Source organism: Oribacterium sinus (assembly GCF_014202695.1).
Taxonomy (GTDB): Bacteria; Bacillota; Clostridia; order Lachnospirales; family Lachnospiraceae; genus Oribacterium; species Oribacterium sinus.
In genome coordinates, this window is record NZ_JACHHH010000009.1 from 1 (window position 1) to 57,671 (window position 57,671).

The following is a 57,671-nucleotide window of genomic DNA, read 5'->3' on the forward strand; positions in this document are numbered from 1 at the left end:
GGCTATGAAGCCTATAATGGAAAGTCTTACTGGTACTATTTCTTGGATTCCGGCTATATGGCTACAGGCTGGGTAGAGGTAAACGGCAGTAAATACTACCTCTTCCCAAACTCTGACGGATGGAAGGGTAGAATGCTCACCGGTTGGCAGTGGATTGACGGAAACTGCTACTACTTAGACTCACAAGGACAGAATGAGGGTGCTCTTTATAGAAACACCACAACTCCCGATGGCTATGCTGTGGATTCGGAAGGAAGATGGGTGGTGAATGGAGCAGTGCAAAAACAATAAAATTTCCACAAATGGATAGAAATATAGTATAATTTTATATCGTGAAATGGCAAGAAATAAGAAAGGACGATGGAGATGAGAAGAAAAAACATGCTGGCTTTAGGACTTAGCTTTGTACTGGGAGTGGGTGCAAGTAGTACTCTTGCTTATGCTCTTCCTTTAGAGCAGGAAGAAAGCCTTCAGACGAGTGCGTCAGAAGTGGGAAATACAGAAGAGACAGCTTCCAATGCAGAGACCGTTGCAGAGGAAGACACCAAGGAAGAAGCTTCTGTTCTAGAGGAAAGGGAAGCCTCTGATAAGGAAAAGGAAGAGGCAGAAGAGGAATCCTCCCTTTCTACAGAAGCCTTAGGCGGCACGGACAGAGCTGCAGAAGAGACGCTCACTCCATTAAGCAGAAGTAGAAGAGCCTTGGCAGATCCTCCTTACTATGCTAGTGAAGAGGAAGAAAAAAAAGACAGAAGAAATAAAGTATTATCTGTTTTAATGGAATTTGATAATGATATTGATGTAGCGGCAAAAGATCATATGATGGTTGTTAGAAACATTCCTTTAAAGGTTAGTGCCTATGCGGTAGGAATTGCCGGAGCAAGCTATGATTACAAACAATTTAGAATTCAACCGGAAAGAGTGATTGAGAAAAAAGAAGGGAATAATTGGGTAGTTTATTCTTTGAACTACTTCACCCCCGGAACATACCGTTATGTTTACATTTTAGAGATAGTACAAGGTTCTCCGTTATACCTTGAAGAAGGCGAAATCAATGGAGAGAAAAAGATTACAGCAGAAGCACATATACAAGGAAATTTTGTCAATGGTGTACACAACAATTCAAATTCTATAGCTAAGATTATACCGTTAGAAACAGATAGTTCTGTAGGGCGAAAATATCGCTTAGAAGGAAGGGAATTTGCCGTAGAGAAAGAAGAGACAATTAGTAAGGTGTATCTAAAATCCAACTTGGATATTTATAATATTCATGCAGGCGATTTGATGAAAAGGATTACTTTATCTTTAGATAAAATGGAGTTGACAGATGGAACGGTAGTGATGAATTCGGATACGAATATGCCGTTGCTTGTGAACACAATGAAAGATTATCCCGATAATTTACAACAATATAAAGTAAGATTATATAGCCATAAAAATGAAGAAGGATATATAGGAGCTGTATTTTATATAACAGAGAGTAAGCCTTATACAGTAGGTTTATATCACAGCTATTTTTTTATAAGACCTAATTACCAGATAGGGAAATATCGTTTTTTGGTGAATAATACAGACGATGATTATGGAAGCGGGACTCAGTTTTATATCAATAATGAATTATATAAAACCAATACAGTTGGAATACAAAGGGAGTTAACGACACAAGCATATCTTCAAAGTCCGAAATTTGAAGTGAAAAAAGTAGAAAATCCATCCAATAATAGTTCCGGAAATTCCGGTAATTCTTTTCATGGAAACTCTGGTAATTCAGGAGGCAGTTCTTCCGGTTCCGGTAGTTCAGGCGGAAGTTCAAGTGGCGGATCCGGAAGCTTTAAGGTCAGCAGTAGTTTGAGCGGACAGGTACTTGGTGTAGATCGTTCCTTATCCGGAGGACAGTGGGTACAGGATGAAAAGGGCTGGTGGTACAAAAGAGCGGACGGAAGCTATCCGAAGAACAGCTGGGGATATGAAGCCTACAACGGAAAGTCCTACTGGTACTACTTCCTGGATTCCGGTTATATGGCAACTGGCTGGGTGGATGTAAACGGTAGCAAATATTATCTTTTCCCAAACTCTGACGGTTGGAAGGGTAGAATGCTCACTGGTTGGCAGTGGATTGATGGCAACTGCTACTACTTAGATTTACAAGGACAGAATGAAGGTGCTCTATATAGAAACACCACAACTCCCGATGGCTATGCTGTGGATTCGGAAGGAAGATGGGTGGTGAATGGAGCAGTGCAACATAAGAAATAGGGTTGTAATTAATTCAAAGGCTTGTAAAGAAGCTATTTTAGGGAAAAGATAAAATAGTATTAGGCAGAAGAAAGATTGAAAGCAGGAAAGAGCACAAGCCTCTTTCCTGCTTTAAGAGAGGGAGTTTACGGATGAAAGGCTTAATCGTGGAAAAGCGAGCAAAACAACTGATTGCCTTGTGCCTTGTCATTTTGCAAGTTTGCTTTCAGTTTCCAATACAATGGAAAGTAGAGGGAGTGACACAGAAAAATAACGAGAAAGAGCTTCACTTTTTGTTTAAGGATGAAAATGGTCAAGCGTCAAAAGGAACAAATGTACTGGTAAAGCTTTCTATCTATAAGGAAGAGTTGAATGAAGAAGACATAGTACCCGGTAGTGATCCTGAGGTAATAGAAAAAAACAAGAGTTCTTCCTCTAACTTGAATATAAGTTCTCCATCTATTATGGAAAAAGAGAAGACAAGTTCTAGCAATTCAAAGAAGGAAGTGAGGACATATCCTGCGGAAGAGGATATAAGTAATAAATTCACTGATGATGCTGTGTCTCCCGGAGATCATAATCCTCAATACAATGCAAAATTAGAAACTGTACTTTATTTTACAGGAACAACCGGTTTAGAGGGAGAAATTGCTCAAACTATTCCGAGTCAGTATTTGAAGAAGGATTATATTATAGAGATAAGAGTACGAGCATATAACGATACCTATGAAAGCAAAGAAGAGAAGTATTTAATTCGTAATGGAATACCTGAAGTAGGTAATTTTGGAGATCTTATCGATATTTCAATAGACCAAAAGAAAAAGCAAACTTGGAAAGGAGAATTAAAATTTGAATATATTTCGAATCCGCTATTTGGAACTGAGAAAACATGCAATCTGGAGGTGAAAGCCACTTATAAAGCGACAGAAGATGAAGAAAGGCGGGGCGAAATTCCGGCTATAGAATACGAGTTACATACTCCAAATAACCAAAAAGTGGATATGGGAATACTAGGCACAGCAACCCTTTACAGTACGGGAAAATATATCGTTGTAGCGCGTGTTCCAAAGGATGAGAATCATGATGCTTTGGAGATAAGTAGGGAGATTCTTGCAAGTAAAAAGTTCTTACAAGGATTTCTTGAGAACGATGAGACAAAAGCTTATGTGCCTTTTGTGGCAAATCAACCTATCGTATTACCTAAGAATCCAAGTATCCAGGGGGATGTGAGGTTTGAATATGCAGATCCCAATTATCCCAACAATTATGCTATTACTATATCTTCAGATAAAAAAACACTTTTTATGAAGGCTGCAAAAACTGTAAGTATAAAGGTCACAGTTTCTCCGTGGGTTAGTGTGGTTGGTTCAGAAAAAGTGTATTATGATGGATTTTCTAGGGATATTTTGGTAAATATAGGCCGCGGCCCACAAACTGGCTTCCGATTTTCTCCGAGTAAATTTCAGAAGAGAATTGTACAGGAGGGGGACGATACGGTATATGAGTATGAAATTCCCTATGGATTAAAAAATATAAATGAAAGTGGAGATCATAAATTTTTGCTTGCTACTGAAGGACAATTGGGCAATGCAAAAGTAGTCTACAAACTAGAGGATGGTGAGGAGATTGCTGACTTGGATCCGAGGAGAGGAGTTCTGAACTTTAAGGATGGGAAAATCGGAACAGTAAAAGTTTCTGCCACGGCACAGGCGTCAGATGATGGGAATTATGAATCCCGGAAGATTGTAGCAAAGATAAATATATCTTATACAGATAATTCCGCAATGTTAGAAAAAAGGGGAATCAAAAGTGCTAAAGGATGGTACCAAAAGGTAATATATACTGCCGGTAGGTATAAGCTTTCTTTAAGTGATTCATGGAAATCTTCTAATAATTGGGTGGATAGGCTGGAATTTACTGAAGATAGCCCTTCAACAGAAGGAAAAGAAATTTTTTTAATGGATCCGAAAACCGGAGAAATTTCCAGTGGTCTGAAACCGGGGGTGAAGCTGAAGAAGTATAATATTGACGGCACTCCTCCTCAACTTTCCTCTATTGTAGATTCCAAGAACAAGGAAACAAAAATAAAAAGCATTAGAGAGTATGACTTTTATAAAGATCCACTGGAGATACAACTTAAAGCGGAGGATGCAAAATCTCAGGTTTCCTCCATTCATTACCGCCTTGAGGAGGAAGGAGATACTCCAGGGCAATGGATAGTAATGAAAGAAGGAACAAAGGGATTTGAAAAAATAAAAGATAGTAATAGGGTAATTGTAAAGTTTCCCTTGAATCCACAGTTTCGAGGAAGAATTCGATACTATGCAGTAGATAATGCAGACAATAAAAGTAGTGAACAAGTTACAGATAGAGTTTTGGTTTTGGATACAATAAAACCAAAGGGAAGCTTTGATTTTCAGTCTGAGGGTAAGAAAGTTAATGACCACTTTTATTTTCAAGATAAGGCATTTTTAACTCTGAATGTGGAAGAAAAGAACTTTTTTCCTGAGGATCAGGATTTTTCTTTGAAGGTTTATAGCAGAAGAAATGGAGAAGACAAAGAAAGTTCCTATAGAGTGCAGGGCAATAGGGAATCTCTAACCTTAAAGAAGAATTCTACTTTCATTAGTGATGAGAGAGAGAGCTTGTTAAAGGACAATTCTACTTCCTTCGTGCAAATAATACCTAATGGGGAACAGAATGATTTGACAATGGATTTCACCCAGGAAGGACATTATCGGTTGTCCTTTGCCTATAAGGATCCTTCCGGCAATCCTTTAGAATGGAAGAATACTTTAGGATTGGAGAAGAATGGAGAACTGGCTATCACCGTGGATCATACAGATCCCAAGATTTTCTTTGATCCTTCTTTGGAAAATGGGCATGTACGCTATTTTGCAAAGGATGTAAAACTCATCACGAAGATATTAGAAGAAAATTTTAGTACCAATGATACCCACCTTGACTATTATTTCCTTCCGGATACTGTGAAAAGTTCGCCTTCATCTCTGGCTACGCCGGTAAGTCCCAGCACTATGCCCGGGCGTATTCTTCATCCCCGTTCTCTGGCTTCGACAAGAGGCGTGCAACAGTTTAAAAATCATACGGTTACGTGGAAGAAGGAAAAGCTATCCGATTCCAATCTATATTCTTCTGAACTAAATTTCACAGAGGACGGACAGTATGAGGTTATGGTGGATACTACCGACCTTTCCGGAAGAAAGGCCAGTGCCTCCAATTTCGTGGTTGTGGATAAAACACCCCCTAAGATTAGGCTTACCCTATCCAATGACGGCCTGGCCAATGAAAAATACTTTAGAGAAGTCAGAAAGGGGAAAATCGAAATCGAGGATGCCCATTTGGATTTCTCTTCTCTTCAGGTAGATTTTTCCGTAAAGGACAAGGCGGGGAATCCGGTATCTACCGCAAGAAATTATGCGGCATATTTGAAGAGCCCGGAGAGCTGGACGCAAGAGGGAAATAAGTATACCTGCTTGGTAGAGTTTACCGAAGACGGCATGTATCATCTTGGCCTAAAGGTCAAGGATTTGGCAGGTAATGAAAATGCCCCCATAGAAGTAGGAGAGACCAAGGCGGCCTTTGATTTTGTGGTGGACAGAAAAGCCCCCACAGGTGCCTTGAAGATTGGTGATTGGGATCGTTCCAAGGACGGAACCCTTTGGACCAAGCTCCTGGATCGTATCAGTTTTGGTCGATTCAGCAATAAGAAGCAGGTTATTCGTTTACAGGCAGAGGATAACTTAAGCGGTGTCGGGCTGGTGGAAGTTCTTCGGACAAGGGAGAAGATGAGTCTTGCAGACCTGCAGGCAAGTTCTGCCTTTAAGAATGTTACCAGCGAAGTAAAGGATGGTTACTGGTCCAAGGAAATCTCTCCCAACGAGACCTTTATTACCTATGTCCATCTGAAGGATATGGCCGGAAATCAGTATTACCTAAGCTCTGACGGTGTGATTTTAGACCAGCAGAATCCGGAGATTCATATCACCTTGCCGAAAGAAGAGGAGAAAAACGGCCTCTACAAGAAGGATGTGGTGGTAGGCATTTCCGTAACTGAGCCCAGCCCCGGAAACAGCTATGCCGGCTTAAAGGATGTAACCTATACCGTTTATAGAGACGGTATAGAAACTCAGGCAGGCTCTCTCTATCATTTTTCCAAGGAAGAGCCTCAGTTAAACGACTTAAAGAAGTCCTATGAGGATGCTCATGCTCTTACGATTTTGGCTAAGGACAACAACAGCAATGATGTGGTTCTGAAGATTAAGGCGGTGGACAATGCAGGGAATCAGACGGTGAAGGAAGAGCACCTGAGCATTGACATTACCAAGCCGAGAGTCACCTTATCCTTCGACAACAATCGTGTGGAAAATGAGTTTTATTTTAAGGAAAATCGAACGGCTACCATTACGGTAGAGGAGAGAAACTTCTCAGAGGATGCCTTCAAGATTTTGATTACAGACCCGGCAGAGGGAAAGGGTGCCAAGCTTTTGGAGGTGGAAAGGGATTCCTTCCAAAAGGTTTCCGGAAGCGGAGACAGTACCAGATGGGAAAGCCGTATTTACTTTAATAAGGACGGAGACTATCAGCTTTCCATCACCGGAGAGGACTTGGCCGGAAATGCCATGGAAGAGCTAGTCTATGCAGAGGGTACTCAGGCAGCTTTGGATTTCACCGTGGATAAAACCGCACCTGTATTGAGTGTAAGCTATGACAACAATACTGCGAACCATGAGTTTTATTACAAGGAAGGAAGAAGGGCGGAGATTTCCATTGAGGAGAAAAATTTCCGTTCGGATCTGGTGGACTATTCCGTGTTGAAGGATGGCGGCAGAGAGGCACATGGCAGTGCCCTGTCTTCCTTTAGCGGTGGAGAAGGTCGGAGCGTTTCCGAGCTTCATCATCAGGCAAGCATTTCCTATGAAGAGGATGGGGATTACCAATTCAATATCCGCCTGAAGGATTTGGCGGGAAATGAGGCGCAGGCTTACCCGGAAGATCATTTTGTCATTGACAGAACGGCTCCAAGTCTGACGATTAGTGATATCTTGAACGAGTCTGCCAATAAGGGAGAAGTCAGCCCCAAGATTTCTTATGGGGATCGCTATCTGGATCAGGATGCCCTGTCCTTAAAGCTGATAGGAGAGGTGCATGGAGAGCATGAACTTTCTTCTCAGCAGGGCGGCAGCATTTCCATCGCCAGAACGGATGCCTTAAATCTTCCTATGCAGAAGTCTATGGAGGAAACCGAGTCTCCTAAGAAGAAGCAGGAGGAGAAAGAGGGCATTGTTTACCAAAGCTCTGCAGGGGGAGAAGAGGGAAATCTTTCCTTCCAAAACTTCCCGGAGGAGCCGGATACGGACGATGTGTACCGGCTTTCCGCAAAGATTGTGGATATGGCGGGAAATGAAACCACGGAAGAGCTTTGGTTCTCCGTAAACCGTTTCGGTTCCACTTATCTTTTGTCCGACAGGGCGAAGGCACTGCAGGGCACCTATCAGAAAGAGGGGGAAGAGATTCTGATTTCGGAAATCAACGCGGATGAGGTCTTGTCTTCTGCTTTGACCTTATACAGAAATGAGGAGAAGCATGCCCTTTCCGAGGGGGCGGAGTATCAGACTACTCGCTCCGGCGGAAACGGAAAATGGTATCGGGGAGATTATCTGATTAAGAAGGATAACTTCGACAAGGAAGGCCTGTATCATTTGCAGATTTCCTCTCAGGATAAGGCAGGAAACCTTGCCAGCACGGAACAGACCGAAAGGGGAGCGGAGCTTCGCTTCGGTATCGACAGAACACCCCCCAGAATCCTGCTTTCCAATGTGGACAATCAGGGGGTATACCGTGGTGATTCCCTGGATCTGGATTTATCCGTACAGGATAACCTGTGGCTGGAGCAGGTGGATGCCACCGTGGATGGAACGGAAGAACTAAGCTGGAAGGACAAGAGCTTGCAGGAAGCGGTTGCAAAGGATAGCTTCCCCTTGCAAATCTCCGGAGAAAAGGGAAAGCGCCACAATCTTTTGGTGGTAGCAAGAGATGCAGCCGGCAACGAAAGCCGAAAGGAAGTTTCCGACTTCGTGATTACCAACAATCCTTTGCTTCGTCTTATTTCTCAGAAAAACTTTGCCAGAAATGCCGCCATCGCTACAGTGGCAGGCTTAATGGGACTGTCCTGCGTGGTCAACGGCCCAAGCCTCTTACAGGAGCTGAAGCGGAGAAGATTAAAGGGAAAAAGAAGATAGACGGAAGAAAAGCCGAAGGGAAGTAGGAAGCCTGAGAAAAGGGAAAATAGCCTAAGGAAAGGAAGAAACCCGGAGGTAAGAAAGGACAGAGGAAAGGAGTGGAGATGGACTTTGTCACCATGGCAGTTTCTTCAGTGGGAAATGTCAAGGAAGTCAACCAGGACTATTATTTCTTCGAACAGGGAAGAACGGAGCGGGGAAATATAGTTTTTGCCATTCTTTGCGATGGCATGGGCGGTTTGCAACAGGGAGAGTTCGCCAGCAAAACCGTGGTGGAGGCCTTTAAGGCCTGGGGAAAGGAGCATTTAGCGGACTATGCCCTGGGAGAATTTGTCGATGCGGGAATACGGAGAGAATGGACAGAGCTGGTAAACCGCTGCAACCAATATCTTCATGCCTACGGCAGGGAACGGGGCATCTCTCTGGGCACTACCCTTACGGTCCTCTTGATGACGGAGGAGCGATATTATATTATGAATATCGGGGATTCCCGCGCCTATGCTTTGGAAGCGGGCATCCGACAGCTTACAAGGGATCATACCGTGGTGCAGCGGGAGGTGGATCTGGGAAAGCTTTCCGCCTACGATGCGGAAAAGGATTCCCGGCGCAATATTCTCCTGCAATGCATCGGGGCATCGGATCAGATTTATCCGGATTTCTTCTTCGGCGCACCGGAGCCAAAGGCTACCTATCTGCTTTGTTCGGACGGCTTTCGCCATGAGGTTTCCGGGGAGGAGCTCTATCAGGTTCTTCAGCGGAACAGAAGAGAGTCTTTGGAGGATTTGGAGGGCGCTTTAAAGATTTTACTGCGCTGGAATCTGGAACGACAGGAACGGGACAACCTTACGGCAATAGCCATCAGTACCATCTAGTCTTTGAGGAAGTTTAGTTAAACTATGCTGAAAATCGGTTCCGTTTTAGACGGAAAATATAAAATACTGAGTGAAATCGGTCATGGCGGAATGAGTACGGTTTATATGGCCATCAATGAGAAGGCCAACAAAACCTGGGCGGTAAAAGAGGTGCGAAAGTCCGGTGTAATGGACTTTGAAGCGGTGAAGCAAAGCTTGATTGTGGAAACGGATCTTTTGAAGCGCCTCCGCCATCCGAACCTTCCCACCATTGTAGACGTGATTGAGGAAGAGGATGTGTTCCTCATTGTTATGGACTATGTGGAGGGGAACTCTCTTAGGGTACTTCTGGAGGAGCAGGGAAGTCTTCCGGAGGACTATGTGATTGAATGGGCAAAACAGCTTTTGGATGTTTTGTCTTATTTGCATGCCCAGACTCCCCCGATTATTTACCGGGATATGAAACCTGCCAACATTATCCTGAAGCCGGATGGCAACCTTTCCCTCATCGACTTCGGAACCGCCAGAGAATTTAAGGCGGATAAAACCGAGGATACCGCCTGTCTTGGTACCGTAGGCTATGCGGCGCCGGAGCAGTTCGGGGGCTTGGGACAAACCGATGAAAGGACAGACATTTACGGCTTGGGAGCCACCCTGTATCATCTTTTAACCGGGCATAATCCTTCCCTTCCCCCCTACGAAATCAAGCCCATTCGAAGCATTAACCCCAATCTTTCTCAGGGTCTGGAAAACATTTTGCTCTGCGCCACGGAGAAGGATCCGGAGCAGCGTTATCAAAATGCGGAGGAGTTTCTTTACGCCATTTCCCACGTGGAAGAAAGTGATGAACGCTATTATAAGAAGCAGAGAAGAAAATTTCGTCTCTTTTTAAGCACCCTGCTTCTGTCCGGAATCTGTTTTGCTCTGGGCTTCAGCTTCCTCCTGTCTTCCCAGAGCCAGAAGGAGGAGCGCTATACCATGCTCCTGCAAAATGCGGAGGTGCAACAGGACGGGGCGGAGAAGGAGAAGAACTATCTGGAAGCCGCCAATATGCCGGATATGGAGGGCAGAGAGGAGGCTTATCTGGGCTTTATTCAATCTGCCAAGTCGGATCAGGTCTTTAGCCGGGAAGAGGCGGGAACCTTGGAGGAGCTGATACGGAAAAACAGGGCGGCTCTTTTAAAGCATCCCGAGGAGTATGGAGACATTTGCTTCCAGCTGGGAAAAGCCTTCTGGTATTACTATGAAGGGGAGGACAATGCAGGACGGATGGAGCGGGCGAAAAGTGCAGCGCCCTGGTTTGCCAATGCCTTGGAATATCTGGAGGATGGGGATTCCAAGAAGAGCATTGCCTTAGTGTACGAAAGAATCGGTAGTTTTTATCGAGATATTGCCACCAATATCGTGGAGGCCAGCGATCAGGGCATGTATAAAACCCTTTTTGAAGATTTCCAAACCCTCTTCCAGGAGGTTGCGGTAAAGGAAGAAGAGGGAGAAATGGTTCGTCTGGAGCTTCTGGAGTTTATGGCGGAAAGCATCGAGCAGTATGCCGGAAAGATGCGGGCGGATCAGGTGACTCGTTCCGCTATGGAGGATGCTTTACTTCGTATAGAGATGCTGCTTCCGAAAATCAGTGTGAACAGCGAGCTTACGGAGGAGAAGAAGAAAACGTTGGAGGAGACCTTGATGGATGCGAAGATTGCCGTTCAGAATGTCTTTTCACAGGAGGAAGATAAGGGATGAAATGGATAGCGGTGGATCAATATTCCGGCCTGTTTTTTATACTGGGCTTTGTCTTTCTTTTTTGCAGTATTCTTCTTTTCATTCTCTTTCGGATTCCCGGAGTCTTTCTGTATTTAAGCGGAAGCCGCCAGAAAAAGAACATTCAAATCCTGAGAAGGAAGAGAGAGGAACAAAAGAAAAAAGGCTTCTCCCTACAGGGAAAAATCGATATGGAATTTCTTCGGAAGCGTTCTGAAGAAAAGCAGGAAGAAAAGAGAAGAATGGCGGAGCAGGCTCCCTGGAAGCAGGAGGGAGAGGCTACCGCCAAGCTTTTGATGACGGAAGACAACTATAGAGGACAGGAAACCGCCCCGCTGTTTTCTTCGGAGGCACTATCGGACGCTTCTTTGGGAACCCCTTCGGGCGCTTCGTCGGGGATTTCCGCCGAGGCGGGAGAAACCGTAAAGATTCCGCTCCCTGCAGAGGGCGCTTCCGGGGCTGAGAAAAATAAAGCAAAGCCAAAGAGCGGTTATGTCACCTTGTATGAAATGGAGTCCGAGTCCTAAAAGGACTTAAACTCCTAAGACTTCTCAAGTTTATAAAGCTCATAAAGCTCATAAAGCTCATAAAGCTCATAAAGCTTCTAAAATCCCATTTTAAAGTCTAACGAAATTTCCTTCGTAAATTTCTTGTATTTGCGTTCATTTTTGATACAATGGACACGTTGCTTTTTTTTTGGAAAAAAGAAAAGGGCAAAATAATAAGAAGGGGGTTTTTATGAGTTGGAAAAAACGCTGATTGATTTAAAAGGAATTACCAAGACATTTGACGGAGAGCTGATCTTAGATGATCTGAATTTATCTATTCGGGAGAACAGCTTTGTTACCCTACTGGGACCCTCCGGATGTGGAAAGACCACCACATTACGGATTATCGGAGGCTTTACCCAGCCGGACAAGGGGCAGGTTTTATTTGACGGACAGGATATCACAGGATTGCCGGCCAACAAGCGGCAGCTGAATACGGTATTCCAGAAGTACGCCCTGTTTCCCCACATGAATATTGCAGAGAATATTGCCTTCGGTCTTCGGATTAAGAAGATGTCGGAAAGCTATATTCGAGAGAAGATTCAATACGCCTTAAAGCTGGTGAATCTGCAAGGGTATGAAAAACGTTCTGTGGATTCCCTATCGGGAGGACAGCAACAGAGAATCGCCATTGCCAGAGCCATAGTGAATGAACCCAGAGTACTTTTATTGGACGAACCCCTGGGGGCTTTAGACTTAAAGCTTAGGCAGGAGATGCAATATGAGCTTATCCGTTTGAAAAATGAATTGGGCATTACCTTTATATATGTCACCCATGATCAGGAAGAGGCCTTGACCATGTCGGATTATGTGGTGGTAATGAATCAGGGTTATATTCAACAAGCAGGAAGCCCGGAACAAATCTATAACGAACCGGAAAATGCATTTGTAGCTGACTTTATCGGAGACTCCAACATCGTCCCCGGCATCATGCTGGAGGATCGTTTGGTGCGTATTTTTGGTGCCAACTTCCCTTGTATAGATGAGGGATTTGGAAAAAATACCCCTGTGGATGTGGTGATTCGTCCGGAGGACGTGGAAATCCTGGAAGAGGGAGACGATCGTGCGATTCTGAAGGGAACCATGACCCACATCATTTTCAAGGGAGAAATATACGAGATGGAATGTACCACGGAGGATGGCTTCGAGTGGCTGGTACACTCTACGGAAATGCATGAGCCGGGAAAAAAGGTGGGAATTTATGTACGTCCCTCCAATATTCAAATTATGAATAAGCCCGAGTCTGAAGACGAGGAGGCATTGGGCATTGAAGAATAAAGGAACAAGGCTTCTGGCCGCCCCCTATCTGATCTGGATGGGTGGATTTATTGTGATACCCTTACTTTTGGTTTGGTACTATGCCTTTACAGACAAGACCGGTGCATTTACTTTAGATAATTTAACAAAGATTTTTTTATGGGAGAACTACAAGCCCCTGTATCTGGCGGTGCTTCTTTCCCTTTGCAGTACCCTTTTATGCTTTTTTTTGGCCTTTCCGCTAGCCATGGCGCTTCGGAACAAAAAGGTGGGAAAGGGTTCTTTTGTGGCCTTTATCTTTATCCTGCCCATGTGGATGAACTCTCTACTTAGAATTCTGGCATGGCAGACTCTTTTGGAGCGAAAGGGCGTTTTAAATGAGATTTTGTTGGCTCTGCATTTACCTACCCAGAGCCTAATCAACACCCCCTATGCCATTATTTTGGGTATGGTTTACGACTTCCTGCCCTTTATGATTTTGCCCATTTACAACACCTTAAGTAAAATCGATGACAATACCATCAATGCCGCCTATGACCTTGGGGCCAGCTTTTTCACCACCCTCTTTCGGGTGATTCTGCCCCTGTCCATTCCCGGCATTGTGTCCGGTGTGACCATGGTTTTCGTGCCGGCGCTGACCACCTTTGCCATTTCCAACATTCTCGGAGGAGGCAAGATTTTCCTCATCGGAAATGTCATCGAGCAGGAATTTACGGTGAATTCCAACTGGAATGTGGGTTCGGGACTGTCCATGATTCTGATGGTCTTCATCATCGCATCCATGGCCATACTGTCCCGCTATGACAACGGAGAGGGGGCGATTTTCTAATGGAAAAGAAATCTGTTCGTATTTTGGAAAATGCCTATCTGGGTTTGGTGGTGCTTTTTCTCTATGCACCCATCTTCATGCTTACCGCCCTGTCCTTTAATGCGGGAAAGAGCAGAGCCCATTTTACAGGGTTCAGCCTTCGCTGGTATGTGGAGATGTTTCAAAACGAGGATATTATGCAGGCTTTGCAAAACACCCTTGTGATTGCCTTTTTGTCCGCCTTTATTGCTACGATTCTCGGTACCATGGCGGCGGTAGCTCTTCGGAAAATGAAGGTGCTTCCCAGAAGTCTGATTATCGGTGTCAGCAATGTGCCTATGCTGAATGCGGACATCGTAACCGGTATCTCTTTGATGCTTTGCTTTATCGCCTTCAAAATCAGCCTGGGCTTTAAGACCATTTTGATTTCCCATATTACCTTTAATCTGCCCTACGTGCTTCTGTCCGTTTTGCCCAAGCTTCGGCAGAGCTCGGAGGTGAGCTATGAGGCGGCATTGGATCTTGGGGCAAAGCCCCTCTATGCTTTTTTCAAGGTGGTGCTTCCGGACATTATGCCGGGAGTTTTATCCGGCTTTTTGCTGGCATTTACCATGAGTCTGGACGACTTTATCATTACCCACTTTACCAGAGGTGCCGGCATCAACACCATTTCCACCCTGGTCTATGCGGAGGTCAGAAAGGGAATCAACCCCAGTATGTATGCCCTTTCCACTTTGATTTTCGTCACGGTCTTTATCATCCTTTTAATCGCTAATTTTGCCCCGAGCTTTATGGGAAGAAAGGAGGAAAAGGCATGAGAAATAATATTGAAAAGAATTTTGAAAAGAATCTTTGGAGCAACTCGGGAGAGCGTGCAGGAAAGCTTGTAAGTAAGGCCGCACAAAAAAAGCTAAGAAAACTTTTTCTGCCTCTGGCAGCAGGCTTAATGCTTCTTTTCAGCGCCCTGCTTTTGTCCTCCTGCGGACCGAAGGAGGCGGAGTCCACAGAGAGTCCGGAGGGAGAGAGCCAAGGGAAGACGGACAATGTGGTCAATGTCTATAACTGGGGAGAGTATATCGACCCGGAGGTGATTACGGAATTTCAGCAGGAAACCGGCATCAAAGTGGTTTACGATATGTTTGAAACCAACGAAGAAATGTACCCTGTCATCGAGGCGGGGGGAGTGCTGTATGATGCGGTTTGCCCTTCGGATTACATGATTGAGAAGATGATGCAGAACCATCTTTTGGCGGAAATCGACTTTAAGAACATTCCCAATATCAAGGAAATCGGAAAAGAATATATGGAAATGTGTGCGGAGTTCGATCCGGGAAATCGCTACACTGTACCCTATACCACGGGAACCGTAGGTATTCTTTATAACAAAAGAATGCTGGATGAGCTGGGCGTGCCCTACCCCACCAAATGGGCGGATCTTTGGAACCCGAAGCTGAAGGGAGAAATCCTGATGCAGGATTCCGTGCGGGATGCCTTTATGGTGGCACTGAAGAAGGAAGGTCACTCCATGAATACCGTGGATGACAAGGAGTTAGATGAGGCCATGAAGGATTTGATTGCCCAGAAGCCCTTGGTACAGGCTTATGTGGTGGATCAGGTCAGAGACAAGATGATCGGAGAAGAGGCGGCGGTAGGCGTCATTTACTCCGGAGAAATCCTCTATGTACAGGGAGAGCTGGAAGGCACGGACGTGGAAGTGGACTATGTGATTCCGGAGGAAGGCACCAACCTGTGGGTAGACGGTTGGGTAATTCCCAAGAACGCCAAGCATAAGGAAAATGCGGAAAAATGGATTAATTTCCTCTGCCGTCCGGATATTGCGGCGAAGAATTTCGAGTACATTACCTACACCACCCCAAACGTAGGTGCCTTGAAGCTTCTGCCCCCGGAGTACACGGAAAATAAAGCGGTATTTCCGGATATGTCGGAGGTTTTGAAAAAGGGAGAGGTCTTCAGCTATTTGGGAGAACAGGACGAAGCCAAGTACAACGACCGGTGGAAGAAGATCAAAGTTTCCTAACCCCTATTTGAAAAAGATCAAAGTATCCAAACCCTATTTGAAAAAAAGATCTGATAGAACCCCTCTTTATGGAGAAAGTCCATAGGGAGGGGATTTTTCTATTCTTAGAAATTTTAGAAAAGCTTTTTATTCCGAAAATTTTTTGCTAAAATAATTAACGTTAAAAATTTTTCGAGAGTGAAGAAATAAACGGACAGAGAGACTTTCGAAAGGAAAAAAAGCAAAAGGAAAAAGCCTGGATTCATCCGGGAAGACCATAGAAAAAGGGGGAAGAAAAATGCGCTCAAAATATGTAGCATATATCGGTTCTTATTCATACACCGGCTCTGCCAAGGGCATAACCATCTGTGATGTGGATATGGAAAAGGGAAGATTTGAAAAAAGAACAGAGGTGGAGGTAAACAACTCCTCCTATGTGGCGGTTTCTCCCGATAAAAGAACCCTTTATTCCATTGCGGATGAGGGAATTGTTTCCTTCCGCATTTTGGATAACGGAAACCTGAGTAAGTTAAATACCAGAAATATCCGCGGAATGCGCGGCTGCCACCTTGCCGTAGACAAGAAGGGGGAGTACCTGATGGTGTCCGGTTACCATGATGGAAAGTCCACCCTGCTGTCCTTAGAAGCGGACGGTTCTGTAGGCCCGATTGTGGACGGCGTTTATGACCAGGGTATCGGTTCCGTGGCGGAGCGTACCTTCCGCCCCCATGTTTCCTGTTCCCGTATGACGGATGACCAGAAGTTTATTTTGGTGGCGGATTTAGGAATTGATCAGGTAAAAATATTTCGCTTCGACAAGGCGGATCGGAAGATGCGACAGGTGGATACTTTGCGATGCGAACTGCAATCCGGTCCAAGACATTTCCGTTTCTGCCCGGACAGGAATTACCTCTATCTTTTGTATGAATTAAAAAATGTGGTGGATGTGTATCATTTTTCCGAGGGAGAGAAGGACTCGGAGGTGAAGCTGGAGAAGCTGCAAACCATTTCCACCCATAACGATAAGGAAAACAACCCCTTAATTGCCGCTTGCCAGATGCGTTTTTCTCCGGATCCGGATGCTTCTCATCTTTTCGTGTCCAATGCGGGAATTAATACCATCACCATCTATGACAGAGATAAAGCGACAGGGCTTTTAACCATGAAGGGAAGCCTTCCTATTGCCGGTGAATATCCTAAGGATTTCTGCATTTTCCCGGATGAAAAGCACCTTGCGGTAGCCAACAATGAAAGCGGTACCATTACCTTTTTCAACATTGATTATGAGCAGGGACTTTTAACCATGTGTGCAAGAGAGCTGGAAGTGGATGAACCAAACAGCATCTGTATGGTAGAGTGTCGGGGGTAAGGAATGGCGGGAAGTCAGTTTGGAAAAATATTTCATATCAGTACCTTTGGCGAATCCCACGGTAAGGCCCTGGGGGTGGTTGTAGACGGCTGCCCCGCAGGGCTTTCCCTGTCGGAAGAGGATATTCAGGAAATGCTGGAACGGCGCCGTCCGGGGAAGAATCTGAAGATGACTCAGAGGAAGGAAGGGGACAAGGTGGAAATTCTTTCCGGCATTTTTGACGGAAAAACCACAGGCACTCCTATTGCCATGGTCGTGTGGAACGAGGACCAGCGCTCCAAGGATTACGGGGGAATTGCCCATGCCTTTCGCCCGGGCCACGGGGATTACGGCTTTTTTGCCAAATACGGTTTTCGGGATTATCGGGGGGGAGGTCGTTCCTCCGGAAGGGAAACCATTGCCAGAGTGGCGGCGGGAGCCATTGCCAAGAAAATGCTTTTGGAGCTGGGGGTTTCCGTCCGGGCCAAGGTTATCGAGCTTGCCGGCATTTCCCTGACAGAAGACCGGCAGAAGGCGGAGCTTTTGGCGGAACAGAAGATTCTCTCCTTAAGAGAACAAGGGGATTCTGCCGGAGGAGTGGTGGAATGTCTGGTGGAAGGACTTCCTGCCGGCATCGGGGAGCCGGTTTTTGATAAGCTGGATGCCTCCCTGGCAAAGGCCGTGATGTCCATCGGTGCAGTAAAGTCGGTGGAAATCGGAGACGGCATCGAAGTGTCCAAGAGCCTTGGCTCCGAGAATAATGATGCATTTTTCCTTATGGAAGAGAAAGATTACGAATCAGAAGAGAAAGAGCGGGATGCGGCAGGGAAGGATAGTTGTCCTCATTCCTTGCTAGAAGGAACTACTTCCTTCGAGGGAAAATTGAAAAAGGGCAGCAACCATAGCGGCGGTATTCTGGGGGGAATGAGTGACGGAAGCACCATTCGTATCAGAGCCGGCTTTAAGCCCACACCTTCCATTTCCAAGCCCCAGCAAACGGTAAATGAGGCGGGAGAAGAAATTACCATCGCCATCAAGGGACGTCACGATCCTACGGTGGTAGAGCGGGCCAATGTGGTGGTGGAAGCCATGACGGCTTTAACTGTGCTGGATGCCATGCTGGAGAATCTCAGCGCCAGATTGGAATATGTGAAACGGGCTTATCGAAGATAAGAACAAACGAGATATCGCACACTACGCGTGCGATACTCGTTAAGAATAAAATTTTTTATAAAAATTATAAAAGTTTTTAAAAAAATTTTGCTTATACCGCTTCTCAATAGGAATTGACGAAGTAGCATTTTCGTCTTAAAATGAGGAAAAGAACAATTGGGAATTATTTCACAATGAATGAGAACGGCAGGAGTCTCTTTTGTGAAAGATTTTGCAAGGGGGAGAGAAAGATATGAATGCTCAACAAATGGTTACTGTAGGCTTGCTCGTGATACTGGGCATTTTAGCGCTTATTTTTTTAGTCGCATTTGTAAAGGATTTACTGGCGCATAAGGATAGCATGGAGAAGGAAAGCAATACCGCGGTGAGTAGTGCTATCGGTTTTGGAATTAACTTCTTCGACGTATTCGGTATCGGATCCTTCGCTCCGGGCGCTTCCCTTTACAAGGGCTTAAAGCAGGTGGATGACAAGCTGATTCCCGGCACCTTGAATGTAGCTTGTACTATTCCTGTCGTTATGGAGGCCTTCCTCTTTATTCAGGGAGTGGAAGTAGAGCCTATCACATTGGTTACCATGATACTTGCGGCTATGGTCGGTGCATGGATTGGTGCAGGAATTATTTCCAAGCTTTCCAAGCAGATGATTCAGCTGGTTATGGGTGTTGCCATGGTAGTAATCGGTTTCGTCATCATTTTACAGGTGGCGAATGTTATCCCCGTAGAAGGAACAGCCATCGGACTCAGCGGAATAAAGCTTATTGTTGCTATCGTAATTAACTTCATCTTAGGCGCAGTTATGACTGCCGGAGTTGGCTTATATGCACCTTGTCTTGCCCTGGTTTGCGTATTGGGCATGGACCCGAAGGTTGCCTTCCCCATCATGATGGGATCCTGCGCATACCTTATGCCGGTTGCTTCCGTTCGTTTCGTAAAGGAAGGCAGCTACAATAGAAAGGTAGCTTTGTGGGGAACCATTTTCGGCACTTTGGGTGTATTTGTAGCAACCAGAGTAGCATTAGGATTACCCTCTCACATTTTAAAGATTATCGTTATCTGCGTTATGTTCTACACTGCAGCAACCATGTTCTATTCCTTAAGCAAGGAAAAGAAGCAGGCGGCATAAAGAACACAGAAGATGACGCAGGATTGAACCATTACTTGTTAAGAATCGGAAAAGTCGTCTTATGGGGCGACTTTTCCTTTATAAAAATAAACTATGGAGGTAAGCATCATGAAATTCAGCAAGAGTATTCACGCAGTTGATTCCCACACAGCCGGTGAGGCTACCAGAATCGTAGTAGGTGGAGTCCCTAAAATCCCCGGAAAGACTATGCCTGAGAAGAAGCAGTGGCTTGAGGACAATATGGATTATCTTCGTACCGCTATTATGTTGGAACCGAGAGGACATAACGATATGTTCGGTTCCATTTTGACACAGCCTACAGTGGATGAGGCCGATTACGGTATTATCTTTATGGATGGCGGCGGATACCTGAACATGTGCGGACATGGAACCATCGGTGCTATGACCGTTGCAGTAGAGACCGGTATCGTTCCTGTAACAGAGCCGATTACCAAGATTGTACAGGAGGCTCCTGCAGGAATTATCCACGGTGAAGTTACCGTTGTGGACGGCAAGGCTAAGAAGGTAAGCTTCCAGAACGTTCCCGCTTTCTTATACAAGAGAGATCAGGAGGTAGAGCTTCCGGGTTACGGCAAGATTAAGTTTGATATTTCCTTCGGCGGATCCTTCTTCGCTATCGTGAAGGTGGACCAGATCGGTGTAGAGATTAAGCCGGAAAATGCAGATAAGCTGAACGCTTTGGGAATCCAGCTAAGAGACATCATCAACAAGGAGATTCCTGTACAGCATCCATTGCTTTCCCATATCCATACCGTAGACTTAGTAGAATGGTGGTCTACAACAGAGACCAAGGGCGCGACCTTAAAGAACTGCGTAGTATTCGGACAGGGACAGGTAGACCGTTCTCCTTGCGGAACAGGAACCAGTGCAAAGCTGGCTACCCTTTTTGCAAAGGGCGAGTTAAAGCAGGGAGATAAGTTCTTCTATGAGTCCATCCTGGGCACCATTTTCGAGGGAGAAATCGTAGGAACCACCAAGGTGGGAGATTACGATGCGGTTATTCCTCAGATTACCGGTTCCGCATGGATTACCGGCTTCAACCACTTTGTGATTGATGAAGAAGATCCTGTAAAGTATGGATTTATCTTAAAGTAATATTTTTGGCTTTTTCTTGCACTCGATTTTTAATAAATCGGGTGCAATCTTTTTCTTAATTTCATAAGCTTCTGTTGTTAACTCTTGTAAATAAAACTGGAAGGTAGTATACTTCCGTGAATATCAATCAAGCAAAGGAGGGATGTGTATGGAAAATACAATGTGTGTAGCAAAGGCTTTATATGACATGTACTATAAAAATAATGCAAAAGCAATGGATGAAATGAAGATGCATAAGCTAATGTATTTTGCGCAACGAGAATCCCTTATACGCCATAATAGGGCTTTATTTGATGGCGTATTCTATGGATGGAAATATGGTCCGGTTTTAAAAGAGGTAAGAACGGCATATAAACAAGATGCTTTTTCTCAAAAGTTTGATGAGGTTTCAGAGGAAACCAAAGATTTATTGCAGTTTATTTTGGAAAGATACGGATCGTTACCATCTTGGAAGTTAAGTAGTTTGTCTCATGGCGAGTTTTCGTGGAAAAAAGCAAGACAAGGTTTGGAGTCGGGAGAAGATGGTAACGTAAAGCTATTATTGGATGCTATGAAGGTAGATGCAACAAAAGAACTAATGAATAGAAGTACAACCATTGCTTAAGGAGGGATTAGCATTAACGCTAAAGAAATACGATCTTTTTATCAAAAGTTCACATACGAAGTTTTAACAAGTAATCCGAATAATAGAGGCTTGGTTAGTGAATTTACTTCTAAAAAAAATAATAATACACTTGAAAATTATATAAGAGATGCGGACAAGGCATGGGCGGATGATTTGGAAGGAGAAACAAGAGTATATCTTGTAAAAGATGAATCCGGAACAGTTGCCTTGTTTTTTTCCATAAAATGTGGATTACTCGTTGGTGATAACTTAGAGGAAAGGCTTTCTGAAGAGAAACAAGAATTTGTTGAGACTGTGATTGAAGCGAAAAAAGCTAAAGATGAAAAATCTCTAGATAATATGTATGAAGCTGGCTTAGGTATGTATGATTTAGAGGAATGTGATCGCTTGTTTAATATAGCAAGCCGGAGATTGGAGAGGAAACAGGAGTCTAAGGAAATTGGACAATCAGAGAGTACAATCAATGTTCAAAATTGCATATCAGCTATAGAGCTGAGACATTTATGTAAGAATGAAAAATATTATTTGCCGAAAGATGTTACAATCCCTTTAGGATTTGGTATTTTTTGGGAAGTTATTGTTCCAACTGTTATAGATATAACTAAAAAAATAGGGTGTAAATATCTTTATCTTTATGCAGCAGATAAAACGGAACAGAAGGATACTATAGAGGTTAAAAAATTAATAAGTCACTATAAGTCTAACTTTAAATTTTCGGAGTGTGATGAAGGAATAAAATTTATAAAGCCTGAATATGATAATTATTGCTATGGATTAGTGCAACTTATATCAGAGTTACAGAATAATAGGGAAGCAATATGGCATGAATTTTCAGACATTTAACTTTATAGAGTATACCTATATTCAAAATATTTTATAGGGAATAAAGATTGCAAATCCAAAATTCATCATGTAAAATCAAAGGATAGTTTTTTAACAATATCCAAAAAGGGGGAAACAGTTATGGCAGACAAGAAATTAGTAGAGCAAATTACTTCCCGTGAGGAAGACTTTGCGCAGTGGTATACGGACGTAGTAAAGAAAGCGGAGCTTACAGATTATTCTTCTGTAAAGGGCTTCATGGTTATTCGACCTGCAGGCTATGCTATCTGGGAGAATATTATGGCGGCTCTGGATTCCCGTTTTAAAGCTACAGGTGTACAAAACTGTTCTATGCCGCTGTTAATCCCCCAGTCCTTATTAGAAAAAGAGAGCGAGCATGTGGAAGGCTTTGCCCCGGAAGTAGCATGGGTTACCTCCGGCGGTTCCAAGAGACTGGAGGAAAGACTTTGTGTTCGTCCTACCTCCGAGGTACTTTTCTGTGACTATTATTCCAAGGTGGTAAAGTCCTATCGTGACCTTCCTCAGCTTCTGAACCAGTGGTGCTCCGTAGTTCGTTGGGAGAAGACCACCAGACCTTTCTTAAGAACCAGAGAGTTCTTATGGCAGGAGGGACATACCGTTCACGCTACAGCAGAGGAAGCGGAAGAGAGAACCCTTTTAATGCTGGACATCTATGCGGATGTTTTGGAAAATGAATTGGCGATTCCTGTAGTAAAGGGCCGTAAGACCGATAAGGAGAAGTTTGCCGGTGCAATTGCTACCTATACGGTAGAGGCTTTGATGCATGACGGACAGGCCTTACAGTGTGCTACCTCCCACAACTTCGGAGACGGTTTTGCCAAGGCATTCCAGGTGCAGTATTTAAGCAAGAACAATACCGTTGAGCCGGTACACCAGACCTCCTGGGGTATTACCACAAGAACCATCGGTGCTTTAATCATGGTTCACGGGGATGATTCCGGATTGGTTCTTCCTCCTCGTATTGCTCCTGTACAGGTAAATATCATTCCTATCCAGCAGAATAAGGAAGGGGTACTGGACAAGGCCTTTGATTTGATGAATACCTTGATGGATGCAGGACTTCGGGTGAAGGTGGATGATTCCGACAAGACTCCCGGATTTAAGTTTGCGGACAGTGAAGTAAGAGGAATTCCTCTTCGTCTGGAAATCGGACCGAAGGATATCGAAGCGGGACAGGTGGTACTGGTAAGAAGAGACACCAGAGAGAAGATTGTGGTATCCTTTGAGAATCTTGTGGAAGAAAGCAAGAAGCTTTTGGAGCAGATTCAGAAGGATATGTATAATAGAGCTTTAACTTTCCAGAAGGAAAGAACCACCGATGCCAAGAGTTTGGATGAATTGGTAGCTTCCCTGGATAAGAAGCCCGGATTTGTTCGTGCTATGTGGTGCGGTTGCAGAGAGTGCGAGGAGAAGCTTAAGGAGTATTCCGGTATTACCTCCCGTTGCATTCCTGCAAAACAGGAAAAGATTGCCGATACCTGCGTAGTATGCGGAAAGCCTGCTACAAAGATGGTTTACTGGGGAAGAGCTTACTAAGAAACAGCGCAGGGAATAGGTCTTACGGAAATTTCCTTGTGCACAAGCTTTACGAAAAGAAACATGTTAAAAAAGGAAAATGGATGAAAGATCCGAAAGCAATACAAATCACCGTTCCCAAAGGAGTAGAACACATTATTCGGCAGATTGAGCAGGCAGGGTACGAAGCCTATGCTGTCGGAGGATGTGTTCGGGACGCCCTTTTGGGACGAGAACCTGAAGATTGGGATATTACGACTTCTGCTAGGCCGGAGGTCGTAAAATCCCTTTTTTTGCGTACCATTGATACGGGAATCGAGCATGGCACCGTGACGGTTCTGCTTAGTGCGCAGGAAGCCGGAGAGGGAGACAGAGCCTTTGAGGTAACCACCTACCGGGTAGACGGCATTTACGAGGATGGGCGTCATCCCAAGGCGGTGTCCTTTACCGGAAGTCTGGAAGAGGATCTGGCCAGAAGGGATTTCACCATCAATGCCATGGCCTACCACATGGATCGGGGCATCATAGACTGCTATCATGGACAGGAAGACCTTGAAAATAAAAGGGTTCGCACCGTGGGAAGGGCAGAGGAACGCTTTACGGAGGACGCCCTTCGTATGATGCGAGGAATTCGTTTTTCCGCCCAGCTGGATTTTCAGATAGAAGCGGACTGTCTTCAGGCCATGCTGGCTCTTCGGGAAAATCTCGGGAAGGTTTCCAAGGAACGCATCGCAGTGGAGTTGGTGAAGCTTTTATGCAGCCGTCACCCGGAGCGGGTGAAGCTGCTTTTTTCTACCGGCCTTTCCGACTTTGTGACACGGCATTTTTCGGAAATCGAGAAGCGGGGTATTCCTTCTCTTTTAGGAGATGCCAAGGATAAGAAGTACCTGCGCTTGGGGCTTCTGCTAAGGCACCTGCCGGAGTACGCCAAGGAGATTTTGGAAGAGCTGAAGCTGGATCGGGAATGTATTGATCAGGCTTCCGCCTTTGTGGAGCTCTTTTCTTTGGAAGAGGCGGATTCTCCCTATGCCCTTCGGAAACGGCTTTTTCGGTACGGACTTGAACTGATTCAGGACTTTTATGATACCAAGGCGCTCCTTTTGGAAAATGTTTCCAATACCCCGGGAAAGGCTATGGCGGAGCAGGTGCAGCTTCGACTTTCATGGCTTCAAAAGATTCAGGAGGAGAGGGATTGTTATACCCTTTCCAATCTGGCAATTAAGGGAAAAGATTTACTGTCTATAGGAGTGCAAGCCGGGCCGGCTATGGGAGAACTTTTGCATCAGGCTTTGGATTATGTGATGCTGAATCCTTCGGAAAATGATAGAGAAGCTTTGCTTTCTTTTGTAAAAAGCCGAATTTGTTAATAATTAAACAAAAATAAAAGTATAAAACAGTATTTAAGAGGAAAATATAGTAAAAATAGACAAGTTTTCCTCTTAAATACTGTTATTATTTATAAATTCTAGCGCTATTATATCGACATTTTATAAATAATGTTTATAATGAATATTGTAGAGGAAAAATCTCACTGTTTTTCCGAAAAAATAGAAAGAATTTTCGGGATAGAAAGAGCTGAGCCTATGATTGGAATTATAAATCCCTCCTTGGACCCCTTTTATAATCAGGCCTTGGAAGAATATCTTTTTCAGAATAGAACGGAGCAGGATATTTTTCTTCTTTGGCGGAATACTCCGGCAGTTATCGTAGGCTGTTATCAAAACATCAGCCAGGAAGTAAGCTTATGCCGGTTAAAGGAAAGAGGGATTCCGGTTGTTCGCAGAAGCAGCGGCGGAGGTACGGTGTATCATGATTTAGGCAATGTGAATTACAGCCTAATGAAGAAAAGAAACAAGATTTTAGAGTATGACGATTTTCTCCTTCCGGTAATCGATGCTTTACGAAGGCTTGGGATTAAGGCGGAGAAGAACAGATGCTCCGATATTGCCATAGGGGGAAAGAAGATTTCCGGCAGTGCCCAAAAGGCCACCGGAGAACGGGTTTTACACCATGGGACTCTACTTTATACATCGGACTTAAGTCTTTTGGATGAGATTACCACCAAGAATAAAAGTGTTCACATTCAGTCGAAGGCTTCTCCCTCGGCAATCTGCAAGGTTTGTAATATCAGTGAATCCTGGGAAGGCTTAGGAAAGGAAGGATGTCCCTTTGCGGAGGTTCCTCCCATAGAAAGCTTTATGGAAGCCTTAATGGCATCCATGGGAGCTAAACCGGAAGCCTTAGCTCTTACAGAGGCGGAAAAGGCGGAGGTAGAGAGGATTTGCCGGGAAAAATACCATTCCTGGGAATGGACCTATGGAAAAACGCCTCATTTCTCTTTTGAAAAGGAAGGTATTTTCCAAGGAGAAAAGATACGGATCAGTTATCAGGTCCGGAAGGGAAGAATCGAAGATTTTACGATACAGTCCCCTTATTTTTCAGAAGAGGAAGTCAGAGCACTTTTCCAGGGACAGCCATTTTCTTTAGAGCTTTTTGAAGAAAAGTTTTCCGATTTGACGGAACGTCTTAAGCCACAGGACAGTAAGGAAGTCAGAGAAGCCTTAATAGGGCTTGCATTATAGAAGGAGTAGAAGATGAAGAAAGAAATTGTGATTCCGAAGTTAAGACCGGAGATGCAGGAGGCAGTGGTTTGCGCCTGGTTGAAGGAAGTGGGAGACCCGGTAAAGAAGGGGGAACCGATTTTTGAGATTGAAACGGACAAGGTGGTTACCCAAGTGGAATCCGGCTTCGAGGGCACCCTGGTAGAGCAGTGCTGCGAAGAAGGCGATACGGTAGGGGTATTGGAGAAGGTCGCTTTAATCGAAGAGACAGCTTAAGGCGAGGAGTTTAGAGACCGCCAAAAGTAATGATTATAGAGGCCTTCAAAAGTAATGATTATAGAAACTAGTGCTAAGGATGGATGAAAAAGACGTTCTGAAGGCAGTGATTGAAAAACAGCTTAAGGACAGGATAGGGAGTGAGATAGGGAGCGAGATATGGAGAAGACATTGGAGAAAGCGGAGGATTTACAGGCCGCCCCTCCTTCTTTAGGGAAGAAGCCGGACTGGCTGAAGGTTCGATACAATCAGGAGGCTACCGAAGAGGTGGCAGCTCTGATGAAGGATCTTCGCTTGAATACCGTTTGTAAGGAAGCCAACTGTCCCAATATGGGAGAGTGTTATCGGAAGCACACGGCAACCTTTATGATTTTGGGAAGCGTTTGCACCAGAAATTGTCGCTTTTGCAATGTGACCTGCGGAAGACCGGAGGCGGTGGACGAAGAAGAGCCTATGAATGTGGCCAAGGCGGCAAAGCAGCTGCATCTGAAGCATGTGGTTTTGACCTGCTCCACCAGAGATGATTTGGAGGACGGAGGAGCCTTACAGTTTGCCAAGACCATTCGGGCGATTCGGGAGCTTTGTCCCGGCACCACTATTGAAACCCTGATTTCCGATATGAAGGGAAGGACGGAGTCCTTAGACATTGTTCTGGAGGCCAAGCCGGAGGTTCTGAACCACAATGTGGAGACGGTAAAGGAATTGCAGAAGGCGGTTCGTCCCCAGGCGGCTTATGAAAGATCCTTAGGAGTGCTCCGTTACTGCAAGCAGCATTCTCCGGATATCCGGGTAAAGACAGGATTCATGGTAGGGCTTGGAGAGACGGAAGAGCAGATTGACAGGCTGATGGATGATGTGCTGGAAACCGGCTGTGATATCTTAACCATTGGACAATATCTGCAACCCACTAGGGAGCATTACCCCTTGGTCAGATATGCCACACCGGAGGACTTTGCCCGCTATAAGAAGAATGCTCTTTTAAAGGGCTTTCACCACGTAGCCTCCGCACCCTTAGCCAGAAGCTCCTACAGAGCTTGGGAAGCTTTGGAGGATGTACATGGTTTATATTGATTTAGAGTCCACAGACGTTTATGAGAACTTCGGCCTGGAATATTACTTAGCCGAAGAAAAGAAATTGGAAGATACGGTTTTCCTTTTCTGGAGAACCACCCCTACCCTGATGCTGGGAAAATACCAAAACCTTGCGGAGGAGGTAAATCTCCCTTACGCCAGAGAGCAGAAGATGAATCTGGTACGGCGGATGAGCGGGGGAGGCACCATTTACACGGATTTGGGAGGCTGGCAGTTTACCTTTATCGACCGCTATAAGGAAGAGGGGATAGAGTTTAAAAAATACCTAAGCCCGGTACTGGATGCCTTGGCGAAGCTTTCCGTGAAAGCGGAATTTAACGGAAGAAACGACCTTTGTATCGAAGGACGAAAGTTTTCCGGCAATGCCCAGTATCATCTTGGAGAAAGCATTGTCCACCACGGATCTCTGCTTTTTTCCACGGATATCGAGAAGATGGTGAATTCCACCAGGGTGGATGAGTACAAGATTATTTCCAAAAGTATCCAGTCGGTGCGGGAGAGAGTTTGTAACATCTCCGACCATTTGAAGGAGAAGATTTCCCCGGAGGACTTTAAGGAACTGATGGTTTCCGCCATTTTGGGAGAAGAGAATAAAGCCAATCGCCTGGAGCTTTCCAAGGAAGAAATTCTGAGAGTTAAGGAACTGGCCAAGACTCATTTTCAAAACTGGGACAGTCTGTACGGAAAGAATCCGAAGTTCAATATGGAAAAGATTGGACGCTTCCCGGGGGGGAAGATGCATTTTTCCTTAGAGATTCAAAAGGGCAAAATACAGGAAGCTTCTATTAGCGGAGATTTTTTCAGTACCCTGGATCCTGAGGAAATCAGTAAAGCTTTTGTAGGATTGGCTTTTGACCGGGATTCCCTTTTAAAGGGGCTTACGGAAAGAGGCTTGGAGGGAAAGCTTTATCGGATTTCCGTGTCTGAGATTGCGGATATGCTGGCCTAAAGGGCTTTGACGGACAAGCAGGCCGGTTGAACCGGAGAAAACACATATATTTTTATTTTTTTACACATTGAAAAAGAAAAAAATTTTTTTATAATGAGTTATAGAGTAATTACTTTTTGCCCGAATATTCTGATGTTAGGGGTCAGGGGATGGGGAAAAAGCATGATGATAAAATCACCATAAAACAAAGGAGGCAGTTTATGGAATTAAAGACACCGTTGTATGAAGCGCATGTGAAGGCAGGCGGAAAGATTGTTCCTTTCGCCGGATTTCTTCTCCCTGTTCAGTATGAGCAGAGTGGAGTCATCAAGGAACATATGGCTGTTCGAACCGAAGCCGGACTTTTCGACGTGTCCCACATGGGTGAGGTACTTTGCAAAGGAAAGGATGCATTGGCAAATCTTCAGAAGATTTTAACCAACAATTTTGAGAACATGGTGGACGGACAGGCAAGATACAGCCTGATGTGTAATGAAAACGGCGGTGTGGTAGACGATTTAATCGTTTACAAGAAAGGAGACAACGACTACTTTATCGTTGTAAATGCTGCCAACCGTGAGAAGGACTTTAACTGGATGGTACAGCATAAGTTCGGGGATGTGGAATTCACCAATGTATCCGATGATTATGCCCAGATTGCCCTTCAAGGCCCTAAGGCTATGGATATTATCAGAAAGCTGACCTCCGAAGAAAATATTCCTCAGAAATATTACCATGCCGTATTTAATGCTACGGTTGACGGTATTCCCTGTATTGTTTCCAAGACCGGTTATACCGGAGAAGACGGTGTAGAGCTGTATCTGGACAGCAACAAGGCGGAGGAAATGTGGGATAAGCTTTTGGCAGCAGGAAAAGAAGAGGGACTGATTCCCTGCGGACTTGGTGCCAGAGATACCCTTCGTATGGAAGCGGCTATGCCTCTCTACGGTCATGAGATGGACGATGAAATCACTCCCCTTGAGACCGGATTAAAGTTTGCGGTAAAGATGGATAAGCCTGATTTTATCGGAAAGGCTGCTATTGAAGCTAAAGGAGAGCCGAAGATTAAGAGAGTCGGCCTGAAGGTTACCGGCAGAGGCATTATCCGCGAGCATCAGGACGTTTTGGCGGGAGATCAGGTGATTGGTCACACCACCTCCGGAACCCACTGCCCATTCTTAAACTATCCGGTAGGAATGGCATTAATCGATCCCAAGTATGCAGAGGTCGGTACTCAGCTTCAGGTAGACGTTCGGGGACGTAAGGTGGATGTAGAAGTGGTAGCGCTTCCCTTCTACAAGAGAGAGAAATAAAAGCAAAACATTTTTCAAGAGAGAGATTGCAGGATTTAGGCGCAATACTCGAAGAAAGGCAAATTTTTAAAATCAGATTTTCTTCCGGGAAGATCTATTTTATAAAGAAAACGGTTTAATCAACACTACTTATTTTAAGGAGGAAAAAAAGATGGCAGTTCAGAAGGGATTACTTTATTCCAAGGATCACGAGTGGGTAAAGGAAGAAGGCGGAGAGTTCGTGGTAGGAATCACAGACTATGCCCAGTCCGAGTTAGGAGATTTGGTTTTTGTAAATCTTCCTGAAGAAGGGGACAGTGTAACTAAGGGAGAGGCTTTCTCTGACGTAGAGTCTGTAAAGGCTGTTTCCGATGTATTGTCTCCATTAACCGGTGTGGTTAGTGCAATCAATGAGGCTGTTTTGGATGCTCCCGAAAGCATCAACAGCTCTCCCTATGAGGCTTGGTTCGTAAAGGTAAAGGATGTTACAGAGAAGGAAGAGCTTCTTTCCGCAGAAGAGTATGAGGAGTTCTTAAAGACACTGTAAAGAGATAGCATGAAGATTCTTCCGACGAAGAGGATAGAATGGAGAAAAAGGAGTTCTATCCTCTAAAGAGAAGAAACTATCCGAAAGAAAGGTGGTGGACTTATGGGAAAATACATTCCCAATACCGACGCGGAGCAGAAGGCGATGCTGCAGGAAAGCGGTTTTTCTTCCTTTGATGATCTGTTTAGAGACATTCCACAGGAAGTAAAATTAAAAGGCGAGCTTTCTATTCCTGCCGGTTTATCCGAGTTGGAAGTACGTAGAGATATGTCTGCATTGGCAAACAAAAACGTAGTGTTCCCGGTTATCTTCAGAGGTGCCGGAGCATATCGTCATTTTATTCCCTCTATCGTAAAGAGCGTGATTGGTAAAGAGAATTTCTTGACGGCATATACCCCGTATCAGGCAGAGACCAGCCAAGGTATTTTACAATCTATTTTTGAATATCAGACCATGATCTGCGACTTGACCGGCATGGACGTATCCAATGCTTCCGTTTATGACGGGGCTGAGGCTGCGGCTGAGGCAGTAGCAATGTGCAGAGAGAGAAAGAGAAGCAAGGCTTTGATTTCCGCTCTGATGCATCCGGACACGATTTCAACCATCAAGACCTATTGTCATGGTAATGGTATGCAGGTAGAGATTATTCCGGAGAAGGACGGTGTGACAGACGTGGAGGCTTTGAAGGCTAAGGCAGATGCGGAATCTGCTGTAGTTTTCATCCAGCATCCGAATTTCTACGGCAATCTGGAAGATGCAGAGAAGATTGGAGAGATTGCTCATGAGGTAGGGGCAAAGTTTGCTATGAGCGTAAATCCCATTTCTCTTGGTGTTCTTAAGACTCCCAGGGAGTATGGAGCGGATGTTGCGGTCGGTGACGGACAGCCTTTAGGACTTCCCATTGCTTTCGGAGGACCTTACCTTGGATTCATGGCATCCACTGATGCGATGAAGAGAAATCTTCCCGGAAGAATCGTAGGAGCTACAGAGGATCATCAGGGAAGAACCGGTTATGTATTGACTCTGCAGGCCAGAGAGCAGCATATCCGTAGAGAAAAGGCTTCCAGTAATGTATGTTCCAACCAGGCACTTTGTGCTTTAGCTGTTGGCGTTTACCTTGCAGCAGTAGGTAAGGAAGGCTTAAAAGAAGCGGCAAGTCTTTCTACCTCCAAGGCTCATTATTTGGCCAAGGAATTAGAAAAGATCGGCTTTAAGCCACAGTATAAGGCGGATTTCTTCAATGAATTCGTAACAGAGTCCGACCTGTCCTCTAAGAAGGCATTGGATGCTTTAGAGAAGGAAGGTATCCTTGGCGGATATCCTCTGGATGATAAGAGAATTCTATGGTGCTGTACGGAAGTTAATGATAAGGCTTCCATGGACCGTGTAGTAGAAATCTTAAAGGAGGTGAAGTAATGCTTATTTTCGAGAAAAGCAAATCCGGCAGACATTGCAGTTTGTTCCCTCCCTGTGATGTGGAAGTGGTAGATGTTCCTGCAAAGGATCAAAGAAAGGCTGAATTACATTTGCCGGAGCTGTCAGAGACAGAAATCAGCAGACATTACACAGAGCTTGCTAAAAAGTGTAGAGGTGTAAACGACGGCTTCTATCCTTTAGGTTCCTGCACCATGAAGTACAATCCGAAGATTAATGATGATATGGCATCTTTACCCGGTTTTGCAGAGGTTCATCCCTTGCAGCCGGAGCATACCGTACAGGGTTGCCTTTCCGTAATCCAGGAGATTGAAACCCTTCTTTGTGAAGTAACCGGTATGGATCGTTTAACGGTTCAGCCTGCAGCAGGTGCTCACGGTGAGTTCACCGGAATCATGCTGATTAAGGCTTACCATGAGAGCAGAGGGGATTTTAAGAGAAATAAGATTATTATTCCTGACGCTGCTCACGGAACTAACCCTGCTACTGCAACCATGGCGGATTATAAGGTAGTAACCATTCCTTCCAATGAGCACGGCTGTGTAGATATGGAGAAATTCAAGGCAGTTTTAGGGGATGATGTTGCCGGCTTGATGCTGACCAACCCCAATACCGTAGGTATTTTCGATGAAAATATCTTAGAGATTACCAAGTTAATCCATGATTGCGGCGGATTAAACTATTATGACGGTGCTAACTTAAACGCTATCATGGGCGTTGTTCGTCCCGGAGACATGGGATTTGACGTTATTCACTTGAATCTTCATAAGACCTTCTCCACACCTCACGGCGGCGGAGGCCCCGGAAGTGGAGTTGTTGGATGTAAGAAGCTTCTTGCTGATTTCATGCCCGGATATCTGGTTGACGGAGATGCAGTGAAGAAGTTTGTGAAGGCTCCAAAGTCTATTGGAGACATGAAGGCCTTCTACGGAAACTTCCTGGTAGTGGTTAGGGCATTAACCTATATCAAGACCTTAGGAAAAGAAGGAATTCCACAGGCTAGTAAGAATGCGGTGCTGAATGCCAACTACATGATGAATAAGCTGAAGGATCTCTATACCATGGCTTATGATCAGATTTGTATGCATGAGTTCGTTATGAGCTTAGAGGATCTTAAGCAAAAGACAGGGGTTTCTGCAATGGACGTTGCCAAAGCTCTGTTGGATAACGGAATGCATCCGCCTACAATGTACTTCCCGCTTATCGTTCATGAAGCTTTGATGATTGAGCCTACAGAGACAGAGTCCAAGGAAACTTTGGATGATGCTGTAGCTGTTTTCAGAAAGCTTTATGAGGAAGCTCAGACCAATCCACAGGCGCTTCATGATGCTCCTGTAACTACTCCGGTAGGAAGATTGGATGAAGTAAAGGCAGCAAGAGAGCCGGTACTTCGTTATGAGTGGAAGTAAAATAAAGTAGATTTTCAGAGAGCTGTTATATAAAGATCAAGGAGAGGGGGAATAAAGCTTCCTTGGGGTAGCGAATGTCCCCTCTCTTCTTAGGAAAAGTCTTTATGTAACAGCTCTCCTTGCTAAAAAAGCGAAAACATTGAATAGTAGGGAGAATAAAAGATATGAATTATGATGTGATTATCATAGGAGCCGGTCCAGGCGGATATGTAGCGGCATTAAAGTCCGCAAAGCTGGGCTTTAAGACAGCTGTGGTAGAGAAGGACAGAGTGGGAGGAACCTGCTTAAACAGAGGCTGTATTCCTACAAAGGCCATGGTTCATGCCACTGAGCTTTACAGAGAAATGCAAAATGCAAAGGAGTACGGTATTTTTGCCGAGAATATTTCCTATGACTACGGCAAGATTTTGGAATATAAGCAGGACATTATCGATAAGCTGGTAGGCGGAGTGGAGCAGCTCTTTAAGTCCAACGGCATCGATTACCTGAAGGGGCTGGGAACTTTAGAGAAAGACGGTTCCGTTACCGTAAGCGGTGGAGAAGGAGCAGGAAATTATCAGGCGAAGCATGTGATTTTGGCTGTTGGATCCAAGCCTGCCTTAGTACCGATTCCGGGACTGGATAGTGAAGGAGTATTAACCAGTGATGAGCTCTTCCAATTACAGGAAGTACCCAAGAGCTTAAGCATCATTGGCGGAGGAGTAATCGGTGTGGAGTTTGCTTCCATTTTCGCCTCCTTAGGAACCAAGGTTACCATTCTGGAGGCTCTGCCCAGTATTCTGGCCAACATGGATAAGGATATTTCTCAGAATTTGAAGCTGATTTTAAAGAAGAGAGGCATCGATATCCATACCTCCGTTAAGGTAGAGAAGGTGGAAAAGGAAGCAGAGGGCGTTTCCTGCTTCTATACCGAGAAGGATGAGCCGGTAAAAGTAACATCTCAGTATGTGCTTTGTGCAGTGGGCCGTGTGCCCAATACCCAGGGACTCTTCGGAGAAGGGGTTGAACTGGAAATGGAGAGAGGCCGAGTAGTGGTAGACGAGCACTTTAAGACCTCCATGGACAATGTTTATGCCATCGGAGACCTGATTAAGGGCTTACAGCTTGCCCACCTTGCTTCCGCACAGGGCATATGCCTTTTGGAGGAGCTGGCAGGACACAAAAGAAGCATTGACTTAAATGTGGTACCGGGCTGCGTTTACACCTCACCGGAAATAGCCTCCGTTGGAATTACCGAGGCCATCGCCAAGGAGCAGGGCTTAGAAATCAATGTTGGCAAGTTCATGATGAGCGGAAACGGAAAATCCATGATTTCCAAGGAAGAGCGTGGATTTATCAAGATTCTGTCCGACAGCAAGAGTCATGCGGTTGTAGGTGTGCAGATGATGTGCGCAAGAGCAACGGATATGATTGGAGAGTTTGGCAATGCTGTGGCAAATGGATTCACCGTTGAACAGCTGCTGAAGGCTATGAGAGCTCACCCAACCTACAATGAAGGTGTGGGAGAGGCTTTGGAGGATGTATTCGGAGAGGCTGTACATTCCGTACCGAAGAAGAAATAGTTTAAATAGAGAACTGTGAATAGTCAGCTGACTTTAAGCGCTTTTCGCAGGATAGCTTTGGAATCGGGGGCACGCTCCCGCTAACCTCGCCTCACAGGGGTTCTAAGCTTTTATAAGACAAAAGCTAAGAACCCGTGGGCTCAGATTGCCCCGTATTCCAAAGCAATCCTGCTGAAAAGCTAGCCTAAGTATTGCTCTGTTCGCAGTTCTCTTTTTTAAACTGGAAAGAGCTCCCTAAAAGATGATTCAGAACAGGATGTGATCGTCTTCGCCTAGACACCGATTATGAATAAAAAGTGGCTGTAAAATCAAAATAATTTTCTAAGCAATATAGGTCTGAACTTGGGGCACGCTCTCGCTAGCTTCGCCACGTATCGGATACTAAGCGAAAAACTTCGTTTCACTTGTTTTTCGCAAGTACCGACGGGCTCAGACTACCCCGTATTCAGACCTATATTGCCGAAAATTTCTTTATTTTGATTTTTACAGCCACTTTTCTTTATTGCTTTTTATGCCGCAGATGGTAGAGCCTTATCACCTGTTCAACGGTGTCCTCTAAATTTCTACGAGCAGTTTCTTTTTCCATAGCTTCTTCCAAAGTGCTGATTCCTCTAAGTATGGGGAAGTAGGCATCTATTCCGGCTTGGTTGCAGGCTTTTGCTCCTTCTGTAACGGCTCCTGCAAAGGCTATCACCGGAATTCCCTGTTCTTTAGCCAGCTTTGCTACACCAATTGGGGCTTTTCCCATGGCGGATTGTTCGTCCAACCTTCCTTCTCCGGTGATCACAAGATCAGCTCCCTGCATTTTCTCGGAAAGCCCGGTTTCTTCCAAAATCAAGGAAACTCCGGATTTTAATTCTCCTTGAAGAAAACTGCGAAAGGCAAATCCCAACCCTCCGGCGGCTCCGGAGCCCGGAGTTTCCGGATTGGCGGCAGGGTTATATTCTTTTACAAGCTCGCTATAACGCTTTATCCAAAGATCCATTTGAGAGAGCAGTTCCTTGTTTCCGCCCTTTTGGAATCCATAGACAAGACTTGCTCCATTTTCCCCGTATAGAGGATTCTCCACATCACAGGCAATCTGGAAGGAACATTGTAATAAGCCCTCAGGTACAGAAGTAGCATCTATTCTAGCCAAGTCTTTCAGGCCTTCTCCGATAGGGCAGATTTCTTCTCCGTTCTCTTTGCTAAAACGAAAGCCTAAAGCGCTTAACATTCCTATTCCACCGTCATTTGTGGCAGAACCGCCGATTCCGATTAAAAAGCGTCTGCAACCCTTGTGGTAGGCATCTAAAATCATTTCTCCCACCCCGTAGCTGCTAGTCTTTAACGGACTTCTTTTCTCCGGAGCAACTAAGGTAATGCCGGAAGCTTGGGACATTTCCATGACAGCAAGCTTCCCATCTTTCGGAGAATATTGCGAGTCTGAGAGAATACCATAATGAGCTTCCACTTCCTGAAATAAGGGTCCCTTTACTCTGACTGTTTCCAAGCTTCCTCCTAAGGCTTCCACCAGCGTTTCCACTGTGCCTTCCCCTCCGTCTGCCAGAGGAGAAATCAAAACCTCCGCATCAGGAATTACCCGTAAAATACCGCTTTTTATGGCTTCGCCCGCTTCTTTGGAGGAGAGGCTGCCTTTGAAGGAATCTATAGCAATAAGGATTTTCATAATTTGTCTACGCTACCTGCCAAGCACCATCCGGGCCAAGAGTATAGCCCTGAACCTTAGTATTGAAAAGCATCTTTCCGTTATCCGCTCCGGCCTGAGGGTTCAGATAGTACCACTTGCCTTTAAGCTCCTGCCAACCGGTACGCATCTTGCCATTTTCCGCACCGACCTCTTCACTGAAGTAATACCAGAAGCCGCGAATCTCTTTCCAGCCAAGGCTCATCTTTCCCTGCTCACTGCCTTCATTTTCTTCAAAATAATACCAGGCATTGTTATAGAAAAGCCAACCGGTGAACATATAGCCTTCTTGATTAAAATAGTACCAACGATTATTCATCCATAACCACTGTGATTTCGGGTAGCTTCCATCCGGATTTAAAATCCACCAGCCCTTTGCGTCTCTTTGCCAGTTTACATTGGACGGCAGATTGCGGTCTGCCCCTAAAACCATCGGTGTCCCGCTGTTACCGCTTGAACTGCTTCCTCCTCCGGAACCGCCACTACCTCCGGAACTACCGCCTCTGCCGGAGCCGCCATTGCCACTTCCGGAATAAGACGGAATCGGTGCTTCTCCGGAATCATCCGGCTTGTAGTCCGTAAAAAGCGGGTTCACATATCGTGTACCAATTTTCACGGAAGAGTGATTTTCTATACGATTCTTTCCCTTATAGCTCATCTGATCTTTATAGAAAGCGCCTGTCCCGATAGCTGTAACGGAGGAGGGAATCGTGATGGTATTGCTTTCTTTTAAGTCACGGAAAGCACTTTCCCCGATACTTTCCAGTCCATCCGGCAAGGATAAATCTCCCTTGTAAGAAAGATTACGAAAAGCGGAATTCCCTATTTTCTTTAAATTCTTCGGGAAGACAAGATTGCCTCCTATCGATTTTTTATAAAAAACAGAATCCCCTATTTCTACGATAGAATCCGGCAACACTAAACCCTTCTTAATGTAAGTGATACCTTCCAAGGCATGGGGATCCAAGGCAGTAATATTCCCCTTTAATTCCAGATGCGCTTCCCTTCCGAGAGCATGCAAGAGCTTATTCCATGAGCGAAGTTCTCCGTTTGCAGTAAGACCCTGCATCCGCCCGTTACCTTCTATTGTAAGCGTATAGGGGTTCTTTTCTCCTGTTAATTGCCAGCTAAAATTCCCGTCGCTGCGAGGAAGGCGTGCCTCATCCGATACCGTAATCACTTTTTGCAACAATTGCGTCTCACTATATGGTTTGGTGCTTCCTCCCGGACTCATTAAAAATGTACAATAGTAGGTGTGTCCCGGTAGAAAGGAAGATAGTCCTGTATCCCTTAAATCAAACAGATAAGAAGTAAATGTCTTATTTGTTCCGGGAAGCCGCCATCCGTTTCCGCTTGAAAAAAAGATCAGTCTCAGGTCTCTATTCAGACTTCCACTGTCATCTGTAAAGTTCTTTACCGTAACCGCTTCGCTTGGATCTTCTGTCGTATACAGATAAAAGTTTGCATATTCATTCCCTTCCGTCTCCAACTCAAAGAAACATTTATTGATTTCCGGAAGTGTATAAAACTGTACATTTTTCATGGAAATGTTAGACTCTTTACCTTCCTGTTCTTCTTTCGCAACATTTTGCTGCACGGAAGTAAACGTGGGATTATACTGCCTGCTTCCTTTCTCACTCATAAATACCGGAGAATGATTGATAATCGTATTTTTCTTTTCATTTCCCTTAGACTTGTAAAATGCCTTCTCTCCAATCCTCCGCACGGAAGCCGGAATCGTGACATCTCCTAAGTTTTCTGAATGATAAAAGGCATGGTCCGGTATTTCCGTAAAGGTAGAAGGAAGACTCACCGTCTCCAGATGTTCCATGCTGCCAAAGGCTTCCACCTCCACATGCAGCTTTTCTATTCCTTCTTCTATAATGACTCTCCGAATCTTATCTTTATAAGGTTCCCATGGAGCCAGTTCAAATGCATCCGTTTCCCCTCTTCCACGTAGTGTCAGAGTCATATCATTTCCGGATCCGCTTAAACTATATTCAATCTCCTTCCCTGCTCTTCCACTAAGAGATGCTTTCTGTACGATAATTCTGTATTCTTTTTTTTGCTCCCCCAGATCATCTTTTATGGTTATCAGCAATCTGGCTATTCCTTCGTGCAATGCCTCAATGGCGACCTGCCCATCCCCGTCATGCTTTAGGCGAATAGCAGCAGGATCCGTCTCTTTCATCGCTTCACAACGCAAAACATCATAGTTAAGCAGTTTATAAAGACTGATTGTGTCTCCTAGCTCCACCGCTACCGTATCCGAAAAAGAATTTTCTTTTTTAACCAAAGAAACAGCAAATAAGGAGAAATGCTCTGCCGATACCTCTACTGCACTTCCCTTCTCCTCTATCTTTTCTGCCGCGAGCTTCTCTGCCTCTGCATCTACGCTGTCCAGATGAAACACGGAAATCTGCTTTTCCCCATCCTCCTGTAAAAAGGGAATATTGGAAAATTGAACCTTCACTTCCCCTTTCGTATTATCCGGCTGCACTTCTTCTCCATCCTTGTTGAGCACGGAGATATCGAAAATCACGCTCTGAACAAGATTTTTTTGATCCTCCTCAAGCTTCTCTTTTACAGCGGAATCCACTTTCTGTTCCTCAACTTTAGAGAGCTTTCTTACTCGTAAAGTCGCGTCCTTTGGAAATACCCCGGAATCAGCCTGCACCGTAACAAGCACACCGGAAAGTTCTTTTTCTGCATAAAATGCGTTCTCTTCTGTAGCTTCAGACTCTATTTCCGAAATTTCTTTTTCGATTTCATTTTTTTCTTCGACTACATTTTTTCCCATTACGGTTTCTTTAAGTGCATCTTCTTCAAGTGCATTTTCTTCCATCACGTTTTCAGAATAAGTTGTACTCTTTTCTTCCGGAAAACTTTGCTTTATTCCTTCAGACAGTACCGTCTCATTTGCAATAGTTGCTGCAGAAACATAGGTGGAAAAGCTGCAAGATAATGCCAGAAGTAATGCCAATGCTTTTTTTGCTCTTTTTCTCATTTTTCTCCTCATATATTGTTTTACAAGTTCACATTTGGCTTCTGTAGAAAAGAATACCACATGCATTAAATTATAGCAATCTTTCCGTTTTTTAAGAAAATATTTTAAAGTCATTAAAGTAATCTGTAATGCAAAACATAAAATCCACCTATATAAAAATTAGTCAATCTATTTTATTGCTTACAGCACTCTTGAAAAACTATAAAATAAATATATCGCAATATTCATTACATTTGCATTACAATAGAAAATACGAAATTTTTGATAAGAAAGGAATAGAGAAGCTATGGGACAGGCGGTAAATGTGAACTTTCGTTTGGATGCAGAAGATAAAAAGAATATGGAGCAGGTATGTACAGAATTGGGATTGAGTATGAGCGCTGCTTTTACCATATTTGCAAAGAAGGTGGGAAGGGAACATAGAATTCCTTTTGATGTTTCCGTGGATCCATTTTATAGTGAAAGTAATATAAAGGAGTTAAAAAGACGTATCGAGAGTGTGCGTTCAGGCAAGAGTACATTAGAGGAACATGATTTGATAGAGGTGGATTAATGGCTATCAATGCATAGGAAAACCGGAGCCACTGAAGGGAGACCTCAGTGGCTATTGGAGTGTTCATATTGATGAAAAAATAGAATTGTATTTCGCATCACGGAAAAGAATATAGAAATTATGCAGTGCGGTTCACATTATTATGACAAATAATTTATTTCACTACTTCCACCGAATCCGGCAGCAACTCCGCATTTACGATGGGGTTTCCGCTCATTTTCACCTTCTTTAGGTTCGGAAGATTCCGAAGAACGGAAATGTCGGAGATATAGTTATTCGAAAAATCCACTTCCTCCAGGCTGGTCAGGCCATCCAGACAATCCAGGCTTTGCAGTTTATTATTACTGATATCGAGACTCTTTAAGGCCTTGTAATGAGAAAGGAAAGGTTTAATATTGGCGGAAAAATCTTCCGACTCGTTATCTATATTCCTAAGAATAGCCTGTGTGAGGGTCAGGCTCTCCACCGTGTTGTCATCCGCCATGCGGCTTAGGGAAACGGGAAGGACAGGGTCACTACTTGCTGCTTGTTTTTTGTTCGGGGTGAAAAGAAGTTCTTTGACCCCGGTATTCGTAAACGTCTCTGTATAATCCTTATAACGGCTGAAGGGGGAATCCTGAAATTCCAGCCTTGAAAGAGAGGGAAGTGCCCGAAGGACAGACCCGAGGTCCGGCTCCACCTCATCGATAATGCCGTTTCCTATGATGGTAAGGTTCGTTAAAGCATTCATTCCCTGCAGGAAATCGGCGCTGTATTCACTACCATAGTTATCGATGGTGAGATTCTTTATGGAAGGCATGTGGGAAATGGAATCTCGGTCCATGGAATAACACTTCACATTTTCCAGCGCGCTTAACCCGTGTAAGTCGGGAACATCATACGTGTGATAGCTGATGGAAAGTGTCTGTAAAGAACTGAGGGTGCTTAGCGCATTGACATTTTCCAGAGAAGAGCAGTCAATGGAGAGGCTATTTAAGGAAAGATGCCCCGATAAACCGTCCAGATTCAAAATCGAAAGATCTTCCAAGTTCAAGGACTTTAATTTCGGCATGTTCTGCACGAAGTTTAAGTCCTTCACATCCTTTAAATTCCGTAAGGAAAGCTGTTCCAGCTGGGGCATACCGGAAAGCACCCCGAGATTTTCCACGGTAGAATCCTTCGTTCCCAGTAAGTCCAGATTGCTTAGGCTACTTAAAGAAGAAAGAGGGGAAAGATCTGTGGGCGTATCTCCATAAAGCCCCAGAGCAAGGGTCTTTAGATTGGGAAAATTCCGGAGGAAAAGTAGTCCTTTGCTATAGTCATCATCTACGTGAACCGTAAGCTCTTCCAGAGAAGAAAATGCCTTAAAGGGTGCGTCCGGGTCTTTCTCTTCTGTATTCTCGTCGGAGTAGGAATCATCGGTAGCATCATCGTCCAAAGTAATGTTGTAGAGTCCAAGAATCTGCTCGGGATTCGCGAAAAGCTTCGAGATAGTTTGAAAGTTCTCATTTTCTCCGGAATAATAGCGGAGATTGATCAGACTCTTTAGAGTATTCGCATCGGCGTTGGCGCTATAGTCGAAATGCACTTGATATCCCAAGGAGAGCTTGATTAGACCTGTAAAAATCTGCATATCCGCTTCATCGATGGTATCTGTTATAGGAAAATAAAGCGTCTCCGGATCCTTGGCCGTGCCGTCCTCATTCATAGACTTTGCATAGTCAAACCGCCACTTCTCCGTTTGGTCGGAACCGGCATTGCTGACCTTATGAATGGACAGGAAAGCGAGGGAGTTATAATCCTCTCTTGTAATATCCTTCAAGCTCTTTCCGAAGGCCGATTCTACGAAGCTTTTTACGGTTTCATCCTCCGGCACAGTACGAAACTTTGCCGTAGTCAGAGTTACGCTTTTATGAGGCGCACGAAATGTGTTGCTGACGAAAAGTATGAAGATGGCAGATAGTATTGTACCTATAAGGACAATCGTCTGTACTGCACTGAGTTCCTGCCTTGCTGGAGGAGCACTTCTTTGCTGTCCCATATTGACATTATCAATATGAATGTTCTGGGTGATATTCGGCTTGGTAGGCTCAATGTAGACCTTGGTTTTACAATATTCGCAGGTAACGAAGCCTTCCTTCATCCCCTCCGGAATTTCTAAGGTGCCGTGACAGTTGGGACATTCCATTTTTGTAAGAGTCATTGCTTTACACTCCTTCTTGTATTCTGACTTTTTCAGTATAGCACGGCAGTGGGGCTTTGGGCAGTATTTCCACCTTCTTTTTGAAGGCTTATTGAAGGGGATAAAGAAAAAAGTTACAATAAGAACATTATTTAATTTTAACAAATTTAAGGCATCGTTATAGGAGGCAGAAATTGCAGAGGATTCCTATTCCGGAAAAGCATTGCACAGCGAAGTTTAGGATATCTTTTCTCTTATAGTGATGATCCACGATTTGTTATTCAAAATTGGATGAGAAACCGAAACACATTGGAGTTCATAGGATTGTGGGAAGCTCTCAATAACGAAAATTTTAACCGTGTGCAATTCGACACGTTTAGAAATGAAGCGGGATTAAATAGATTCACTATGACTCCCCAAAAATGGATAGAATCTACTAATGCTATTGGAATTATAGCTAAGGCAGGAAGATATGGCGGCACATATGCACACTATGATATTGCGATGGAGTTTGCATCATGGTTATCACCGGAGTTTAAGCTGTATATTATTCAAGATTACAAGAGACTTAAATCAGATGAAAATTCCAGATTATCACTTGGTTGGAATTTAAATAGGGAAATTTCAAAGATTAATTACAAAATCCATACAGATGCTATCAAGGAATATCTATTAGCTGATTTAACAAATGAGCAACTATCCTATAAGTATGCAAGTGAAGCAGATATGCTAAATGTTGCATTATTTAACAAGAGATCCAAACAGTGGCGTGATGAAAATCCGGAACTTAAAGGCAATATGCGAGATTATGCAAGTCTGAATGAGTTACTGGTGCTTGCAAATATGGAAAGCTACAACGCTGTTTTAATCAGCAAAGGTATGGAACAAAAAGAAAGAATGATAGAACTTAGAAAACTAGCAAGAACACAGCTTGGATCACTAGAAAAACTAAATTCTATAGGGCTTAAAAGCTTAGAGGATAAGACCAAGAAATAAAGGGGAATAAACTATGAGATGGATATTCAAAATCATATTTTTTTCGTAAATGGTCAATAACCTGTCATTTTTTTCTCTCCACAAAAAATGAGATAATCGTGAAAAGTGTGAAAAGTTGAACGCACTTTTTCCACTTTACAAACTTTTCCCACTTTGCACACTATCTCAGGGAGGAAATCATTTGGCAAAAATCTTTGCAAGGACATAAACTGGAACAAGACATTCATAAGTCTATATGATAGAGTTGCCAACGATTACTTGACAGTAACGTAATTAAGGCCTTTTTTGAAGGCTTATTGAAGCGGATAAAGAAAAAAGCTACAATAAGGGCAATGTGAGTGGAATCGACAGCCTTCCGGACACTATGCTACAAGACTTTATGAATAATCGGAAAACACCGAGAATACGGTTTTAAGGGATTTACAGATGATCTTCATCAGAGAAAGTTGGAAAAGCTAAAAATCATTAAAAAGTCTTTCTTGGAAAAGATGTTTGTTTAGGAGGAATTGCGAATGGAGCGAATTATTTTATATCATGGTAGTCCCAACCGGCAGGTTTCCCCACAATATGGTTTAGGTGATGAAAAACATGACTATGGGAAAGGCTTCTATCTTACAGAAAGTCTTAGGCTTGCAAAAGAATGGGCGGTTTGCAGACCGGATGAGCGGAATGGTTGGGTTCATAAATTTAGTCTGGACATAACAGACCTAAGAATCTTAGACTTTCAAGAGTATAATATTCTTTCGTGGCTAGCGGAGCTGATGAAACATAGAGATGCAGCGGATTCGAAAAGATACAGGATTTTATCCAAAAAATTTATTGAAAAATATGGAATTAATTCTGAACATTATGATGTGATTAAAGGCTGGAGGGCAAATGCTTCGTATTTCTACATTGCAAGAGAGTTTGTCCGCGATAATATAGATGTTGAAATTCTGGAGGAACTCTTGTCTTTAGGTGGGCTAGGGATCCAATACTGCATAAAATCTGAACGAGCCTATGAAAAACTGGCTGAAGTAAAAGAGGCATTGACCTGTGTGGATTTTCGAGAATTCAATGAAAAATATAATGCGAGAGATATAAGTGCAAGAGAAAAAATGCGCAAACTGGTGGATTCCGATGCGAATAAGGTTGCGAATGTATTTAGTACGATATTAGAGGGGTAATGAAGATGCAGGCATATTCAGAAGCTTATTTGGGAGATGTTGTAGAGAATCAGGGAAAGCTTTTTGATTTTGTGGCACAGAATTTTCCGGATAAAGATACCGCTGATTTTATTCAGGTTTATATGAACAGCAAAACCAGAAAAAGCATAGACGAAGGGCAAGCTTACGTAAATACTATGGATAATTCTGAATTATGGAATTATTTCTGTAAAACAGATGGTTTTACGTTACAAAAAGGTGATTCTATGAAAGGTTTTGTGCCCGATTGGATAGGTGAATTCTATGCTTACTATCAATGGTATTACAATATTCCGAGCAGAGAAGTCATTAAAAACGTGCCGATTGATTATTTGATAAAAGCTTATGGTGGATTGCATGATCTGGATTTGGAGTTAGCGGTTAAGAAGGTTGGAACCAGATTGAAAACCACCAATATTGAGTAAGCATATTTCCACCACCTCATCCGCCACCTCCTGTAAGAAGGCGTAGTCGTGAGACACAATGAAGAAGATTCGATCCTCTCGAATGGCAGACTTTAAGAGGCCGGCGATACGAAGCATATTTTTCTGATCCATGCCGCTGGTAGGTTCATCAAAAAAGAAAAGCTTTGCCTCCTGATAGAGGGTTGCGGCAAGGGCAAGACGTTGCTTCTGACCGCCGGAAAGACTCATGGGATGGCGGTCTTTTAGCGCGGAAAGTCCCAGTGCGCTAAGGAGTTCTTCTTTTGTCGCATGATGTGGCTTTAACTTGTTTTGTTCGTTTCCTCGCTCGTCTATTATCCCCTCGCTTCTCTCTTTCAGACTTCGCCTTTGTCCTGCCCTTCCCAGCTCCATCTCTTCTTCCACGGAGTCTCCGAATAATTGCTGATTCACGTCCTGCATAACCATCGCGGAAAGAGCAAGACGCTGTCTTTTTGAGAGTTCTTTTCCGAAAAGAGAAAAATGGCTACCTTTTTCGTTCTCTAAGCCGCTGAGCTTTCGAAGAAAGGTGGACTTGCCAATTCCGTTTTCTCCCACAATACCGTAAATTTTCCCAAAGGAAAAAGAGGCAAAGCCCTCTTCTTTATAATATCTTAGCGCTCCTTCATTTTTCCATTCCGGAAGAGAAAGGCTTGGTTTCGTTCTTGCGCGAAGCCCCATGGATTTGATATTTTCCTCCGGAAGTGCCAGAAAATCCTCTCGGGAAAATAACTTGCAGAGTCTTCCCTTTTCTAAAAAGGCCACAAGGTCTTGGATTTTTTCTCGATACGGTTTTAATAGCTGAATTCCTCTGCAAGCCTGCTCTTTTCTACCAGATTCCGATAGACTTTGGAGTGCTCCAGCAGTTCTTCGTGGGTACCCACTGCATCCACCTCTCCGGAGGACAGCACCAGGATGCGGTCTGCTTTCTCGATGGACTTCATACGGTGGGAAATAAGGATGACAGTTCGGTTTTTTCCGCGGATTAAGCTGCTGAGGCTTTCCTGAATTTTTCTTTCGTTATCAATATCCAGATTCGCGGCAATTTCATCTAAGAGAAGTATAGGAGCATCCTTTAGGAAGGCTCTGGCGATAGAAAGCCGCTGTCTTTCTCCGCCGGAGAGCTCTGCGCCATTTTCTCCGATCCTTGTTTGGAAGCCATCGGGAAGCTTCTCGATAAAGTCCAGGCAGTTAGCAAGACGTGCCGCTTCCCGCACTTCCTCCTCCGTGGCATCCCCTCTTCCCAGACGGATATTTTCCAGAATGGTGGTATTAAAGAGGTTTACTTCCTGAAAGACTATGGAGATTTTTTGGAAAATGGAGTCGGTGGCTGTGTTTTGTAAATCTTTTCCACCGATGAAAATCTTTCCGGACTTTGCATCATAAAGTCTGGAGAGCAAGCGTAAAATGGTAGTTTTTCCGCAGCCGGAGGGGCCTACTAAAGCGAAAAGTTCTCCTTCCTTTACCGACATGGAGACGTCTTTTAGAATCGTCCTGTCTTCATTGTAGGAGAAGGACACATCCTGAAAGTCAATGGAGAAGTCGGAAAGGGCTGTACTGAGCCCTTCCTGCTTCTTTGCCGCCTTGATTTCGGAGATGCGCTGCACCGCCGGTGCGATATAGAAGATCTCCATCAGGCTTTCCTTGGAAATGTCGAAGATTTCCTTTAATTTCATGGAGGCAATGATAAAGCCTAAGAAGTAGAGGATGGAAATACTGCCGCTTTGATAGAGTGGGAAACCGACGAAAATCACCGTGGCCACACTTAAGAAAGCAAAAATGGAAGAGCATCCCATGACGATAAAGGAGCCCATTTCCGTCTTTAGGTGGAGCTTTTCTTGCAGGTCCATTTTTTGAAATAAGGCTTCTTTAACCTCCCTGTCAGGGAGAAAGCTACTGATTTCCTGATGCAGGTCGATATGTTCCTGGAAAGCTTCCGCATTTTCCCGCAAAAGATGATAGTACTTCTGATTATTTTGTAGCACGAGCTTTCTGGATAAGGGCACTAAAAGAAAGCTGAAAATCGTAGGGAGAAGGGTGGCAAGGGACAGCTTCCAGTTTGAGAAGCACATCAGAATCCCCATAATCGGGAAGAAGAAAAACATGGCTACGATTTTGGGAACAGAATGGCTTAAGGCGTGCTCAATCCTTTCCACGTCAGACATAATGCTTTCCGACAAATCGCTTAAGTCATGCCGGGAAAAATAGGCAATGGGCAGGTCTGCCAGGGTTTCCGCAATGTTCTTTCTCAGATTCGCCGATTCTTTGTAGGTCGCGTTATAGAGACAGACATATTCCTTGGAAAGCAGGAGGTAGAGGAAGAACAGGATTATGAAAGCCGGAACAATCAGCTCCCATGGCGTGAAGGCATTCCTACCCGCATTTTCCAGAAGGAGCTTCGCGATATACAGTAAAAGCATAACGGGGCCCATATTGATACAGTAAGTAAGAAAGCAGTAGAGGCTGGCTTTTTGCAGGTTTTTTGCGCCCTGCTCCGTAAGGGAGAACTGTTTTTTGAACCAATTCATCATTTGTTTATCCTCCAATCTTCCGTAGTTTGATACAGTTTCCAGAGCTTTTTATAGCGACTGTCTTTTTGCAGAAGCTCTTTACTGTTTCCCCGTTCCACGATCTTTCCCTCTTCCAAAACAAGGATTTCATGGAGTCCCTGAATACTGGAAAGGCGGTGGGCAATCATAATCACGGTTTTCCCCTGAATCAGATTCTTAAAAGCATTTTGCAGGGCATACTCCTGATCCGCATCGATGGAGGCGCTGGCTTCGTCCAGAATCACGATGGGAGCATCCTTTAAGATGGCTCTGGCAATGGCGATTCTCTGCTTTTCGCCACCGGAAAGGTAAACGCCTTTTGCACCGATTAAGGTATTTTCTTTCTCGGGAAAACGCTCCAGAATTTCCCTGCAACCGGCTAAGTCCAAAGCCCGATGGACGTCTTTTGCAGCAGCATCCGGCTTTCCTAACAGCACATTTTCATAAATCGTCTTATGGAAAAGCTTGCTGTCCTGGAAAACGAAGGAGATGGCCTTACACAGGGCATTCTTGCTGTAGTTTTCAATGGGGAGATCCCCGATTCGAATCTGTCCTTTATCCACTTTGTAGAAACCGGAAAAAAGCTTTGCAATGGTGGATTTTCCCGAACCGGAGTGCCCCACAAGGGCATAGCTTTTTCCCTCTTCCAAGCGGAAGGAAAGGCCTTCCAAAACCTTCTTGTCTCCATAGGAGAAATCTACATTTTGGAATTCCATACTGTAATTTGGGAACTTTTCTTCCCTGCCGTATTGTAGGCGGTCTTCCTGCATTTCCTTGTAGAGCTTTTCCATTTCCTCGATGGCAAAGTTTGCATTGAAAATGTACATGCCGGACCACATGATTTTCATGAAAGCCACCATGATGACGCCGTCCAGAAAGAAAATCATAATCAAATCGATGATGATTTTTTCGGGATGGGGTTCTTTTACAAGGAGAAAAGACAGGGGAATCGACAGAATCGGAATTAAGCCTAAAAAGATCCATTGGTAGAGAACATAGGGCGTTTTACAGCTTATACTGTATTCATAGGCGTACTTTGCATAGCTTTCAATGGCCTCTTTCATGGCTTTGAAGCTTTGCAGGCGGTTTCCGAAGAGCTTTACGACCTGAATGCCCCGAACGTATTCCACGGTTTCTGCACTGAGATGGTTTAAGGATTCCTGATACAAGCTCATAAATTGGCTGCCGCCCATCATTTTCTGTAGGAAGAAGCCGCTAATAAGAACAAGAAGCAGGAGAATTATGCCCACCCGAAGACTCACAAAGAAGCCAAGAGCCAAGCTGAGGAGAGGCACAAGAAAAGCCTGGGCACTGTCCGGAATCATATGGGCCACTGCCTGATGGGTTTTCTCTGCATTGCTATCAATGGTTTTTCGAATATAGCCGGAAGAATGCAGGTCATAAAAACGAAATGAAGCGGATGCCAAGCCCTCAATCCCTTTTTTTCGGAGATTCGTCTCCAGGCGGAAGGCAAAGATGTGGGATAAGACACCGGAGAAGAGATAGCAAAGTCCTGCCAGGGTAAGAGCAAGTACGATTTTCAGACTCAAGATGTAGCTCTGCCCTTCGTCTCGGAAAAGGATTAGGTTTTCCAGAAAGAAGTAGAGGAGCATATAGGCGTAGACCAGAATCACTCCGGAAAGGAGGGAAGTCAGGATAGAAAGGATTCCCGGTACAGTTTTTTCCGGAACGTAGCGAAATACTTTTTTGTAAACGTTCATGGGTGCCTCCTAAGTATTGTTAGTGTTCACTATATAAAATGACAAAATAATAGATATGTAGTCATTAGATATTATATAACGGTTAGTTCAAGCTAACAATATGGGGATGATTTTTGTATACTGCTTTTTTATAAACAGTTTTTATAGAAGAATGAGAGATTTTTATGGAAAGACATTTTATAGAAAGAAATTTTATAGAAAGAAATTTTATAGAAAGACATTTTTATGGAGAAAGTTTTTAGGACACTATCATTTTTATATCTTTGGGATATATCATTTGCTCCATCATTTCTATACGATATTCTTGCCTCTTCTCTGTCTTCCATGGTAAAGTAGAGCGGAAAAAAGGCAGGATGCAGAAAGGACGAAGAAGATGCAGGATTATCAAAAAGAGTATCAGCGCTGGATGGCAGCGGAGTTAGAGGACTTTGATTTAAAGAGAGAACTGCAATGCATGGCAGGGCAGGAGGAAGAAATCAAAGAGCATTTTGCAAGAGCTTTGGAGTTCGGTACCGCGGGAATCCGAGGAACCCTGGGTGCAGGAACCAACAGAATGAATCTTTTTGTGGTGCGTCAGGCTACAGAAGGATTGGCCAGATATATCTTAGAGGAGAAGCTGGAAAAGCTGGTAGCTATCAGCTACGACTCCCGTTTGAAAGGGTGGACCTTTGCCAAGGAAGCGGCGAAGGTTTTAGCGGCAAATGGCATTACCGTTCGGATGTATGATGCCCTGATGCCGGTGCCGGCCCTGTCCTTTGCCACCAGATACTATCATTGCAGTGCGGGTATTATGCTGACTGCCTCCCATAACCCGGCGGAGTACAATGGCTATAAGGCCTACGGCAGTGACGGATGCCAGATGACTGACGAAGCAGCAGGAAAGGTTTATAAAAAGATTCAGGAAACCGATGTACTTACCGGCTATAAGACCATGGAATTTGCCAAGGCTGTAGAAGAGGGGCTGATTCGTTTCGTCGGAGAGGATTGTAAGGAAGCATTTTATAAGTCTGTCCTTTCCCAGCAGGTGCATCCCGGACTTTGCAAGGATGCAGGTCTTACTTTGGTTTATTCACCCTTAAACGGAACCGGATTAGAGCCGGTAACCCGCATTTTCAAGGAAATGGGTATCGAGGACGTGAGTATTGTGCCGGAGCAGGAGTATCCTAATGGCTATTTCACCACCTGCCCCTATCCAAATCCGGAGATTTTTGCAGCATTGGAGAAGGGACTTGCTCTGGCAAAGGAGAAAAATGCAGACCTGATGCTGGCGACAGACCCGGATGCAGACCGCGTGGGCATCGCCATGCGTTGTCAGGACGGAAGCTATGAGCTGGTGTCCGGAAATGAGATGGGGGTTTTGCTTTTAGATTATATTGCGAAAGGCCGTAAGGACGAGGGCACCCTGCCGGAAAGACCGGTGGCGGTAAAGTCCATTGTCAGTACCCCCCTTGCGGATAAGGTGGCAGAGTATTATGGCATCGAGCTTCGCCATACCTTGACCGGATTTAAGTGGATTGGAGAGCAGATTAAGCTTTTGGAGGAAAAGGGAGAGGAAAATCGCTTCATTTTCGGCTTCGAAGAAAGCTATGGTTACCTGTCCGGTACCGCGGTGCGGGATAAGGACGCGGTGGTGGCCTCCATGCTGATTTGTGAGATGGCGGCATATTACCGGAAAAACGGCTCCTCCATTAAGGAGCGTTTGGAGCAGATTTATGCGCAACATGGATACTACTTGAACTCTGTGGACAGCTTCTCCTTCCCGGGACTTTCCGGCATGGATAAGATGCAGGGCATTATGGATTCCTTAAGAAAGGACAGCCCTAAAGATTTTGCCGGTAGCAAGGTAAAGGAATGTGTGGATTATCTGGATACAGAGAAGACAGGGCTTCCTAAGGCAAATGTTTTGATTTACCATTTGGAGGACGGCTCCAGTATTATTGTGCGCCCCTCCGGAACAGAGCCGAAGATTAAGGCTTACTACACCACCTTAGGAAAGAATAAGGAAGAGGCTCAGGCGGTAAAAGAGAAGTATGCAAAGGCGGTAGCACCGATTTTTGCTTAAAGGCTAGAGCGGTATTCGGAATAGCAGAGAGAGCGGAGTAGTAGCACTGTAAATAGCAGTAACAAAAGCACTTATGTTCGCAGTACAAGAAAGGACAGTATGGCAGGGGAGAGAGTTGAGGAATTGGACCGATACAAGGGCTTTTTAATCTTCCTTGTGGTGCTTGGACATTTTCTCCTGCCTGTAAAGGATAGTGGCATGGCATTATTTTTCCGGAGCTTTTACGGGATATACAGCTTTCATATGCCTGCCTTTATCTTCCTGTCCGGATATTTTTTTCAACAAAGCTTTGTAAAGAGGGGAAGAAAGGCTTCCTCTCTTTTTTCGAATCTACTGTATTATTTTATCTGCTATTTTTTCTTAAAAACCTTGCTCTATCCCTTTGATGTATTTTGCTACGGGGGGCAGGGAAGCTTCCCGGATTATCTCCATGAATCCTCTACCCCTTGGTATCTTTTGGGGCTTTTCTTTTGGCAGTTAGCCTGTCTGCCCCTTTGCTTTTTCAAGAGAAACAAGATCCATATCGGGAAGGGAGTAAATCCGGAGGACAGGACAGAAAAATACTATCTTCTCCTTCTGATTCTTCTTTCCTTGTTTGCAGGATATTTGGATCAAAATAGGAGATTTGTGGATTTCTTGGCCTTGGATCGGGTCTTTGGTTTCGCTCCCTTTTTCTATTTCGGGATGCTCCTTTCCCAATCCTCATTTTCCTGGAAGAAAAGAAGAGACGGCCTTGCTCTCTTTGGGGGAGTTTCCCTGCTTCTTTTCCTCCTGTTTTTCCCCGGTTTAAAAAACTATACCCGAATTTTCTATGGAGTATGGTACAGAAGGGTCAGCAAAGAGGAGATTATTCCCTTTTTTCAAAGCTTTCCCATCCTGCTTCGCATTTTCTATATTCCTTTTGCTTTGGGAATTTCCTATTTTTTCTATTGGATCCTCTCTTTTTTGGGAAAGTATCCTTTACACAAGAAAATCTTAGGAAGGAAGTGGAGCCTTACCGCTGCTGTGGGCCGGAAGCTTGGTTTTACCGGAGCTTGGGAAGACCAATTTAGACTTTCTGAAGTTTTGGAAAATTTGAAGAGGAAGCTTTCTCTTTGGGGAAAATATTCTTTGGTGATTTATCTTTTTCATCGCCCTTTCCGGGATTTATTTTTGAAAATGGGAGGCTACAGCTATTTCCTTCAGGGAGAAAGAGCTGTGTTTGTCCAGCTTCTTTTCTTTCTGTTTTTGCTGGGATTTTCCGTGGCAGTTTGTGTTCTTTTGGGAAGAAAATCCCTTTATCGCTTTTGCAAGAAAAGATGGTAAATCTAAGATGTAGGATTAAATTCCGGCTTTCTAAGAGATTTCTATGCTCAAAGCTTGGATTATATAGCTTATGCCATAAATACCGAAACCTACACTTTTGCATAGAGCGCTTAGGAGCTGTATTTCAGAACATATATTTTGGAAAACGCCAAAAAACTCGACAATAATGAAAAACTGCGATAAAATAGCTAAAAATGATTTTTAAAGCAAGGGAGTTTTTATGAGAGGATACACAATTTTACAGTGGCTGACCTTCTTTATGCTGTATTGCATCCTGGGTTGGTGCTTCGAGTCTTCTTACTGCTCTCTGAAATCCGGTCATTTACAGAATAGAGGATTTTGCCATGGACCCTGGATTCCCTTGTATGGTGTGGGATCCTGCCTTTTGGTCTTCTTCGCTCATGGACATGAGGGGCATCTCCTCTATCTTTTTTTGCTTGGATTTTTCGGCGGAACGGCATTGGAACTTATCACCGGTCTTCTGATGAATCATATCTTTCATATGCGCTGGTGGGATTATTCTCAGAATCCTTTGAACTTTCGTGGTTACATCTGCTTTTTTGCTTCTATAGGATGGGGATTGATGGCGATTTTTTTAATGCAGGTGGTGCATAAATTTGTCTCCTCCATTCCGGCAGATTGGAGCTATCTTACCTTTGTGATCATTGACACCATGCTCTATACCCTTTTTGTGGAAGATGTGGTATTCTCCGTCATCGCGGCTCTGGAGCTTCGGGAGCGTCTGGGAAGACTGGCGAGAAATTCCGAAGAGATTCAGAACCTGCGGCGTTCCATCGGAGAGCTTTACGACCGCATCGGTGAAGCCAAGCAGGAGTGGGAGCAGGGAGCGGAAGAGCTCAGAAACGTACAGCAAAAGGAAGGCAATGTGGCTGCCGTGAAATATGTGATGGAGTCCGGCGTTTCTCTGGCGAAAAATACGGTCAGCCAGGCGGCCAGCAATACCATCAGTACAGCAAGCCTTGCGGCGGATACCGCAAAGGGCGCTGTGGGACAGGCAGCCAGCAGTGTAAAGGAGTCCGCCGGGAATCTGAAAGAATCTGCCGGTGCTCTTCTTAAAGGTCTCTTAAAGGATAAGGAAAGAATGGAGGAGGAGCTTGCGGTTTTGGAAGACGGAGGAAATGCAGAAAGCGGAAAGATGCATTGGTGGACCAAAACCATGCTTAGAAACAACCCGGATGCAGTTTCTGAAGAAGAAAGCTTTAAGGCCTTAAAGGAAGCGGCATTGAAAAGGCAAAAGAAGGAAAGGCAGACTGGAACAAAGTCAAAGAAATAAATAGAAACAGTAAATAGAAGCAGTAAATAGAAACAGTAAATAGAAGCAGTAAATAGAAGCAATAAATAGAAACAGTAAATAGAAGCAATAAATTAAGAATTAGCGTTAAAATAAGCAAGTAAAAGCAAGCAAAAGCGAACAAGCTACAAAATAGTAAGCAATAAGGCAAAAGAAGTATTGCAAAGCAAATCAAGAAACGCAGTAAAGAAAAAGAGCATACTCTTTGGGAGGTATTATGGCACTGGCAAAGACAATGGAACCCCTTTTACAAGGAAATTCCGCGATTCGAAAGATGTTTGAACTGGGACAGGAAATGGCCGAGAAGTACGGCAAAGAAAATGTCTATGATTTCAGTCTGGGAAATCCTGTGGCTCCTGTGCCCTATGAGGTAAAAAATGCCATTATCAGCCTTTTGGAAAACCAGGATCCCCATGAGATTCACGGCTATATGAAAAATGCCGGCTATGATGAGGTGCGGGAACAGATTGCAAGGCATCTGACAAGACGTTTTGAACTGCCCTATGAGAAGGAGCAGATTCTCCTCTGTGCCGGAGCGGCAGGAGGCTTAAATATTTTGATGCGCTGTCTTTTGGACGAAGAGGATGAGGTGCTTTGCTTTGCCCCCTATTTTACGGAGTACAATGCCTATGTTTCCCACTACAAGGGAAAGCTTACCGTAGTTCCGGTGAAGGAAGATAATTTTTCTCTGGATATCGGCATGGCAGACCGTCTGATCCGCAGAAAAACCAAGGCGGTGATTTTAAATAACCCCAACAATCCCAGTGGTGTGGTGTATAAGGAAGAAGAGCTAAAGGCCTTGGCGGAGATGCTGAGAGAGGCGGAGGAAAGGGTGGGGCATCCCATTTATTTGATTTGCGATGAGCCCTATCGAGAGCTGGTTTATGACGATAGAACCGTTCCCTTTATGCCCGGCCTTTATCACAACAGCATTTATCTTTATTCCTTCTCCAAAACCCTTTCCATCCCGGGAGAGAGAATCGGCTATCTGGCTATCGGGGCAGATGTGGAGGACGGAGAAAAGCTGATGCGGGCTGCTACGATTGCCGGAAGAACCCTGGGCTTTGTCAATGCCCCTTCCCTTTTCCAAAAGGTTATTTCCGAATGTTTGGAAGTGAAGGTGGATGTGGGATTTTATGACAGAAATCGTCGGCTTCTTTATACGGAGCTTACGGAAATGGGATTTTCCTGTTTGCCGCCGGAGGGAGCCTTTTATCTTTTGATGAAGTCCCCCTTGGAGGACACAGAGGCATTCCAGAAGATGGCGGAGGAAGAGCATATCATTATGGTGCCCACTGACGGCTTCGGCTTACCCGGCTATTTCCGCCTGTCCTACTGCATTCCCTATGAAAGCATTGAAAGCTCCCTGCCTGCTTTTCGGACTTTGTGGGAGAAGGTGAAGCATCGTAAGGAGACGGATGCAGAGCAGAAAGATAGCGATGTAAAAAATCAAAAAATTTTATAAGCAGTATAGGCATGAAATCGAGCACGCTCCCGCTAAGCTCGCCGGTCTTTTGCAAGTATCTGGCGTAGACTACCCTCAATTCAGACCTATATTGCCGAAAATTTCTTTATATTTTGATTTTTTACAGCTATTTTTGCCGCTTAATATAAATGTAAGATGAAAAGAAAAAGTTAGTGGAATATAATCATCTCAAAGACATTTATTCAATATTTTACAATATGTGACAGCTTCCGAATAGAGAAAATGCTTTGGAAGTCATGAGCACATTGAAAGGAGGAGGTATGAAGCTTAGTGTTTGGGATTTTTTAAGCATCGGAGTGGCTGTAGCTTTCTTTATTGTTTTTTTGATTAGTAAAGAACAGGCTACAAAAGATTTCTGCATGACCATGATTATTGGCTTAGGAGCAGCTGGTCAGTTGGAAAGAAGGATGAAGGACGAAAAAACATCTTTAAAGGATAACAGAATCTATCAGTTTTCCTTTGCTCTACTTTTTCTATCTTATGGAGCCTGTATTTTAAACTACTTCGTTTTTCATACCAATCTTATCAATAGAGCATGTCTGATTCTTTATATCAGCATCTTGCTATTTAATCTGTTTTTCTTGAACAAAAAAAGGCAAAGCTTAGTTTCCTAGATAAGACGGAGCTGAAAGCGAACAGGCATTTCAAGGAAGGGCATTACTGATTTGAATAATAGTCCTGTAACTAAAATAAGCAGAAAAGAAAAGCGACTGTGATTTTTCACAGCCGCTTTCTTTTTTTGAAGGGGGGACTCCGAAACCATATTTTCAGGAGAAGGTCCCGGAGTTGAGTATGAAAAGCTTTTTTCTTTAGTTACATCTCTGTAACTGTGTATAGGATACAAGAAAACTGTGAGCAAAATATGTTTTCAGCCTTAAAGAATCCTAAAGAAAATAAAGAAAAAGAGAAGGAATGGAACAAAATTCTTACCGTGACAGGGGGAAAATCTTCATAGGATATTGACAACATACGAGTATTTCTTAAGATATTATATATACAAATTGTTGAGCTGCCGGATGGGTTGCTAAAGAGGACTTTCCGGGGCAGGACAAAGAATACGCAGTATAAGAAAACAAGCTTGAAATTGCAAGATTTTTTACCTGAAGGAGTTTTTGGGTTATGAGGAGTGTCTGCCAAGGAGATATTTTCCGCTATATAAACGAAGAATTACGGGTGACCCAAAAGGCCATGTGTTCTATTTTTAATAAGGTTCGTGAAGGAAATATGACCGAGACCCGAATCAGTGAAATCAAACAGGGTAAGCGGAAAGGGTATCGCGGATTAAAAACTGCGGCTTCTCTATGTTTTACAGAGTGCTTTAAACAGCAGGATGCAGCCTATACTCTTCGAAATTTGCGTCAGTTTTTGAAAAGGGAAGAGCTTAGCTTTCCCGGTTCTGAAAATGAAGATGAGGACTTGGAAAGCTATGCCCTTCGCTTTTTAGAGTATGGGCTGGACAACTGCCTGTGTCCACAGGAGCTTACGGAGGAAAATGCAATCAGAGAAGCATCTGCTGATGCTTCCGCGGATAGGACTGTAGAGCCTCCTATGAATATTCCGGTGGATTCTTCCGTGAATTCATCAATGGATATGCCTATAGATATGCTGCTGCATCAATCTCAGCAAATGGAGCTTCCGAAAGCAGAGCAGCCCGGCCCCCTTCTCCCTGAGCCTCGGGGAGCGGATTTTACGGCAGAGAACCCCTTGGGGAAGAAAATCTTGGAGAACAGAAATTGCTTTTTCTTTACCATAGGCGTGATTGCCTTGGTGTTCTTCGTATTGCATTTAGGGAAAATGAATACCTTGGACGTATTTTTGCAGTGCATCCAGCTTCCGCCCTTTGCCTTTTTTACTTTGAGTTTTATTCTGGCGGTTTCCCCCTTCTTTTTGGGACTATTGGATACGGCAATAGCGGTATTTTTTTATTGTCAAAGGAACCCCGCAGTGGAGGTTAAGCTGAAAGATATCCCATATATTGCAAAATACGGAGATAGCCGGAGAGTGACTCCCGGAATGGGGCGCTATGATTTGTCCCCCAAGCTCATCATTTACTCCTTGGGCTGTAACCTATTAGGAGCCTTTTCCTCTATGGCCTTTTACATTTTCCTAAGAAGTATTCCGGACTTTGCAAGCTATGTGGGAAAGGGACACTTTGTCCCTGTGGCCAACATTTCCCTGGCCTTTAATATGCTGGTAACCTTTGTGCACAGCTTTTTTCTCTTTACCAGGGAACCCATGCATACATTTTGTGCCAGTGAGGAGAACCCGGATACCAAGAAAATGGATCGTTTGCATGTGATTGCCAACAGCTTTCATATGATATTCAATATGACCTTTAATGCGATAGGAATCCTCCTGGTTTTGGTTTACGGCTATATGCATGGAGGAGAGGGGACATTACTTTTGTCTCCCGGATTTGCCGTAGCGCTCTTTTTCATCTACGGTTTCCTGTGGTTTTCCTCCTGTTCTCCTTTTGCAGTGGAGTTCAATGCGGAATGTGCCGGTTCCTTTATCATTATTTTCCCCATCGTTTTCGTGCTGAGCACCCTCTATGCCATTCTTTGCTTTAAAGCAGGACTGGGCACCTTCTTGGTACACGGGGTAAATGT

The 57,671-nt window shown here is 44.2% G+C and carries 43 protein-coding genes and 1 pseudogene (1 of these 44 running past the window's edge); 38 read left to right on the forward strand and 6 right to left on the reverse strand.

Annotation, left to right across the window (positions count from 1 at the left end; genetic code table 11):
* From HNQ46_RS08640 to lpdA, 27 genes and pseudogenes are all read left to right on the forward strand, one after another.
* Positions 1 to 291 (forward strand): annotated as a pseudogene (locus tag HNQ46_RS08640) (hypothetical protein); the annotation flags it as partial.
* Between the two features lie 75 nt (positions 292 to 366).
* Positions 367 to 2,253, forward strand: a complete 1,887-nt coding sequence (locus HNQ46_RS08645) for an N-acetylmuramoyl-L-alanine amidase family protein (protein WP_243155891.1) — start codon at positions 367 to 369, stop codon at positions 2,251 to 2,253.
* Positions 2,254 to 2,384: 131 nt separating this feature from the next.
* On the forward strand, positions 2,385 to 8,492 hold the full coding sequence (locus HNQ46_RS08650) for an Ig-like domain-containing protein (protein ID WP_183684342.1): 6,108 nt from the start codon (positions 2,385 to 2,387) through the stop codon (positions 8,490 to 8,492).
* A 104-nt stretch (positions 8,493 to 8,596) separates the two neighbouring features.
* Positions 8,597 to 9,364, forward strand: coding sequence for a PP2C family protein-serine/threonine phosphatase (locus HNQ46_RS08655; protein ID WP_183684343.1), 768 nt, complete (start codon positions 8,597 to 8,599; stop codon positions 9,362 to 9,364).
* Positions 9,365 to 9,388: 24 nt separating this feature from the next.
* Positions 9,389 to 11,086, forward strand: a complete 1,698-nt coding sequence (locus tag HNQ46_RS08660; RefSeq protein WP_183684344.1) for a serine/threonine protein kinase — start codon at positions 9,389 to 9,391, stop codon at positions 11,084 to 11,086.
* On the forward strand, positions 11,083 to 11,631 hold the full coding sequence (locus HNQ46_RS08665) for a hypothetical protein (RefSeq protein WP_183684345.1): 549 nt from the start codon (positions 11,083 to 11,085) through the stop codon (positions 11,629 to 11,631). Before HNQ46_RS08660 ends, HNQ46_RS08665 begins: the two co-directional genes overlap by 4 nt.
* A gap of 216 nt (positions 11,632 to 11,847) precedes the next feature.
* Positions 11,848 to 12,930 (forward strand): ABC transporter ATP-binding protein, encoded by a 1,083-nt coding sequence (locus tag HNQ46_RS08670; RefSeq protein WP_007158114.1) that lies wholly within the window; start codon positions 11,848 to 11,850, stop codon positions 12,928 to 12,930.
* Positions 12,920 to 13,738: an ABC transporter permease gene (locus HNQ46_RS08675; RefSeq protein WP_183684346.1), complete on the forward strand. Its 819-nt coding sequence runs from the start codon at positions 12,920 to 12,922 to the stop codon at positions 13,736 to 13,738. The genes HNQ46_RS08670 and HNQ46_RS08675 overlap by 11 nt, the downstream gene beginning before the upstream one ends.
* Positions 13,738 to 14,535 (forward strand): ABC transporter permease, encoded by a 798-nt coding sequence (locus HNQ46_RS08680; RefSeq protein ID WP_007158112.1) that lies wholly within the window; start codon positions 13,738 to 13,740, stop codon positions 14,533 to 14,535. Before HNQ46_RS08675 ends, HNQ46_RS08680 begins: the two co-directional genes overlap by 1 nt.
* 128 nt (positions 14,536 to 14,663) lie before the next feature.
* Positions 14,664 to 15,755: an ABC transporter substrate-binding protein gene (locus tag HNQ46_RS08685; RefSeq protein WP_183684425.1), complete on the forward strand. Its 1,092-nt coding sequence runs from the start codon at positions 14,664 to 14,666 to the stop codon at positions 15,753 to 15,755.
* Positions 15,756 to 16,032: 277 nt separating this feature from the next.
* Positions 16,033 to 17,103, forward strand: a complete 1,071-nt coding sequence (locus HNQ46_RS08690) for a lactonase family protein (protein WP_007158109.1) — start codon at positions 16,033 to 16,035, stop codon at positions 17,101 to 17,103.
* A 3-nt stretch (positions 17,104 to 17,106) separates the two neighbouring features.
* The gene (aroC, locus tag HNQ46_RS08695; protein ID WP_183684347.1) at positions 17,107 to 18,255 is read left to right on the forward strand and encodes a chorismate synthase; all 1,149 of its coding nucleotides are present in this window, start codon (positions 17,107 to 17,109) and stop codon (positions 18,253 to 18,255) included.
* Between the two features lie 232 nt (positions 18,256 to 18,487).
* Positions 18,488 to 19,378, forward strand: coding sequence for a sulfite exporter TauE/SafE family protein (locus tag HNQ46_RS08700; protein WP_183684348.1), 891 nt, complete (start codon positions 18,488 to 18,490; stop codon positions 19,376 to 19,378).
* Positions 19,379 to 19,486: 108 nt separating this feature from the next.
* Positions 19,487 to 20,494 carry a proline racemase gene (locus tag HNQ46_RS08705; RefSeq protein ID WP_183684349.1) on the forward strand — a complete coding sequence of 336 codons (1,008 nt, stop codon included), beginning with the start codon at positions 19,487 to 19,489 and terminating at the stop codon, positions 20,492 to 20,494.
* Positions 20,495 to 20,642: 148 nt separating this feature from the next.
* Entirely contained in the window at positions 20,643 to 21,098 is a 456-nt protein-coding gene (locus HNQ46_RS08710; protein ID WP_183684350.1) for a Panacea domain-containing protein, read from the forward strand.
* A gap of 90 nt (positions 21,099 to 21,188) precedes the next feature.
* Complete coding sequence (locus HNQ46_RS08715) at positions 21,189 to 21,962, forward strand: hypothetical protein (protein WP_183684351.1); 774 nt, start codon at positions 21,189 to 21,191, stop codon at positions 21,960 to 21,962.
* Positions 21,963 to 22,082: 120 nt separating this feature from the next.
* The gene (gene proS / locus HNQ46_RS08720) at positions 22,083 to 23,519 is read left to right on the forward strand and encodes a proline--tRNA ligase (RefSeq protein WP_007158105.1); all 1,437 of its coding nucleotides are present in this window, start codon (positions 22,083 to 22,085) and stop codon (positions 23,517 to 23,519) included.
* An 83-nt stretch (positions 23,520 to 23,602) separates the two neighbouring features.
* The gene (locus HNQ46_RS08725) at positions 23,603 to 24,865 is read left to right on the forward strand and encodes a CCA tRNA nucleotidyltransferase (protein ID WP_183684352.1); all 1,263 of its coding nucleotides are present in this window, start codon (positions 23,603 to 23,605) and stop codon (positions 24,863 to 24,865) included.
* A gap of 216 nt (positions 24,866 to 25,081) precedes the next feature.
* On the forward strand, positions 25,082 to 26,080 hold the full coding sequence (locus HNQ46_RS08730) for a lipoate--protein ligase (RefSeq protein WP_243155892.1): 999 nt from the start codon (positions 25,082 to 25,084) through the stop codon (positions 26,078 to 26,080).
* A 12-nt stretch (positions 26,081 to 26,092) separates the two neighbouring features.
* The gene (locus HNQ46_RS08735) at positions 26,093 to 26,335 is read left to right on the forward strand and encodes a biotin/lipoyl-containing protein (protein ID WP_007158101.1); all 243 of its coding nucleotides are present in this window, start codon (positions 26,093 to 26,095) and stop codon (positions 26,333 to 26,335) included.
* Positions 26,336 to 26,494: 159 nt separating this feature from the next.
* Positions 26,495 to 27,406: a lipoyl synthase gene (lipA, locus tag HNQ46_RS08740; protein ID WP_183684354.1), complete on the forward strand. Its 912-nt coding sequence runs from the start codon at positions 26,495 to 26,497 to the stop codon at positions 27,404 to 27,406.
* A complete protein-coding gene (locus HNQ46_RS08745; protein WP_183684355.1) occupies positions 27,393 to 28,376 on the forward strand; it encodes a lipoate--protein ligase in 984 nt (327 codons plus the stop codon). Before lipA ends, HNQ46_RS08745 begins: the two co-directional genes overlap by 14 nt.
* A 200-nt stretch (positions 28,377 to 28,576) precedes the next feature.
* A complete protein-coding gene (gene gcvT, locus HNQ46_RS08750; protein ID WP_183684356.1) occupies positions 28,577 to 29,668 on the forward strand; it encodes a glycine cleavage system aminomethyltransferase GcvT in 1,092 nt (363 codons plus the stop codon).
* A gap of 151 nt (positions 29,669 to 29,819) precedes the next feature.
* Positions 29,820 to 30,194: a glycine cleavage system protein GcvH gene (gene gcvH, locus HNQ46_RS08755; protein ID WP_183684357.1), complete on the forward strand. Its 375-nt coding sequence runs from the start codon at positions 29,820 to 29,822 to the stop codon at positions 30,192 to 30,194.
* Between the two features lie 102 nt (positions 30,195 to 30,296).
* Positions 30,297 to 31,610: an aminomethyl-transferring glycine dehydrogenase subunit GcvPA gene (gcvPA, locus tag HNQ46_RS08760; RefSeq protein WP_183684358.1), complete on the forward strand. Its 1,314-nt coding sequence runs from the start codon at positions 30,297 to 30,299 to the stop codon at positions 31,608 to 31,610.
* Positions 31,610 to 33,037 (forward strand): aminomethyl-transferring glycine dehydrogenase subunit GcvPB, encoded by a 1,428-nt coding sequence (gcvPB, locus tag HNQ46_RS08765; protein WP_183684359.1) that lies wholly within the window; start codon positions 31,610 to 31,612, stop codon positions 33,035 to 33,037. The genes gcvPA and gcvPB overlap by 1 nt, the downstream gene beginning before the upstream one ends.
* A 164-nt stretch (positions 33,038 to 33,201) precedes the next feature.
* A complete protein-coding gene (gene lpdA / locus HNQ46_RS08770) occupies positions 33,202 to 34,599 on the forward strand; it encodes a dihydrolipoyl dehydrogenase (protein ID WP_183684360.1) in 1,398 nt (465 codons plus the stop codon).
* Between the two features lie 499 nt (positions 34,600 to 35,098).
* On the opposite strand, the gene HNQ46_RS08775 is transcribed toward lpdA, so the two are convergent.
* Together HNQ46_RS08775 and HNQ46_RS08780 are read right to left on the reverse strand one after the other, a co-directional pair.
* The gene (locus HNQ46_RS08775; protein ID WP_183684361.1) at positions 35,099 to 36,268 is read right to left on the reverse strand and encodes a glycerate kinase; all 1,170 of its coding nucleotides are present in this window, start codon (positions 36,266 to 36,268) and stop codon (positions 35,099 to 35,101) included.
* 7 nt (positions 36,269 to 36,275) lie between these two features.
* The gene (locus tag HNQ46_RS08780; protein WP_243155893.1) at positions 36,276 to 39,293 is read right to left on the reverse strand and encodes a leucine-rich repeat protein; all 3,018 of its coding nucleotides are present in this window, start codon (positions 39,291 to 39,293) and stop codon (positions 36,276 to 36,278) included.
* A gap of 286 nt (positions 39,294 to 39,579) precedes the next feature.
* On the opposite strand from HNQ46_RS08780, the gene HNQ46_RS08785 reads away from it, so the two are divergent.
* Both HNQ46_RS08785 and HNQ46_RS12295 read left to right on the forward strand, forming a co-directional pair.
* A complete protein-coding gene (locus HNQ46_RS08785) occupies positions 39,580 to 39,846 on the forward strand; it encodes a type II toxin-antitoxin system RelB/DinJ family antitoxin (RefSeq protein ID WP_007158091.1) in 267 nt (88 codons plus the stop codon).
* A gap of 31 nt (positions 39,847 to 39,877) precedes the next feature.
* Positions 39,878 to 39,961: a hypothetical protein gene (locus tag HNQ46_RS12295; protein ID WP_334298774.1), complete on the forward strand. Its 84-nt coding sequence runs from the start codon at positions 39,878 to 39,880 to the stop codon at positions 39,959 to 39,961.
* Between the two features lie 39 nt (positions 39,962 to 40,000).
* Here the strand turns inward: HNQ46_RS12295 and HNQ46_RS08795 are convergent, their stop codons facing one another.
* The gene (locus HNQ46_RS08795; protein ID WP_183684363.1) at positions 40,001 to 42,028 is read right to left on the reverse strand and encodes a leucine-rich repeat domain-containing protein; all 2,028 of its coding nucleotides are present in this window, start codon (positions 42,026 to 42,028) and stop codon (positions 40,001 to 40,003) included.
* 153 nt (positions 42,029 to 42,181) lie between these two features.
* On the opposite strand from HNQ46_RS08795, the gene HNQ46_RS08800 reads away from it, so the two are divergent.
* From HNQ46_RS08800 to HNQ46_RS08810, 3 genes are all read left to right on the forward strand, one after another.
* Complete coding sequence (locus HNQ46_RS08800) at positions 42,182 to 43,003, forward strand: KilA-N domain-containing protein (RefSeq protein WP_408637141.1); 822 nt, start codon at positions 42,182 to 42,184, stop codon at positions 43,001 to 43,003.
* 512 nt (positions 43,004 to 43,515) lie between these two features.
* The gene (locus HNQ46_RS08805) at positions 43,516 to 44,169 is read left to right on the forward strand and encodes a DUF3990 domain-containing protein (RefSeq protein ID WP_183684364.1); all 654 of its coding nucleotides are present in this window, start codon (positions 43,516 to 43,518) and stop codon (positions 44,167 to 44,169) included.
* Entirely contained in the window at positions 44,169 to 44,612 is a 444-nt protein-coding gene (locus HNQ46_RS08810; RefSeq protein ID WP_183684365.1) for a hypothetical protein, read from the forward strand. The genes HNQ46_RS08805 and HNQ46_RS08810 overlap by 1 nt, the downstream gene beginning before the upstream one ends.
* Here HNQ46_RS08810 and HNQ46_RS08815 read toward each other — a convergent pair.
* Genes HNQ46_RS08815 through HNQ46_RS08825 form a run of 3 tightly spaced genes read right to left on the reverse strand, consistent with a single transcriptional unit; the run spans position 44,562 to position 48,897 of the window.
* Positions 44,562 to 45,392, reverse strand: a complete 831-nt coding sequence (locus HNQ46_RS08815) for an ATP-binding cassette domain-containing protein (RefSeq protein ID WP_330604572.1) — start codon at positions 45,390 to 45,392, stop codon at positions 44,562 to 44,564. The two genes, HNQ46_RS08810 and HNQ46_RS08815, sit on opposite strands and share 51 nt — an antisense overlap.
* Positions 45,393 to 45,421: 29 nt before the next feature.
* The gene (locus tag HNQ46_RS08820) at positions 45,422 to 47,158 is read right to left on the reverse strand and encodes an ABC transporter ATP-binding protein (protein WP_183684366.1); all 1,737 of its coding nucleotides are present in this window, start codon (positions 47,156 to 47,158) and stop codon (positions 45,422 to 45,424) included.
* Complete coding sequence (locus HNQ46_RS08825; RefSeq protein WP_183684367.1) at positions 47,155 to 48,897, reverse strand: ABC transporter ATP-binding protein; 1,743 nt, start codon at positions 48,895 to 48,897, stop codon at positions 47,155 to 47,157. The genes HNQ46_RS08820 and HNQ46_RS08825 overlap by 4 nt, the downstream gene beginning before the upstream one ends.
* A 373-nt stretch (positions 48,898 to 49,270) precedes the next feature.
* On the opposite strand from HNQ46_RS08825, the gene HNQ46_RS08830 reads away from it, so the two are divergent.
* The 6 genes from HNQ46_RS08830 to HNQ46_RS08855 form a co-directional block, all read left to right on the forward strand.
* A complete protein-coding gene (locus HNQ46_RS08830; protein WP_183684368.1) occupies positions 49,271 to 50,959 on the forward strand; it encodes a phospho-sugar mutase in 1,689 nt (562 codons plus the stop codon).
* 99 nt (positions 50,960 to 51,058) lie between these two features.
* Positions 51,059 to 52,264 carry an acyltransferase family protein gene (locus tag HNQ46_RS08835; protein ID WP_183684369.1) on the forward strand — a complete coding sequence of 402 codons (1,206 nt, stop codon included), beginning with the start codon at positions 51,059 to 51,061 and terminating at the stop codon, positions 52,262 to 52,264.
* Between the two features lie 220 nt (positions 52,265 to 52,484).
* Entirely contained in the window at positions 52,485 to 53,558 is a 1,074-nt protein-coding gene (locus HNQ46_RS08840) for a putative ABC transporter permease (RefSeq protein ID WP_183684370.1), read from the forward strand.
* A 235-nt stretch (positions 53,559 to 53,793) separates the two neighbouring features.
* Positions 53,794 to 55,041, forward strand: a complete 1,248-nt coding sequence (locus tag HNQ46_RS08845) for a pyridoxal phosphate-dependent aminotransferase (RefSeq protein WP_183684371.1) — start codon at positions 53,794 to 53,796, stop codon at positions 55,039 to 55,041.
* A gap of 281 nt (positions 55,042 to 55,322) precedes the next feature.
* Positions 55,323 to 55,676, forward strand: a complete 354-nt coding sequence (locus tag HNQ46_RS08850; RefSeq protein WP_183684372.1) for a hypothetical protein — start codon at positions 55,323 to 55,325, stop codon at positions 55,674 to 55,676.
* Positions 55,677 to 56,181: 505 nt separating this feature from the next.
* Positions 56,182 to 57,671 carry the 5' portion of a hypothetical protein gene (locus HNQ46_RS08855; RefSeq protein WP_183684373.1) on the forward strand. It continues 142 nt past the right edge of the window, so only the first 1,490 of its 1,632 coding nucleotides appear in the window; its start codon is at positions 56,182 to 56,184; its stop codon lies off the right edge, out of view.

Excerpts from the sequence above, each read along its gene's own strand:
- HNQ46_RS08645 (WP_243155891.1), top strand. The coding sequence starts at position 367 with ATGAGAAGAAAAAACATGCTGGCTTTAGGACTTAGCTTTGTACTGGGA.
- HNQ46_RS08650 (WP_183684342.1), top strand. The coding sequence starts at position 2,385 with ATGAAAGGCTTAATCGTGGAAAAGCGAGCAAAACAACTGATTGCCTTG.
- HNQ46_RS08655 (WP_183684343.1), top strand. The coding sequence starts at position 8,597 with ATGGACTTTGTCACCATGGCAGTTTCTTCAGTGGGAAATGTCAAGGAA.
- HNQ46_RS08660 (WP_183684344.1), top strand. The coding sequence starts at position 9,389 with ATGCTGAAAATCGGTTCCGTTTTAGACGGAAAATATAAAATACTGAGT.
- HNQ46_RS08665 (WP_183684345.1), top strand. The coding sequence starts at position 11,083 with ATGAAATGGATAGCGGTGGATCAATATTCCGGCCTGTTTTTTATACTG.
- HNQ46_RS08680 (WP_007158112.1), top strand. The coding sequence starts at position 13,738 with ATGGAAAAGAAATCTGTTCGTATTTTGGAAAATGCCTATCTGGGTTTG.
- HNQ46_RS08685 (WP_183684425.1), top strand. The coding sequence starts at position 14,664 with ATGCTTCTTTTCAGCGCCCTGCTTTTGTCCTCCTGCGGACCGAAGGAG.
- HNQ46_RS08690 (WP_007158109.1), top strand. The coding sequence starts at position 16,033 with ATGCGCTCAAAATATGTAGCATATATCGGTTCTTATTCATACACCGGC.
- aroC (WP_183684347.1), top strand. The coding sequence starts at position 17,107 with ATGGCGGGAAGTCAGTTTGGAAAAATATTTCATATCAGTACCTTTGGC.
- HNQ46_RS08700 (WP_183684348.1), top strand. The coding sequence starts at position 18,488 with ATGAATGCTCAACAAATGGTTACTGTAGGCTTGCTCGTGATACTGGGC.
- HNQ46_RS08705 (WP_183684349.1), top strand. The coding sequence starts at position 19,487 with ATGAAATTCAGCAAGAGTATTCACGCAGTTGATTCCCACACAGCCGGT.
- HNQ46_RS08710 (WP_183684350.1), top strand. The coding sequence starts at position 20,643 with ATGGAAAATACAATGTGTGTAGCAAAGGCTTTATATGACATGTACTAT.
- proS (WP_007158105.1), top strand. The coding sequence starts at position 22,083 with ATGGCAGACAAGAAATTAGTAGAGCAAATTACTTCCCGTGAGGAAGAC.
- HNQ46_RS08725 (WP_183684352.1), top strand. The coding sequence starts at position 23,603 with ATGAAAGATCCGAAAGCAATACAAATCACCGTTCCCAAAGGAGTAGAA.
- HNQ46_RS08730 (WP_243155892.1), top strand. The coding sequence starts at position 25,082 with ATGATTGGAATTATAAATCCCTCCTTGGACCCCTTTTATAATCAGGCC.
- HNQ46_RS08735 (WP_007158101.1), top strand. The coding sequence starts at position 26,093 with ATGAAGAAAGAAATTGTGATTCCGAAGTTAAGACCGGAGATGCAGGAG.
- lipA (WP_183684354.1), top strand. The coding sequence starts at position 26,495 with ATGGAGAAGACATTGGAGAAAGCGGAGGATTTACAGGCCGCCCCTCCT.
- HNQ46_RS08745 (WP_183684355.1), top strand. The coding sequence starts at position 27,393 with ATGGTTTATATTGATTTAGAGTCCACAGACGTTTATGAGAACTTCGGC.
- gcvT (WP_183684356.1), top strand. The coding sequence starts at position 28,577 with ATGGAATTAAAGACACCGTTGTATGAAGCGCATGTGAAGGCAGGCGGA.
- gcvH (WP_183684357.1), top strand. The coding sequence starts at position 29,820 with ATGGCAGTTCAGAAGGGATTACTTTATTCCAAGGATCACGAGTGGGTA.
- gcvPA (WP_183684358.1), top strand. The coding sequence starts at position 30,297 with ATGGGAAAATACATTCCCAATACCGACGCGGAGCAGAAGGCGATGCTG.
- gcvPB (WP_183684359.1), top strand. The coding sequence starts at position 31,610 with ATGCTTATTTTCGAGAAAAGCAAATCCGGCAGACATTGCAGTTTGTTC.
- lpdA (WP_183684360.1), top strand. The coding sequence starts at position 33,202 with ATGAATTATGATGTGATTATCATAGGAGCCGGTCCAGGCGGATATGTA.
- HNQ46_RS08775 (WP_183684361.1), bottom strand. The coding sequence starts at position 36,268 with ATGAAAATCCTTATTGCTATAGATTCCTTCAAAGGCAGCCTCTCCTCC.
- HNQ46_RS08780 (WP_243155893.1), bottom strand. The coding sequence starts at position 39,293 with ATGAGAAAAAGAGCAAAAAAAGCATTGGCATTACTTCTGGCATTATCT.
- HNQ46_RS08785 (WP_007158091.1), top strand. The coding sequence starts at position 39,580 with ATGGGACAGGCGGTAAATGTGAACTTTCGTTTGGATGCAGAAGATAAA.
- HNQ46_RS08795 (WP_183684363.1), bottom strand. The coding sequence starts at position 42,028 with ATGACTCTTACAAAAATGGAATGTCCCAACTGTCACGGCACCTTAGAA.
- HNQ46_RS08805 (WP_183684364.1), top strand. The coding sequence starts at position 43,516 with ATGGAGCGAATTATTTTATATCATGGTAGTCCCAACCGGCAGGTTTCC.
- HNQ46_RS08810 (WP_183684365.1), top strand. The coding sequence starts at position 44,169 with ATGAAGATGCAGGCATATTCAGAAGCTTATTTGGGAGATGTTGTAGAG.
- HNQ46_RS08820 (WP_183684366.1), bottom strand. The coding sequence starts at position 47,158 with ATGATGAATTGGTTCAAAAAACAGTTCTCCCTTACGGAGCAGGGCGCA.
- HNQ46_RS08825 (WP_183684367.1), bottom strand. The coding sequence starts at position 48,897 with ATGAACGTTTACAAAAAAGTATTTCGCTACGTTCCGGAAAAAACTGTA.
- HNQ46_RS08830 (WP_183684368.1), top strand. The coding sequence starts at position 49,271 with ATGCAGGATTATCAAAAAGAGTATCAGCGCTGGATGGCAGCGGAGTTA.
- HNQ46_RS08835 (WP_183684369.1), top strand. The coding sequence starts at position 51,059 with ATGGCAGGGGAGAGAGTTGAGGAATTGGACCGATACAAGGGCTTTTTA.
- HNQ46_RS08840 (WP_183684370.1), top strand. The coding sequence starts at position 52,485 with ATGAGAGGATACACAATTTTACAGTGGCTGACCTTCTTTATGCTGTAT.
- HNQ46_RS08845 (WP_183684371.1), top strand. The coding sequence starts at position 53,794 with ATGGCACTGGCAAAGACAATGGAACCCCTTTTACAAGGAAATTCCGCG.
- HNQ46_RS08850 (WP_183684372.1), top strand. The coding sequence starts at position 55,323 with ATGAAGCTTAGTGTTTGGGATTTTTTAAGCATCGGAGTGGCTGTAGCT.